Origin of the sequence: Enterovibrio coralii, from assembly GCF_001559595.1 — a bacterium.
Taxonomy (GTDB): Bacteria; Pseudomonadota; Gammaproteobacteria; order Enterobacterales; family Vibrionaceae; genus Enterovibrio; species Enterovibrio coralii.
Map to the genome: position 1 here is coordinate 53250 of NZ_LNTY01000034.1, position 57671 is coordinate 110920.

The window sequence follows — 57671 nt, forward strand, 5'->3', positions numbered from 1 at the left end:
TTCACTCTACGCGCCACGATTTGAACTTCTTCTTGCTGCGTAAGTTTGTTGCTGACATTGCTGCGGACGTGACGATTGTTGATGAAACCTACGGCTACCGCTACTTGGATTCACGTGACATGACAGGCTTCATTGACGGCACTGAGAACCCAGAAGGTGATGATGCACGTCGTGATGTTGCGATCATTGCTGACGGCGAATGTGCGGGTGGCAGCATGGTGATGCTTCAGCGCTATGTACACAGCCTGAATGCATGGGAACCCCTGTCTGTTAAGCAACAAGAGAAAGTGATTGGCCGCACTAAGCCTGACTCCATCGAGCTGGACGACGTGCCTGCTACGTCTCACGTTGGTCGTGTCGATATCAAAGAAAACGGCAAGGGCCTGAAAATGGTTCGCCACAGCCTGCCTTACGGCTCGGTATCGGGCGATCACGGCTTGCTGTTCATCGCATACTGCCATACCCAACACGTTCACCGCACCATGCTTGAAAGCATGTTTGGCGAGCGCGACGGCAAGACCGACATGATGTTGCGCTTTACCAAACCAGTGACGGGTGCTTACTTCTATGCACCGTCCATGGAAGCGCTATCTGTAATGGCGTAAGCCTCAACGAAACGCAAAAAAGCACTCTTCGGAGTGCTTTTTTTTCGCTTGTTTTTCACACAGCATAAGAAAGTTGCGATGAAACATGATCGGTATTCGCTTTTGTGACAGGAAGTAAAAATGTCCAGTAAATCTCGCTCGACGCTTTTGTCAGCTATGCGATCATTTCTCCATCAATAACCCTTTGAGTCGGTTACTCATTGGGAGAAATAAGAAAGACGTGCTGGAGTTAAACATGAACATAGTTGCGATTACCGCTTGCCCTTCTGGCGTTGCCCATACTTACATGGCGGCGGAGTCACTCGAACAAGCTGCAATTGCTCGAGGCTGGACCATCAAAGTGGAAACCCAAGGTGCATTGGGCGCAGAGAACGAGATCTCTGCGGATGACGTGACCCAAGCGGATGCCGTTATCCTGACCACAGACATCGAGCTAAACGGCACAGAGCGTTTTGAAGGCAAGAAAATCATTCAAACCACCGTCAAGCGTTTGGTGGTGAATCCTTCAGAAGCACTGGATGCAGTGGAGGCATAATCATGAATGCATTCAATCTTGATGGCATTTGGCAACTTTCATCGCTGACCAATCCAGAGATTACCGCGCCAATCACGCTGCCTGGTGATGTTCACTCTGCGCTGCTCGCGGCAGAGATCATTCCTGACCCATACCTTGGTTGTAATGAAACCCAAGTGCAATGGGTGGGCGAACATGACTGGCAAATGACCCGCACGTTTGAAGTGGATGCAAACACACTAGATGCACAGCAAGTCGACCTGATCCTGAGCATGGTGGATACCATGGCGCAGATTGAGGTGAATGGCGTGACTGCGCTTCATTGCAGCAACATGTTCCGTCATTACCGTCGCGACATTCGTCCATTGCTAAGTGAAGGCGAGAACCAGATTCGTGTGACCTTGAACCGCGCTGATGTCGAAGCAAAGCACGCGCAGAACGCCTGCCGTTCCCGGTGCCTTGGGCGGTGGGTAACAACCAAGTACCGCACATGAACACCTTGCGTAAAACGCAGTGTCATGCGGGCTGGGACTGGGGCATTTGTCTGCTGGTAAGCGGCATCTACGACAGCATTCGCATCCAACCTATATCTCAAGCGCGTTTGAATGACGTAAGAACGCGTCAAGAGTGGGAGCAAGACGGTCAATGTACTGTCATTGCATCAATCAGTGCGGAACTGTTGGAAGGCGCGCAAACGCAAATCGCCGAGTGTGAATTGGTATCGCCAGCGGGCGAGTGCCAATCAGTGACGGCAGAAATCACGGGTGGTCACGCAGAAGTGCGCTTCAACGTGGAAAACCCTCAACGCTGGTGGCCTGCTGGCTACGGCGAGCAACCGCTTTACCAACTGCGTGTCGCGCTCGATGGTCAAGCTGTTGAAAAGCAACTGGGTCTTCGTGAGCTGATGGTGGATACGTCAGAAGACGAGGCCGGTGCAGCCATGACCTTTGTGGTAAACGGCAAAGCTGTCATGGCGAAAGGCGCAAACTGGATCCCATTGGATGCGATGCCGGGTAAACAAACACCTGAGCAATACCGCCGTCTTTTGGAAGATGCGAAAGCGGCCAACATGAACATGATTCGTGTGTGGGGCGGCGGCATGTATGAACGTGATGTGTTCTACAGCCTGTGTGATGAACTGGGTCTGCTGGTGTGGCAGGACTTGATGTTCTCCTGTGCACTTTACCCATCCACGCCGGAGTTTTTGGATGATGTTCGTATCGAAATCACCGAGCAAGTGCGTCGTCTGAGCGATCATCCATCGCTGGCATTGTGGTGTGGTGACAACGAAGTGATCGGTGCGATCAGCTGGTACCCAGAGTCGAAAAACAACCGCGAGAAATACGTGGTGAACTACGACCGTCTGAACCGCGTGTTGCAAGAAGTGGTTGAAACCGAAGACCCAAGCCGTCGCTTCTGGGCGAGTTCACCTTGTAACGGTGAGCTGGATTTTGGTGATGCATGGCACGATGACAACAAAGGTGACATGCACTTTTGGGATGTATGGCACTCAGGCAAGTCGTTTGATGCTTACCACAGTGTGAAACCACGCTTCTGTAGTGAGTTTGGTTACCAGTCGTGGCCTTCACTGCCAACGGTGAAAACCTTTGCAGCGGAAGAAGATTGGAACGTGACTTCGCCAACCTTTGAGCAACATCAGAAGAACGGTCGCGGCAACAGCATCATGACCGAAATGTTCACGCGCTACTTCCGATTCCCGGTCGACTTTGCCAGATGTTGTATCTGAGCCAAGTACAGCAGGCGTTAGCATCAAGACCGCGAGTGAGTTCTGGCGTGCGAATAAACCGCTTTGTCGTGGCATTTTGTACTGGCAGTTGAATGACTGCTGGCCGGTAAGTTCTTGGTCGAGCATCGAGTACACAGGTCGTTGGAAACAACTTCACTACCACGCAAAACGCTTCTTTGCTCCTCAACTGGCAGTGTTTGTTGATGATGGCGAAACCTTGAAACTGAATGTGATCAATGATGAGCACCGTCAGGTGAATGCCAAAGGGCAGGTCACTTGGTACGACTGGCAAGGTGAAGTGATTGATACTTGGCCAGTGGAAGCCATGCTTGAAGAAGACGGTAACCACGTGCTGTGGCAATGCGATCGCAATGTGATTGTTGAGCGCCAGCACGAAGGCTTCTTCCATGTAGACATGGAATGTGACGGCCAAACGCTGACAAACACTTGGTTTGATGATGTGTACAAGCGTCTGCCGCTGCCAAAAGCAACGGTTAATGCTTTGGTTGAAGACACCGACGGCACAATCACTGTCACCTTGTCGACCGACAAACCAGCATTCTTTGTCCACGCCGAATTTGCAGACGAAGGACGCTTTAACGATTCAAGCTTCACCCTGATGCCATGCCGTCCGGTCACGCTAACCTACACAGGTTCAGCAACGGCGGATGAAATCAGGTCGCAACTTTCGATCTACCACTTAGCGCAAAGCTATACCCCAACTCACTAAAAACGTTGGATAGGAAAAACCATTGGCGACTCACGTCGCCAATGGTGTGGTTTCGTGCACCCAAAATTTGGCAAAACACTTTGAGTGTGAGTGACTGCTACGCCTACGTTTTCGTGTGGCAAGGATATGGCAACAACGTAATTTGAAGTAAGGACACCCAATGCTTAGCAAAACGAAACTTGCAGCAATTGTGCTTGCCGCTTTGACCGCGCCAACTGCTATTGCCGCAGATAGACACGAGCTGACCATCGTCTCGGATTTTTATCCAACCATGATCAGAAACTTCAACCCCTTCCTGTCGACGACCCTGCGCACGACCACGGACTTTATTTATGAGCCTCTGGTGGTCTTTAACCAGATGCATGGAAACAAGCCTGTGATGCGTCTGGCGAAGGATTACTATCTTTCGGAAGATTTGATGCAGGTGACCTTTGAGATCCGTGAGGGTGTGAAATGGTCAGACGGTAAGCCATTTACCGCAGAAGACGTTGTCTATTCGTTTGAGCTAATCAAGGAAAAACCAGAGCTTGACCCTAAAGGCATGGATACGTGGATTAAGTCAGTCAGACAAGAGGGTAACAAGGTTATCTTCGATCTGACGGAAGTGAACACCAATGTGCCTTACGAGATCTCGAGCATTCCAATCGTGCCAAAACACATTTGGCAGGACATTGAAAAGCCGGAGCTTTTCACCAATGAAAACCCAGTGGGTTCAGGTCCATTTACCGAAATTGACACCTTTACCCCTCAGCTTTACATTCAGTGTCGTAACCCGAACTACTGGGACAACGACAACCTCGATGTCGATTGCTTGCGTGTGCCACAAATTGCCAACAACGATCAGCTACTGAGTAAAATCATCAATCTGAGCTCGACTGGTCCGGTGCATTTATTCCCGACATCGACATGGTGTACTCGGCGAGAAGTCCGCACCACCAATACTGGTACCCAGCAGCGGGTCCGCAATCTTTCATGTTGAACTTCAAAACGCCGCACCCTGCAACAATGAAGCCATCAACAATATCGATTTCCGTCGCGCGTTCTCTATGTCGATTGACCGCATGAAAATCATCAACATCGCTTTTTACGGCAATGGTGTGGTGAACGATTACGCGTCTGGCCTTGGTAAAGTGTTCGACTTTTGGGCCAACAAAGACACCTACAACCAATACAAGGTCTACAACACCTTCAACATGGATAACGCAAAAGCATTGCTGAAAGAGGCAGGCTTTGTGGACATCGATGGCGATGGCTTTGTGGAAACCCCAACGGGCAAGCCAATCGAGCTTGAGCTGCAATCACCAACCGGTTGGACTGACTTTAACAACGCCGTTCAGTTGGGCGTTGAGCAGCTTCAGAAAGTGGGCATTAAAGCCAAAGCACGCACCGCAGACTTTGCGGTTTATAACCAAGCCATGCTGTCGGGTACCTACGATGTGGCGTACACCAACTACGTGATTGGTGCAGACCTCACCGCTACTGGAACCGCGCGTTCCACTCTCGTTATCAAGAAGGGGCTAACTCACCACGCTATGCGATGCACTTCTTCCAAAACGACGAGCTAGATGCGCTGCTGGACAGCTTCTACAAAACCGACAAACAAGACGAACAGGTACAAATCGCCCATAAGATCCAAAAAATCATCGCTGAAAATCAAATTACGGTGCCAGTGATGTCGGGTGTGGATGTGTATCAGTTCAATGAAAGCCGCTTTACTGGCTGGTGGAACGAAGAGAATCCAAAAGGTCGTCCAATGTCATGGGCAGGCGTGCCAGAGCGCTTGCTGCATGTACTGGATCTGAAACCAAAAAGCTAACGCTATGACGGGGATGCACATCTCTCGTGTATCCCCGATTTCTCGTGAATAAACACCGCTAAGCGTAATAGAAATGGGCACGCCCATTTCTATATGCGCCGGGTTAACTGTATCTGAGGAGAAGGTATGGGCTTTTTTCTTCGACGGCTTTCATTCTATTTAATGGCCTTGTTGTTTGCCGCCACACTGAACTTTATTTTGCCCCGCGCCATGCCGGGCGATCCGGTCACCATGATGTTTGCCAATGCCACGGCAGAGGTGACGCCAGAGCGTATTGAGTCCATGAAAAAGCTGCTGGGCTTTGTGGACGCGCCGTTACCGCAGCAGTACTTGTCGTACCTCGGCAATATCTTCACCGGTAACTGGGGACTGTCGATCAAGTACTACCCCATCACAGTAAATGAACTGTTGGGCAGCGCGGTCGGTTGGTCTCTGTTCCTAACGGGCTCGGCCATCATCCTGGCGTTCTGTATAGCTCGGTGCTGGGTATTTTCGCCGCTTGGCGTCGCGGTAGCCATTACGATTCTTTCATCTCGCCAAGCATGTTGGTGGTGCAATCCATCCCATCGGTGGTTGTCGCCATGCTAGTGCTTTACACCTTTGCGGTCGGCCTTGAATGGTTCCCGTCGGGTAACGCCTACACGGTGGGGACAGAGCCTGATTGGTCAAGCTGGGCATTCTACAAAGACGTTGCTATCACGCTGTCTTACCGCTTTTCTGTGCCACCATCGGGCAGATTGGCGGCTTCCTGATCAGCATGCGTAACAACATGATTAACCTGCTCAACGAAGACTTCATCACCATGGCGAAAGCCAAGGGCTTGAGCGAGAACCGTGTTGTTTTCAACTACGCCGCGCGTAACTCCATGCTACCGAGTGTCACGGCACTTTCTATGGCATTGGGCTCTGCAATCAGTGGTCAGCTGATTGTTGAGATGATCTTCAACTACCCAGGTCTTGGCACTGTGCTGCTAAACGCCATCCACGCCCGCGACTATCAGGTACTGCAAGGTCAGCTGCTGCTGATGACCATGTTTATGTTGTTCTTCAATTTCCTCGCAGATCTGATGATCGTCTACCTCGACCCTCGCCTGCGCAAGGGAGGTAAATGATCATGAAAGGCTTTATGAAACTTCTCATCGGGAACAAGAAATCCCTCGCGGGGTTAATCATCCTTGCCATGTTTGCGTTGGCGGCCATTTTTGCTCCGCTCATCACCAAGCATGCCCCCGATGTAGGCACAGGCAACCCGCACGAGTATCCGGCGTTTGTGGTGAAAGCAGCGCAAGACAACCCTGATGGTTGGATTGCAAAGAACCTCGCGACTAACCCTCGCCGTTTGATGATGTCCGAAGGGGCTGACCACGTGCTGGGTACGTCTCGTATGGGACGCGATATCTGGTCTCAGCTGGTTTACGGCGCAAGAACCTCGCTGGCAGTTGGTATTGGTGCCGGTGTCATGGTGTGTTTCCTTGCGACTGCGATTGGTGTTACTGCGGGCTATTTCGGCGGTAAGGTTGATGACTACCTCTCTGCAGCATGAACATCATGCTGGTGGTGCCTCAGTTACCGCTGCTGTTCATTATCGCCGCCTTCATTGGTCAGGCCGGGCCTGCGACGATTGCGGTGGTCATTGCTATCACTTCCTGGGCATGGGGGGCAAGGGTGGTGCGAGCGCAAACCCTGTCTGTCCGTGAAAAAGAGTTCGTGCACGCCGCAGAAGTGTTAGGTGAGAAGACGTGGCGCATCATCGCGATTGAGATTCTGCCGAACCTGATGTCGATTCTAGGCGCGAGTTTTATCGGCTGTGTGCTGTTGGCAATCATGACCGAAGCGAGCTTGTCGTTCCTTGGCCTTGGCGATCCAAATGCAATCAGTTGGGGCGTGATGCTCTACAACGTTCAAACTTCATCGTCGATGCTAATTGGTGCGTGGTGGGAAATTTTGGCACCGTGTTTTGCACTGACGCTGATTGCTGTTGGTCTGTCCCTTTTGAACTTCGCCGTGGATGAAATCGCTAACCCACAGCTTCGCTCTCACAAAGGGTTACGCCTGTGGAAGATGCGTAACAAGTGGGCGCAGTCAAACGAGAAAACCAACCGTCCTGTGTTTGAAAAAGGGCAGCAGTCATGACAGAACCGCAAATTTCTATCCGCGATTTGTGCGTGGATTACATCACTGACGCGGGCGATGTCCGCGCGGTGAACAACGTCAGTTTTGATATCGGCAAAGGCGAAGTGTTTGGTCTGGCGGGAGAGTCAGGGTGCGGAAAGTCTACCGTGGCCTTTTCCCTCATGCGCCTGCACAAGCCGCCAGCTTACATCTCACATGGCGAGATCTTCTTCGATGGTCACGGCGACTTGCTGAAAAAATCGGATGACGCCATGTCGCGCTTTCGCTGGAAAGAAGTCTCCATGGTATTCCAGAGTGCGATGAATGCACTCAATCCTGTGTTGACGATGGAAGAGCAGTTTTGCGATGTCATCATGCGTCATACCAGCTTTACCCGCGATCAGGCCAAGCGTCGTGCGGAAGGCTTGCTTGAAATCGTGGATATCCACCCGAGTCGCTTGAGTGATTATCCACACCAATTTTCAGGTGGGATGCGCCAGCGTCTGGTGATCGCGATTGCCCTCGCACTGAACCCGAAAATGATCATCATGGATGAGCCAACCACCGCACTAGATGTGGTGGTTCAGCGTGAAATTCTGCAAAAAATCTATGCGCTGAAAGAGGAGTTTGGCTTCTCCATTTTGTTCATTACGCATGACTTGTCTTTGATGGTCGAGTTCTCGGATCGCATCGGCATCATGTATGCGGGTGAACTCATCGAAGTGGCGCCGTCAAAACAAATTCTGACGACACCGTTCCACCCTTACACCGAAGGGTTGGGAAGCTCATTCCCGCCGCTAACGGGCCCAAAAACCAAGCTGACCGGTATTCCGGGAAGTCCGCTCAACCTGTTTGATATTCCAAAAGGCTGCCGTTTCCAAGCGCGCTGCGGCAAAACACAGCCGAGCTGTTTTACCCAGCAAACCGAACTCAAGCTGATTGAGCCGGGGCGTTTATCAAACTGCCATTTGTTTACTGCGCAGAGCATCAAGGGGTAAGAGAATGAGCAAGCCAACAGGAACTCTCATCATTGAGGGGAAAAACCTCATCAAGGATTTCTCAGTGAACAGCAACTCGCTGCAAAAATCCAAAATGCGCGCCATCAATGACGTGTCGTTCAAAATGTATAAAGGCCGAGGTTTGGCGGTGGTGGGCGAGTCGGGCTCTGGCAAGTCCACCACGGCAAAGATGATTGCCAAAATGTATCCACCAACGGGCGGCACCATCGAGTACTTTGGCCGTGATATTCAGGGCATCACCAAACGTGATGAACTGATGCTTTACCGCCAAGGCGTGCAAATGGTGTGGCAAGACCCCTTCGGTTCGCTAAACCCAACCCACACCATTTTTCACCATATTGCCCGTCCGCTACTGATCCACAACAAAGTGGATGGTAGCGATAAAAAAGCATTGGAAGACATGGTGTATGACTTGCTGTTGCAAGTAGGACTGACGCCACCGAAAGAGACGGCAGCGAAATATCCGCATCAGCTTTCAGGCGGTCAGCGCCAGCGTGTGAATCTGGCAAGAAACATCGCCGTTGGCGCGGAAGTGGTGCTCGCCGATGAGCCGACATCCATGCTGGATGTCTCGATTCGTGCCGGCGTGTTGAACTTGATGGAAGAGATGAAGTTTGAGCGTCAAATGGCCCTGCTTTACATCACCCATGACATTGCCACCGCACGCTATATCGCTGAAGACCTCGCAGTGATGTATGTCGGCCACATGGTGGAGTGGGGCGATGTGGAAGAGATCATCCATGACCCTCAGCACCCGTACACCCAGCTTCTGGTGTCAGCGGTGCCAGATCCAAACAAATCCATTCATGAAAAGTTAAAGGGCAATCGCGGCGAAATTCCATTGTGGACGCCAGACAGCGTCGGCTGTCCGTTCGCGGGTCGTTGCACCCAAGCTACCAAACGGTGTCAGGAAGCACTGCCACCCGTGACCCAACTATCAGAAAACCATTTTGTGCGTTGTTATCTGTTTGAACAATAACGCGTGAGGAAATCAGGATGTTTCAATTAGCGTTTATTCGCACCAAAGACACCGAGAGCAAGGCTACTCGCACCGTTCATTTGACGTTGGGTGATAGCAAGTCCCTTGAGTTAAATCAGGATGTTGACGGTTTCAATGGCGAGATCAGCAAAACGGCTTTCACTGTGGCTGACGTTCAGGACATTGGCTTTATCTTGGCATCGACGTTTAAAAAAGCGCAGCGTCTAGAGCTTCACCTGGACGAAACCGTGCTGTCGCTGCACGCGCCTGATGTGTGGGTGAAATGGTTGTCACTGGGCTTGGCGTTGTCGTCATACGATTACAAACACAGAGACAGCTTCCACCTTGAACCAAATATCAATGCGTTCGAAATGGTCACAGAAGACAAGGCACTGACGGATGCCTTCTTTGAAGGCCAAGTGCTGGCGCAAAGCCAGTTGATTGCACGCGAGCTGGTGAACAAGCCGGGTAATGTGATCTACCCAGAATCCTTCGTCAGCGCGGTGCAAGAGCTGCCAATGGATAACACCACGTTGTCTTTTCTTACCGAATCTGAAATGCGTGAGCAGGGCTTTGGCGGCTTAGTGGGCATTTCTCAAGGCAGTGATCGCGATGGCCGCATGCTGTGTTTGGATTACCACCCAGAAGGCGCGAAAACCACGATTGCGCTGGTGGGTAAGGGCGTCACCTTTGACACCGGCGGTATCAGCATCAAAGGCCAGCTTCGCATGAGCACGATGAAAGTGGACATGGGCGGCGCGGCTGCGGTGGTTGGTGCACTCAACGCGATTGCGCAATTGCAGTTACCTGTGCGTGTAATTGGCTTGTGTGGTTTGGTGGAAAACATGCCATCAGGTCGCGCGATCAAGCCGGGCGATGTCGTCACTATGCTTTCTGGTAAAAGCGTTGAAATCATCTCAACGGATGCAGAAGGCCGCATGGTATTGGCCGATGTTATGCACTATGCGCAGCAAACCTACCAACCGGATTACCTGATTGATATCGCCACATTGACGGGGGCAACAGGCGTGTCGCTCGGTAAAGCGTTTGCCTCTTTGATGGGTAATAGTGATGAGCTGAAAGCCTTGGCGAAAGTGGCGGGTAACAGCTGTTCTGAGCCTCTGTGGGAAATGCCAATTGGTGCTGACTTGTATGAAGCATCCCTTAAGAGTGATTTTGCCGACGTTCGTCATGGTGCAGAAGACGGAGACGGCAGTGCGAGCGTGGCTGCAACCTTCCTCAATCACTTTGTGGCACCTGATCAGAAGTGGATTCATATCGACTCTGCCGCCATGTCGCTGGGCATGACCCATCGCAAAATCTATCCAAAAGCGGCGTCAGGCTACGGCACGTTCCTGCTGACGGCACTTTGCCAACACATTGCTTCTAAATAAAAGAACGAGAAATAAGGAAATACCATGATTTTATTAGCCAACTCTGAAGCCTACCCAGGCATTGAAGAATCTGCTCGTCGTTTGCAAGCGGGAGAGGAAGGTCTTCGCTCTTTGGTGGAAGGCATCAAATTGGTTGAACTTGACCCACGTGTTCGCACCGTGGGTTTTGGCGGCTGGCCAAACGTGCTGGGTGAAATGGAATTGGATGCGTCAGTGATGGACGGTGACAGCCTAAGAACGGGTGCAGTCGGCGCACTGAAAGGCTACATGCACCCGGTAGAAGTGGCGTACAAAGTCATGACTGACCTAAACCATGAGATTTTAGTGGGTGAAGGCGCAGCCATTTTTGCCAATGAAATTGGTGCGGTTGCCGGTGAGAACCTGATTGAAGATTCAAAACGCGTTTGGTGGGAAAAGCTAGAAGAATCGATGACGTCTGAACAGCAACAAGCCTTTCCAAATGTGCCGTTGGCTCCGCTGTCTAACAACGCGACAGACCCAGAGCGCGTGCGTGATACGACTGTGTTTTTGTGTGCAGACAGCAATGACAAAATCAGTGCGGCGACCTCTACCTCTGGCTGGGCATGGAAATATCCAGGCCGTTTAGGCGACAGCCCAATCATTGGTGCTGGCTCGTACGCAGACAGCCGTTATGGCGCGTGTGCGTGTACCCATACGGGAGAGATGAGCATCCGCTGCTCGACGGCACATGCTGTGGTGCTTTACATGAAGATGGGCATGAGTCTGGATGAGGCGGTGTATGAAGCCATTAAAGATTTGGATTACCTCAAAGACGGTTACACCGAAGGCGTGACCATCCATGCGATTGACCGCCATGGTAATCACAAAGTGGTGAGCCTGAACTGTCCGGGCAATATCACCTACTGGTTCTGGCAAACCGGCATGGACAAACCGGAAGAGCGTCAAGCAGAGGTGATTTTCACTCGCTAATGCAAAACCTCTGATAAACCAATACATCAGATAAAACAAAAGCCGCTTTGATTAGCGGCTTTTTCGTGTCTGTGAATTAGCGAAATGTCGCGTACATATAGACTTATTTGCCAAAGTGCGCTTCGGTCGATACCCAGTTTTTGATGGTATCGCGATTGGTGGACACATAGTGATAGTAGAGGTGGTCAATCGCCATCAGCATTGGCAATTGTGCTGTGATCATCCCAGTACGCTCTTCGCCGTGAAGCGAGGCTGTAAGCAGCGTAGCCGTGGCATGGCGCGCCAATTTCGATTTAGGGTTAGAGGTGATCAAAAACGTCGAGATACCACGCGCGGTAAGGTTTTTTACCACCTTCGCCATGTCTTCATTCAAGCCATTTAAGCTCAAGACGATGACGAGGTTCTCTGTGGTCAGAATGTCTTGGTACATCACCATAGAGTTGGTGTCTTGCACCACTTCAACAAACTTGCCTAGACGACCGAAACGGAACTTAAAATCGCCGCCCGCCAGCGCACTAAAGCCAGTGCCGAAAATATGGATAATCTTGTGCTGGGAAATCGCTGCCGTGATCAGTTCAATCACTTGGGTGTCCATGCAGTTATCAAGCTGCTGTAAGACGTCGAAGTAGTCTTGGTGAAGGCCAATATGTTCACGGGTTGCGGGTGGCTTGGTGCTTTCCAGTTGCTCTTGGTAGAGAAACAGGAATTCTTTGAAGTTATTCAGCCCCAGCTTTTGGCAAAAGCGGGTGATAGATGCGGTAGACACACCAATTTCTGCCGCGAGTTCTTCAATGGTTTTGACTGGCTTTCGAGCGAGAAAGTACTCAGCAATCTTGCTGTCGGTAGACGTGAATTTGCTCCGTGCATATTCAAAAAGCAGTCCAATATCTTTGTTCATCAGTACCATAGGCCATTGTCAGTTTGCCTCACTATACCCCTGATTCTTGAAGTTGCAGCCCCAAACTCAGCATTTTTTACCTTAATCACACAGTCAAGGCAGGCTTGTTGGCTTGGGTCGCAACATCAAGATTGTGAGCAAGAAAGCGGGCGAACTCTCCTCTTAATCCAGCGAGATTTTGAAAGTACGGATTTGCTTCGCTCGGAAGGCACCGAAATGAATCGCGTTATTGCTGATGTTCACAATGTGCAGCGGCTGATTCATCAAATTGGTTTCAAACGCTTCAGCGACCTTGGTATGCATCTGCAAGGTGCCGCCATCTTCAACCGCATATTCAGACGGGTTGTAAACGCGGACATAGAGCGCATCGTCGTCATACTGCACGCTGGTGCAAACCAATAAAGGCGCATTCAGCGTAAGCAGCGAGGTTTCATCACCAATTGCATCGGCAAGGGGATGCATCACAAAATACTTCAAGGTGTTGGTGAACTGGTTGAGCGACTGCGCTTGATAGTAAGGCTGCTCAATGCTCCAACACTGTGAGGCATGGTTGATGGCTGCAGCATCGAATTTCTCATCCAACAACAAAGCCAGCTTGGCAACTTGATGGCCTTTCATTTGGCTATCGGGTGTTGGAATGTATTTGTACTGTTGACCGGATGCGATACCCGGACGACGGATAAGATCAGGCTTGCCAAGCCAGCCCACGCTTCTAAATACAGTCAGTGCTACTTTGCCGCTCGGTTGAGATGGTGACTCAAGCAGCACTTCGTATTCTTTTATGCCTTGTGTTAGCACGGACAAGCTTGTGGTGGTATCACTCAGATTCACGAAATTGATCATCGGATAGATGCCACAAGGCTCTTCTTTCCATCCGCGCTCACGCCAATCCGCCATTTGGAGTTGATAGTGCGGTCGACGGACGAAGCCAAACGGCGTGTCTGCAATGCTTTCTTTGGTCTCAATTGGGCTATTGACCACCAACTGCAAGCGATGGTCTTCAACGTAATTGTTGATGTCGAACTCCATCGACAGAGGTTGGCCGTCTTGCAGCGTCAGCGTCAGGACATAATCACATTGGGTATCGGCAAAACGTTGCGCGCGTGCTTCCAGATTCTCTGGCAGCATCCATTGGCCTTTTAGCGTCAGGCTGTGTTGCAGCGTCCCGCATTGTGTTGTGCACTCTGCGTGGTTAAACGACAAGTCGATCACCCAGTCTTGCGCTGGCGGTGAGTAATCATAGGTATCGCCGTCATCACCACCATCACGTGCGGTCAGAAAGTAATCCCAACGTCGCTCGTTGTGTTTATCAATCAAGTGCAATCCACCGCCAGTGTACTCGATGCGGTAGCGGTTGTTCTCGATATGGAATGTCGCTTTCTCCTCAAGCGGAGTCTGCGCATCATGGGTCTCTTCAATCACTAAAGACGTAAAGCCCAGTGCAGGCACGCTATGGCAAAGCACGATATCGGTTTGGTAGTAGTAACCGTTTGGATCATTGTCTTTTGGATCGCGCTGAATGCTACCGTTGTAATGTTGGCTTTGGGCAATTACATCAAAGTGCACGGGCTCGCCAGTAAGTGTTGAAATGGTAAAGCCCGCAGATTTGGTCGACAGGGTTAGCTTCTTGGAGTGTTCTCGTGCAAATGGCAGCGTGTTGAACAGTGTCAGCCTTGCACCGCTTTCTAGTGCTTGCTGTGATTCTGCAACTTTGCGTACCAAGTAATCGCGCGCCGCTGACGACATTTGGTCGACGTGTTCAAAGCGCTCAACAATGATCTTGTTGGTTTTATCCGTGTTGCAGCCACCCGCGCTGTCATGGGCATGATTTCGCGTCACGATGCGCCAAAGGTTGTTGAGCAGCTCTTTTTGGTAGCCGATGCCAAAGCGGGTTGCTAAGGCCATTAGAGGCTCGAGCTCCAGCGTGATGCGACGTTCAAGCATGTCGTTTAAACGCTTATGATCGGCGCGTGACGAATAAATGGAGCGATGGATCTTTGACACTTGTCCGTCGATCATCTCACCGCTCAACACATCCATTGGCAGATCTTGCGCTTTCAGGCGCGCAAATAGCGCATCGTAGCTGCTTTCAACCAATTGACTGTCGACGTTGGCTTCAGCCAGCTTCTGATTAAATTGTTCAATGCGAGATTTTACGTTGCGGTCAACGTAACGCTGGTCGCCGCCAAGGGGCAGGGCGATATCGTCGCTCAAGCAGCCTTTTTCAACTTGGTTAGCGAGAGAGACAGCGTCATCACTGTAAATCAATTGTCCGCCGACGTAGTAGCCGTCGCGGATGTTGTAGAAGAAAACATCACTGCCATCTTCGCTTTGCCAGCGACCTTCACGGTGTGGGTACACATCGGTCGACAAGCCTCGCCAGAACACGGTTTTATCAATGCCAACACCACGATAGATCTTTGGCATGTCCATGCTCTGACCGAAAGAATCCGGTACATAACCCAGCATCTCGACACCGCCTAGGCTTTGCCAAGATTGATGCCAAGTTGCAGGTTGCGGATGATAGATTCACCCGCAATGATGAGCTGGTCGGTCTGGGTATACCAAGGACCGATTTTTAGCTTGCCGCTTTCTACCAAGGCAGTAAAACGGCTTTTTTGGTGCGGGCAGGCATTGAGATAATCTTCAACGATGCTCAATTGCCCATCCAGGTAGTAATTGTCGACTTCACCTTTCTCAAGGGCATCCATCACTTCTTCCATATGGTAGATGAGCTGGATGAGCGACTCATGGGTAGAAAAGTACCATTCAAAGTCCCAATGAGTGTGGGAGATCACATGAAGTTGTTTCGTCATAGCACTGCCCGCTTTGTATTACGCAATCACTTGATGGATGGTATCCAGCACCGCTTGCGTGTCGTCGCTTTGCAGTGTGTTTCGAATATCCGGCTTCATCATGGAACGAGATAGTTTGGTCAACATCACCAGACTTTCATCCGCGCCTGATGCTGGGATCGCCAGAGACACAACGGTCGTCACTGGGGTATCATCCATGGTTTCCCACTCGATTGGGTTCGTAAAACGAACCACGAAGATACCCGGTATTTTTACGTGCTCTGACTTACAATGCGGAACCGCAATGCCACCCATAAAACCGGTGCTGTCATGGTCTTCACGTGCTTTCAGGCCAGCTTGAAACCCATCAATGCTGTCGACAAAACCCAAGCGGTAAGCGTTTTCTGCGATGAAGCGAAACGCCTCCTGCTGGGTGGTTGACTGGGCATCCGTTAAAATATGTTCAAGTGAAAATACTGCGTTCATGTTGCTTATCCGTTGGTTGTTGCTGTTTCAGTCGTTACCGTTTCTTGCGGTGCCGGTTCTGAGGTTTTCGCTGGCTGAGGACGGCGCCAGAAGCCGATGATCATGCGGTCGTTGCAATACCTGCGAACGTACAAGCAATCCAAGTCACGAATGGGATTGGTTGCTCGATGTATCCGACGAAGGTACCCAGTGGAGAGCCGATACCGCCGTAGAATTTCACGTCTAAGTAGCCAACCAGACCGCCTGCCAGCGCAGAGCCTGCGACACTGGCCGTGATGATTTGCACAGGGTTAGCCGCTGCAAATGGAATTGCACCTTCGGTAACACCGACGATACCCATACCAAACGCAGAGTTAGCAGAGATTTTCTCAGTCGCGGTAAAGCGTTTTGCGAACAGCTTAGAGGCCAGGAATATACCCAGAGGCGCAACAGAGATAGCGGCTTGTGCTGCGGTACCTGGTACGAAGTTAGCACCTTCGATGCCGTATTTCGCCACGGTATCGGTCCATACAGCGGTACCGAAGATCAGTGCGGTTTTGTTGACTGGACCACCGAAGTCGAAACCAATCATGGCACCGATGATTGCACCGATGATAAAGGTTGAAGATGCGTAGTTAGTGGTAACCCAGTTCAGACCGTCATACAGTGCGCTCATTGCACCGGCAATAGGCTGACCGATGAAGTACAGCACCACGACAGTAATGAAGAAAGTCGCAATCAGCGGGATAACCATGATGGGTACGATAGGCTGAATGATTTTTGGCCATTTCACCTTCTTCAGGTATTTCACGAAGTAACCCACAAGGAAAGCAACCAGAATCGCTGACAGGAAGCCGCCACCTGCGTCGGTACCCAGGAAGCTTGGGTCATTCGCCATGTATGCACCCAGCATGGCTGGTGCAATCGCTGGACGGTCAGCAATAGAGTTCGCTACAAAGCCAGCGAACAGTGGGATCATCAGGGTGAAACCGATTTGACCCACTTTGAACAGGTGGTACATGAAGTAACCGAGAGGATCTTCTTGATCAAACCCCCACGCAACCATGCGGCCAAGATCGTCTTTCTGGAACGCGAAGATGTTAGCGATCGCCAGCAAGAGACCTGCTGCGATAACCATCGGCACCATGTAGGAAATACCACTCATAATGTGTTGAACAAAACCGTTCTCAGTGGTTTTACCTAAGGTCACGTTACCGACTTTGGTGCCTTTCGCGCCAAAGACAGTTGCGTTCTCGTCAGCTTCTTTAATCAGCGCCATCGCATCACGGATTGCCGCTTTAGGACGTGTTTTGTAAACACGTTTACCCGCAAAGCGCGCCAGATCGATTTCAATGTCTGAAGCGATGATCACCAGATCTGCTTTTTCAATGTCTTGTTCTGTCAGGATATTTTCAGCACCAATGGAGCCTTGCGTTTCTACTTTGACTGAAAAGTTATGTTCTTTACCTGCTTGCTCTAAGGCTTCAGCAGCCATGTAGGTGTGTGCGATACCAGCGGCACAGGCGGTTATCGCAACGACGTTATTGGTCATGAGGTTCTCCTTCTACGACCGAATAGAGGATTTAGGTGTTATAGGGCAGGCGAATAATGAAAATTTTTCCAATATTTAACTGTGACAGTGCGCAAAGTAGCCGATAAATTGTAAATTTTTACAGCAAAGGGTGCGCCACTTCATAGAAAAAAACCTCAGATCCTGTAAATTTTTTCACCGTAAAGTGCTCGAATAATGATTTTTTTGAATTTATTTTCGTCCCATTGATGAGTGAATAACCCGATGCCAAACGTCTCATTCCAAGCTGAACCCTTGTCCTTTCTGGTCATTGCAGATTTAGTGAAGCGTATACAGCATGTTTCTAATCGTCGTTACTTAGGAGCAGTTTCTTGTGATGATGCCCCTATGCTTGCGTGGCGTGTACCAACGCAGCGACTGGAAATTGTGGTTGATGGTAAAGTTGAGATGCTGTTTAGCCGAGAAGCGGGCTTACGAGACTCAGAGCAGATGGTGTCGGGAGATGTGCTTAACGTGGCGGCAAATGGTTGGAACCTGCCTTACGCAAAAGAGGCCAACACGCTCAGCATTTGCTTTAAAGGTGACAAGCTAGGACTTAGTTACAACCATTGGCAGGATGGTCGTTGCATCAGTTTGGCGAAATGGGTCGTGGAATGCCCACTGGAGGATTGCTCCACAGTACCTGATAACGTGGACAGTCTGCTGGCATACATTGCCGAGACGTTGAATGTTCAAGTGATGGAGATTTCAAAGCAAAAGCAGCTTTTCCATCAGATCCTCACTTACATTCGTTGTCACTTTCACGAGCAAATTTGCCGCGACACAGTCGCGCGCGAGTTTTGTATCTCACCGAGCTACTTATCGCATTTGTTTAAGCAATATGGCGAAGTGGGGTTTAATGAATACATCAACCGCGAGCGCTTTGCACATGCGCGTCACTTGTTGCTAGAGAAGGGATTGCGTGTAAAGCAGGTGGCATTGGAAAGCGGCTTTGTGGATGCAGATTATTTTTGCCGCATGTTCAAACGCTTGGCGGGGATGACGCCGAGTCAGTATCGCTCACGCCATGAGGCATTGGTGCTTTGAGGCACCAAACGACAGATACAAAAAAGCGCAGCCGAAGCTGCGCTTTTTTTTCGCATCTAAGAATTACTTCTTGATGCGCAGTACTGGAGTTTCACCAACAGTCACAGAACCAGACAGCTTGTTCAGCTCTTTGATTTCGTCCATGTTAGAGATAACAACAGGAGTCAGAGTAGACTTCGCTTTCTCTTCCAGCATAGCCAGATCGAATTCGATGATTGGGTCACCAACTTTAACAGTTTGACCTTCTTCAGCGATACGCTTGAAGCCTTCACCTTTCAGCTCAACGGTGTCAATACCGAAGTGTACGAACAGCTCGATGCCGTCGTCAGATTCGATAGAGAACGCGTGGTTAGTTTCGAAAATCTTACCAATGGTACCGTTTACTGGTGCAACCATTTTGTCGCCAGCTGGCTTGATAGCGATACCGTCACCAACGATTTTCTCTGCGAAAACTACGTCTGGCACGTCTTCGATGTTTACGATTTCACCAGACAGTGGTGCGATGATTTCGATTGCGCCAGCGTCGCTGCTGTCGTCAGAAACCAGCTTCTTCAGTTTGTCAAACAGACCCATAGTGTTTGCTCCTAAGCGTTAACAGTACTTTGCTGCCGTATTCTAGCAGACAGTTTTCTCAGCAATGAATTTTTCTACGTGTGCAGCGATTTCTGCTGCTGTAGGCATTGCCAGTGCTTCTTCCGCCATTGCTTGAACATCAGCAAAGTTAGCATTACGGATGATTTTCTTGATGCGTGGGATAGAGATAGCACTCATGCTGAACTCATCCAAGCCCATACCCATTAGAAGCAGGGTCGCACGCTCGTCACCAGCCAACTCACCACACATGCCAGTCCATTTGCCTTCTTTGTGAGAAGCGTCAATAACTTGCTTGATAACGGTCAGTACTGCTGGAGACAGTGGGTTGTACAGGTGTGAGATCAACTCATTACCACGGTCAACCGCAAGAGTATACTGGGTTAAGTCGTTTGTACCAATGCTAAAGAATTCAACTTCTTTCGCCAGGTGGTGCGCAATCGCCGCTGCTGCAGGGGTTTCAACCATCACACCGATTTCGATGTTCTCGTCAAATGCCAGACCTTCAGCGCGCAGTTCCGCTTTGTATTCTTCGATCGCTTTCTTCAGCTCACGGATTTCTTCTACAGAGATGATCATTGGGAACATCACGCGTAGTTTGCCGTGTGCTGATGCACGCAGGATTGCACGCAGCTGGTCGCGAAGGATTTCACGACGGTCCAAGCTGATGCGAACTGCACGCCAACCCAGGAATGGGTTCATTTCTTTTGGCAGATCCATGTATGGCAGATCTTTGTCACCACCGATATCCATAGTACGGATGATCACTGGGTGGCCATGCATAGCTTCTGCTACTTCTTTGTACGCTTTGTACTGAATTTCTTCAGTTGGCAGCGCGTCGCGGTCCATGAACAGGAACTCGGTACGGTAGAGGCCAACACCTTCACCGCCGTTACGGTTAACGCCGTCACAGTCTTTCACTGTACCGATGTTGCCGCATACTTCCACTTGGTGGCCATCCAGAGTCACAGCAGGCAAGTCTTTCAGTTTTGCCAGCTCTTCTTTCTCTGCGATGAACTCGTCACGGATCGCTTTGAATTTGTTTAGTTCTTCTTCGCTTGGGTTGATAACAATCGTGTTGTTGATTGCATCAAGAACCAGCATGTCGCCGTTGTTCACACGCTTAGTGATGTCGTTGGTACCAACGATCGCTGGCAGTTCCAAAGAACGCGCATGATAGAAGTGTGAGACGTACGACCACCGATGTCGGTGATGAAGCCTAGAACGTAGTCTAGGTTGATTTGCGCAGTTTCAGAAGGTGTCAGGTCGTTAGCAACCAAGATAACTTCTTCGTTGATTGCGCTCAGAGATACGATGTTGATACCCAGAGTGTTCTTGATGAAACGTGAGCCGATGTCACGAATATCAGTTGCACGCTCTTTTAGGTACTCGTCGTCCAATGATTCAAGAGTAGTCGCTTGCTCTTCGATTACGCTGTGGATTGCGTATTCTGCAGAAGCGTTATTGTCCTTAATGAAAGCTATGATTTCTTCTTCTAGCTCTTCATCTTCAAGCAACATGATGTGGCCTTCAAAGATCGCTTCTTTCTCTTCACCGAAAGTGATGCGAGCTTTGTCTTTAATCGCTTCAAGTTGCTGTTTAGATTTTTCGCGACCGTCATAAAGACGTGCGATTTCCGCGTCTAGTTGGTCCGCTGGAACTGGATTTTTGTTGATGACGATTTCGTCTTCTTGGAGCAGCAGCGCTTTGCCAAAAGCAATACCAGGAGATGCCAGGATACCTGAAATCATAGCTTTACCCTACGTTGATCAAATTAAAAACTAATGGATAGAAAAAGAGCTGGATTATTCCAGCTCGTCCATCAGCTTAACTAGGAAATCAACTGCTTCTTGAGCTTGTGCACCTTCAGCTTTGATAGTCACTACAGTACCCTTGGTCAGACCCAGAGTTTGCAGTTTGAACAGGCTAGTCGCGCTTGCTTCTTTACCACCAGATACAACAGTGATTTTTGCATCGAAGCCTTTTGCTTCTTTAACAAACTGAGCAGCAGGACGAGTGTGCAGACCGTTTTCAGCAGTGATTTCTACTTGCTTTTGATACATGTTTTACCCCGATACATTATTTATTTAGGTTTATGTATTAAATCTGTGGATAGCTTAAACCGAATGGCCTTCTTTGGCTATCGGTGGACTGTAAACTAACCAAGATTTGAATGCCCTAGCTTAATCCAAGTCAAATTTTTGTGACATTTTCACTCAAAACTACAACTTGCTCACATTCGAGTCACGGATTAATTTCGAGCTTAAAAATAAAAGGCGGGGAATTTTTACTAGAGCGGGCTCGAAAAATCAAACAAAAAAAGCCCCTAATGGGGCTTTTTATTCTCCGTCATGAGAAGGTCAAATGACTGAGATAGTTGATTATTGCTGGTTTTCCAGCTCGGTGAAGATACCTGCAAACAGTGCAGAGCTCAGATAACGCTCACCAGAACTTGGCAGGATGGTGACAATGGTTTTGCCCGCAAATTCAGGCAATTCCGCCACTTTATTGGCAGCTACAACCGCTGCACCTGATGAAATACCCGCCAGAATACCTTCTTCTTCCATCAGACGACGTGCCATTGCAATCGCTTCGTCAGAGGTCACCAGTACGGTCTTGTCTACCAGAGACAGGTCGAGGTTACCTGGGACGAAACCTGCACCAATACCTTGGATTTTGTGGGGTGCTGGCTGAACGTCATCACCGTTTACGGTCTGAGTGATAACCGGTGATTCTGCTGGCTCAACCGCAACAGTCGTAATGGCTTTGCCTTTGGTGTTTTTAATGTAACGGCTAACACCTGTCAGCGTGCCACCTGTACCTACACCCGATACAAACACGTCGATCTCGCCATCAGTGTCTTCCCAGATTTCTGGACCCGTTGTCTTCTCGTGGATCTCTGGGTTTGCTGGGTTGTCAAACTGCTGCAGCAGCAGGTATTTTGCTGGGTCAGATGCGACGATTTCTTCTGCTTTTGCAATCGCACCTTTCATGCCTTTCGCTGCTTCGGTCAGAACTAGGTTTGCACCCAGTGCTTTCAGAAGTTTACGACGCTCAAGGCTCATTGACTCAGGCATGGTCAGTGTCAATTTGTAGCCGCGTGCTGCAGCAACATATGCCAGAGCGATACCTGTGTTACCACTTGTTGGCTCTACCAGTTCAACACCTGGCTTCAGCTTGCCACTTTTCTCGGCATCCCAAATCATGTTTGCACCGATACGGCATTTAACGCTAAAGCTAGGGTTGCGAGCTTCAATTTTAACCAGCACTTTTCCGTTAGATACACGGTTCAAACGTACCAGTGGAGTGTTGCCCATAGTGGTTGAATTGTCTTCGTAAATCTTACCCATCTTCTTCGTTCCTTCGGTTGCATTGGGATACGGATACAAGCATATCGCGTATTTTCTAATTTCAAAGGAATCTCTGGTTATATCTTATTGTAATTAGGTTCGTTTCAGGCTGCGGTCGCAGTTATAAAGGTAAATGAAGAAGAAAACACCTTTGCCTAAGTGATCGCTAGCTCAGAACAAAGGTGTTGTATTTGAGGAGATTAGTATCGTGCGAGGTCGTTGCGGTATTTATCTACCCACATTGCGGTCGCGCCACACACGGCGGCAGGCATTACAAACAGGTTGAGTATTGGCGTCATGGTGAAAAACATCACCAAGCACCAAAGCTCATGGTCGAGCCTTTGTTTTGGCGCAGTGTCGCTTTCATATTCGGGAACGAGACACGGTGGTTATCGAACGGGTAGTCACAGTACTGGATACCCATCATCCATGCACTAAACAGGAACCAAAGCACAGGTCCCAACGTTTGGCCGATGGCCGGGATCCACATCAAGATTAACAGCCCCAATGCTTTAGGCAGGTAGTACCAAAGTTTTTGCCATTCGCGTTTAAACACGCGGGGCAAGTCTTTCATCACGCCAGCCAGACCATCATCAGGTGGACGCTTGCCAGTGAGGTGCGCTTCCAAGTGTTCTGCCAACAGACCATTAAATGGCGCAGCAATCCAGTTTGCTACAGTGCTGAAGAAGTAGGAGCAAATCACCAATATGGCGATAGCGAGCAAAGGCCACAGGATGTAAGACAACCAATCTAGCCATTGCGGGATGTAAGATAACCAGCCGTCAATCCAGCCGCTGAGCTGTGACAGTACTATCCCGATGAGTGATCCCATCAAGAGAAGGTTAACCACAAGCGGAATAATGACGAATCTTCGAATGCCAGGCGTAAAAGCCAACGAGAATCCGCGGAGAAAGTAGCTAGCCCCGGATACGGGTTGCTTTGCCAATTGAGAAGGTGTCATATCGTCTCCTTGCTGTAAGTCCTCCAATGTTAACGGTTTCAGGGTGAGAATGGCAATTTGGCTGTGTTGGTGAATTATTGTTCAGCTGAGTTGTCAAAACCCCGACAGAACAGTGACTTTTTCAGTGTTCTCGCGGTATGGACGTTAACTTTTATACACTTTTTGGTACAGTAGTCAGCAATTTGTAAGTGCGACATTGCCAAAGGCTGTTCCTAGGTGTTTAGATAGGTAAGCCGAACGTCGTTAATTGGATATTTGCTGAGATTAAATGATGCAGGAATTGCGCCTTGTTTTAATCATTTTGGGAGCGGTAGCGATTGCTGCGCTGCTTCTACATGGCCTTTGGACCAGCCGTAAGGAAAAGCCTGCGAAATTTGCAGAAAGGCCCATTGGCAAGCTGAGAGAAAAGGATGACACAGGATTTGATCAAGACGGCATTGGTTCCGTACGTGTGATTAAATCTGGTGACAGCGAAGCTCCTAAAGCCCCTCGTAAAGAGCCGGGTCTGAGTTTTGGCGATAAACCCGATGTCGACCCACTTTTTGCCAACGAAGAGCCAGAGCAGAAGCCTGTTGTTAAAGACGACGAGATTGACTTGCCTGCATTTTCTGCCGCGGACAATGACGACGATGATGTGCGCAAGGTTGCTGAGCCTGTTGCGAGTATGGTGTCACCGGAGCCTGTTTCTTCAAAGCCTATGTTTGATGTCGAGCGCGACGAATCTTTCGTTGAAGATGCTGCGCCAATGGCGGATGTTGCGGCTGAAACCTTAGAAGATGTGGTTGAAGAAATCACAGAAGAAGAGGTCGTGGAAGAAGCACCGAAAGAACCTGAAACCCAAGTGCTGATCATCAATGTTCAAGCAAGCGGTAACACAGAGTTCCAGGGCGAAGATCTGATCAATTGCTTAGAGCAACACGGCATGCTGTTTGGTGAAATGGAAATTTTCCATCGCCACGCCGATTTGGCGGGTACAGGTAAGGTGCTGTTTAGTGCCGCTAACATGTTTAACCCAGGCAGTTTCCCACTGACGACCATTCATCAGTTCACTACGCCAGGTGTCACCTTCTTTATGACGCTGCCATGTTTTGGCGAAGCTGAGCAAAACTTCAAGCTGATGCTAAGAACGGCACAGGAAGTGGCGGATCAAATGGGTGGTCTGGTCACCGATGACAACCGCAACATGATGACGCCGCAGCGCTTAGACGGTTACCGCGAAAAGATTAAGCAGTTTCACGCGCATGCGTGAGATGTGATGTAAATAAAAAAACGCCCCATCAACGGGGCGTTTTTTTATTCCCTAACGGTTAGATAACCTCTTGCCATGGACCGCCGTTTGTTGGTTCATCGCCTTTCGTCCACCATTGGGCTTTATAGGTTTTGCTTGATAAGTCACGGTATCGCCCGTGGTATAAGTGCTATCTGCACGCCATGCAGTATCTCCGGGAGCTTTGTCTGCTACCCAGGCACCTGATGAGCCAGGTTCTTCACCTTTGGTCCACCACTGTGCGGTATAGGTTGTACCTAAGTGGGTGACTTTATCGCCAGCCAAATACACGGCGTCTGCTGACCAATCCGTTTCACCGCCAGTCCCGGTTCCTTTGACGGTAACACTGATGGTTGCATCAGTAGTAGCAGTGCCGTCCGTGACCGAAACCAGGATTTGCTCAGTGATATCTACCGTTGTTGATGGGGCGGAATAGAGCAAGGAAGCGTCATTACCGGAGACGGTCAGTACACCAACACTTGCTGTGAAAGAAAGTGTGTCGTTGTCGGCATCAGATGCAGAGAGAGAAATGGTGATGTCCTTTCCGCTGTCTACAGAGACGGCAGCAGGGGCATTAAGGCTAGGTGCACTGTTGATGGGGGCGGATTTCACTTCGAGCTGGAAGGTGCTGTTCTTGTCTTTTGCAAACACAGCATTGGCGTATATGTCTGTGCCATCCCAAGCGATGGTGCCATCTAGGGTTTCTTTACCTACTTGTGCAAGCGTCGATGTATTCACGATGTCAGCAAGCTGTGTCGTCCAAACGGTTTCGGCTTCATTCGCGGCATCAATAGGCAATTTCTCGAAGATGGTTTCTGTGCCGTTGGCGTCAAAAAGGCGGAACCAAACTTTGTCGCCCGCTTTGGCGTCGGTTGTGGATTTCACAAAGTTGCCGATATTGTTCCAGGTTGGTGGAATGACATCGCCGCCAAAGCTGATATCACTACAGTTATAAAAGCCCTCGCCAGCAGGATCGCTGCGTTGCCAACGAGAGAACAAGATAGCATCGCCGGCGCGGTCTGTCGGCAGTGTCACTTCCATTTGGTAATACTTGGTGCCGTTAATCACGACAACGGGCACGTTCCCAAACTCTGCAATGAGTTCTAGATCGGTCCACTTCAACGGGTCGATTGCCGGATTGTAGCTGGCATCGGAAAGGTAGATTTTCCAAAAGCTCGGATTGTGTGGTGTAGCAGCGTTGTAGAGCAGTGTCATTTTGCCATTGAGTGAAGGGTCGATCGGGGTTTTCTGCCATTCCGTCGAAGGGATGTTCATACCCGCCTTTTTCGGGTCGGCAGCGGAACAAAGCTCGCCATCAGGCACGGCAAGTTCAACGGCAGCTTGGTTGTCATAGTCAGACACTAGCTTGGCAAATTCCGACTTTTGTACGAAAGGATACCAGCCGGATTCCACGTAGGCGTCGCGGCAAGCGGCATTAGGAATGGTGGAGCCGTCACTGGAATCCCAATATCCGCCGTCGCGATAACAAATCTCTTGTCTGGCGGGTGGGTAATCCATGTAGCCGTGTGCGTAAGTATTGGTGGTGATTGCTACGGACGAAACTGCGGAAGCAACAGCGACATAGGGTAAAAGTCGAGTGCGTGACATGTTTTTTCCTCTTTGTATTGGTTGTTAATGTAATGTTGTGTTTCTACTGTGCACTCCAAGGGTTGGTCGATTTGCAATCAGCCTTCAATTTGCTGTGTGTTCAAATTGGCGGTCACTCGAAAAAGAAAATGTAAGATTTCATAGACATGAAAAATGCGTGATCTGCTCTGGGGCTGATGTCACTAATTCAAACGCGGTAGGAAAAAGGGGAAGGCGGGAAAGAAGAAGGAGAGGTTGAACCTCTCCTTCTATGAGACAAGTAAAATTACGATTGGAGAGCTTGGTCGATGAGCTTTTTCAGCTCTTCCATCGGTACATAACCTGGGACAATATGATCGCCAATGATCATGGCGGGCGTGCCGCGCAAACCTAGCTCCGTAAATAGCTGGTAGTTCTTCTCGATCATTTTTTGCGTTTCTTCCGATGTTTGAAGGCTGGCTTCTATGCCGAATTTCTTGGCGACATTGGTAACCGAACGGTTGTCGTGAGCACTCGGTTTTTTGATCAGCGTTTCATTCACATCATAGAATTTGTCTCTGTCTTGGTTCCAGACATTGATGGCGAAAGCTGCCGAGTTCTTGTCAGACAACGGATTTCGCATTTCAATCAGCGGTACCAGCACGTTCACCACCTTCACATCTGGATAAGCCAGCGCAGCTTGGTGAAGCACGGGATCCAGCTTTTTACAGAATGGGCAGCTGTAGTCGGTAAAGTTAACAATGGTTAGTTTCGGATTGGCTGAACCAAACTGCGGGTGCTTTGGGTTGTTGTAAAGATAATCGTGGTTTTGCGCCAACACCTGATCGACCTGTTGCTGCTGATCGATATACGCCTTGATACCCTGATGCAAGTTAGGGATCAGCTCTGGGTTGCCTTCCAGCATGGTAACGATCTCGTTGAGCTGAGATTGCTCGATCGTGTTGAGCGTAACGTTTTCAGCAAATGCGTTGGTTGCTGCCCAAAGAGACAGTGATGCCATGATGGCAACGGTAATCTTTTTCATTCTTTCCCTCAAAATTTCATTATGAAAGCCACAGGCGAGCTAATAGCCCCGGCGGGGTGGATATGCCTGTGGTGATGGATGTAATTTCGCCTTTATTAATGATGACGATGGTTGGCGTCGCTTGAATGCCCCAAGCACTAGCGAGTAAACCGCGTTCATCGTTGATGGCGTCAAATTGCAGATCATGACCTTCGAGATAGCGTTTCACTCGCTCATCACTGCCGGATGTGATTGCGACGGTAACGACTTGATGATCGCCAGAGAGCCAATTGACCGTAGGGGTGACAAATTTGCATGCGCCACACCAGGTTGCCCAAAAGTAGACAAGAACAGGCTTGTCTTGGCTCAATGCTGCCAAGTCGATGTCTTGATTTTTGATGGTGACCAGCTGCTGGCTGGGAACCTTGCCACTGGGCATGTCCTGACTTCGCCAAAGATCAACCGCGAAAGAAATAACCATAAACATCATGATGTAGGGCAGGATTTCTCGAAGCCAAAATCGCGCTGTCGCCATGATGCTTTTTTCTTGTCACTATCCATTGCTGGTTCCTTTGGCCCAGTTAATCGCGTTTATCACGTCTTTATCCGAAAGCACCACAGGCAATGGAATTCCCTCTGGTGCATTCGGGCCATAGACAATATTGAATGGCACACCATAACGACCGTGTTTTTGCAGATAACTTGTCACTGATTCACTCGGCACCGTCCAATCGCCTTGCAGTGTAACGACATCCGGCGCTTGAAGGCGGCTGTATACCGGCTCTTGTAACAACACGCCGATTTTGTTGGCTTTACACGTAATGCACCAATCAGCCGTTACATCGACATATACGACATTGCCTGCACTAACCTCGTCAGCGATACGCTGTTCAGACAGCTTTTGCCATGGCAAATCTTGAGGAAGGGGCGTTACCCAATGTGATGTCGTCAGGCTCGCCACCAATAAAGATGCAGTGCAAAGCACAAGACCAAACGCACTCACAAAGATGGCGCGTTTTTTACCGAACACCTTGGCTACACGCCAAATCGCCAGCACCAACACCGCTAATGTGAGGATCACGACCCAACCAAAGGGAAGGTGGTTGGTCAGCAAGCTGATTAGCCAAAGCGCGGTTGCTAGCATCATAAAGCCAAACAATGACTTGAGTTTGTTCATCCAGGGGCCAGGTTTTGGGAGGTGTTTGGCTAAGGAAGGGAAGCTTGCCACCAAGAGCCAAGGCAATGCCATACCTACACCGAGTGCAGTAAAAATTGCCAGCAAGGTTGGTGTAGATGCGGCGAGAGCAAAGGCAACCGCGGTGCCCAGAAAAGGCGCGGAGCATGGCGTTGCCAATAAGGTTGCAAACATGCCTTGCACAAAGTGCCCTGAATAGCTGCTGTCACCGCGCGTTGCTAACCAAGTATTGGCATTGGACGACAAGCGTATATCAAACAAGCCCAACATATTGGCGGCAAACAAGGTCGTGATGACCACCATCAAGCCAATAAAGAAAGGGCTTTGGAATTGAATACCCCAGCCAACGGCGTTGCCGGTTAGCTTTAACACGATAAGCAGACCCGCAATTAGCCAGAATGAAAACACGATCCCTGACGCCGACGCGATAAACTGGCGACGGATTTGCTTTTTATCCAAGCCTTGGGCAGAGATAACGCTGCTCAGTTTCATGCCAAGTACAGGTAATACGCAGGGCATAATATTGAGGATAAGCCCGCCAAGCAGCGCAAATACCACCGCAGTCCCAAATGAGAACGCCGCAGATGTTTTGCTAATGACACCCGTTGAAACAGTAACGGCTTGCTCGGCAAGAAAATCCTTATCAATGAAGGTCAGATTGATGTGTTCGCCTGAAAGCTCGGGTGTACCCATCCAGCTACTGGCTTTGAACGTGGCCGTTACCGTATTGCCGTCTACCGAAACGGTTGGAACGGAATAGGCCACATCCAGCAAAGCCTCAGCGTTGCTATCGACGACTATGTCTGGCGATTGCCAAGGCAAAGTTTTCGTGGCAGAGACTTGCAGTGTCTGCGACGCGTTATCCCAAACAGCGTTGGTCTCACTGATGAGTGGTGATGATTTAGGTACCTGACTGACCGCTTTAGCGTAAAGGTGCAACGCATCTACATTTGTCGTCAATTGTTGAGGTACAAAGGACAACGAGAACGGATAGTCCGTCAATACACAAACCGTTGTACATGAAGACAGCGTCAGTGTGCCTGCAAAGGTCGCGGGCGTTGAGATGTCCTCAACGTGCAAGGCAATTGGAAACACCACATCGTGTTTATAGCCGAGGGTGTCTATGCCCAGCAGGTCGTAACGATGCGGGGCAGGCCAAAACCAGTCTACACGGTCGATATTTTTGGACGCTTGCCAATTAAGGCTCGGTGCCACACCGCCTTCGCCGGGAGAGCGCCAATAGGTTTTCCAGTCTCCTTCGAGTGTTACCTCGATAAAACCGTTCACCGTTTGAGTTTGTGTGTCGACATCGCCGGTCAGCACGACACGCGCTTGAACCGGAGGGTGATTTTGGTTGGTCAGCCAGCCAGTCGATGTTGCTTCAGCCTGAACGAGCGAAGGTGCGAATGCCAGAATGAGCAGTGCACGGACAACACGCCGAATCAGTTGAAAAATATCAGCTTTGGAAGTCATTACATTTCCTTGAGTAAAACAAAACTAAAAAAGAAAAATTTCAGCGTTGTTTATTCTCGGAACACACAAAACGTCAGGTGCCGTCGATAAGGCGGAAGAATGGGCTCGCTAGGAATAAATCCTAGGAAATGTTTTTGCGCTGATTGCCAGCCGATAAAGAGGAAGACAAACACGAATAACGAGAGAGTAATGTTCTCCCAATGGTCTTTAGAGGCAGACAGGAGTTTTTCAGACAGCGCGCAATTTTCGTGATTTTCGTTTGATGCTTGATCAGTTTGTTGTGTCACTTGAGACGCGACGGGGGATGACTTCAACGAACACGTTTGAAACAGACCTGCATTTTGCGACAGGCAGACAAAGACAACCCACCATACCAAGGTGAGTGCCCACTGCGCGTGTGCTTTTGTTGTCGTTTCGGGTTTCATGCTTGTGTCTATATCTCTGTTGTTTTTGCATTGTGTAAGCCGACGCGACTGAATGCAAGGTCACGGGGTCTTCGATGGAACAAATCGTGAAGAGTTCCGATGATTGATGTAAAAAGACCTAAAAACTAAATCGGCTGAAAGAAAAAAGCCCGCATTGGCGGGCTTTTCTGGTTACGGATGATCAGAGATAGGCGTTGGTGCGTAGTGCTGCGGCCCCAGTTTTGCTATCTCAGGAATGATGGTGGCTATGGTCATGGTTGACCATGTACCCGCTACAATACCGATGAACATGGTAACGGAGAAACCAAACAGCGGTTCGCCACCCAAGAGCCATAGCGAGCCGACCGAAATCAAGGTTGTTCCCGAAGTGATGAGGGTACGAGATAAGGTCGACGCAATCGCGCGGTTGTTTAGTTCCGTAATTGGCAGATTGACGTTGGCTTTAAGCAGTTCACGGATTCGATCAGAAATAATGATCGAGTCATTAAGTGAATAACCGAGCACAGCAAGTAATGCCGCCAACACCGTGAGGTTAAACTCCATGCCTGTGATGGAGAAGAAGCCGAGCAACAAGACCACATCGTGTAGTAAGGCGAGCAAAGCACCTGATGCCAATCGCCACTCAAAACGGAAACTCAAGTAACCCAAAATCACCAGCAAGGTGATGAGTACGGCCAATCCTCCTTGTTCTGCGAGTTCTTGACCGACTTGCGGGCCCATCAAGCTGACGTTCACCATTTCCACATTTTGTGAAAATGACTCAAGCAGCGGTTTTAGTTCTGGCTGCTCACTGAGAGTCTCAGGTGCGGCGTAACGCAGTACCCAATCACCGTTTTCACCGCCTGATACCACGGTAACTGGCTGGTGGAGTGCCGCTTCCAATTTATGTTGAATGTCGTTGGCCGTTAGCGATGGGTCCAATCGCACTTCACTGATCATGCCGCCCGTAAAGTCTAAACCGAAGTTTAGACCTTTGGTGCTTAAGGAAATAATCGACAGCACAATCAACACAAAGGAGATAAAACTGCCGAAATGGCGCCACTTGGTGGCGTTGTTCATGTTAATCAGGCTCATATTTTTACTCCTCGACGTGCGTCTCTGCCCCAAACCAAATTGATAATCGCTCGTGAAGCGAAAATACCCGTGAACATACTGGTCAACAGGCCAAGTCCCAATGTCAGTGCGAAGCCTTGAATTGGACCGTTACCGATGGCGTATAGCGTACCGGCAGAGATGAGCGTCGTGATGTTGGAGTCCAGAATGGTGCTAAATGCACTGCTGAAACCTAAATCGATGGATTGCGCTAGGCTTCTGCCTTCTCGCAGTTTTTCTTTGATTCGCTCGAAGATAAGTACGTTGGTATCAACCGCCATACCGACAGTCAGCACCAAACCTGCAATACCTGGGAGCGTGAGTACAGCGCCTGGCAGCAACGCAATCAAGCCAAGCAGCATCACCATGTTTACCACTAGCGCAGCATTAGCAACCCAACCCAACTTGCGATACCACACCGCCATAAAGAGCAGAGTCAGTCCCATGCCCAGAGCCAGCGCAGCAAAGCCGTTTTGGATGTTTTCAGCACCCAAAGACGGGCCGATCGTGCGTTCTTCGACAATGGTAACCGGTGCAGTCAGAGAGCCTGCACGCAGCAGCAATGCCAAGTCTTGCGCGTCATTCAATGAACCCACACCTGTAATGCGGAAGCGATTACCCAGTTGCGCTTGGATCGTCGCGATACTGATGATGGACGTTGATTGTTCCGTTTGGCCTTCAGCATTGCGCGTGTATTCACTGAACGCCGTAGCCATGGGTTTACCGATGTGTTTGCCAGAGAAGTCCGACATCATATGGCCACCTGAGGAGTCCAAAGTGATGTTTACCTCTGGCATGCCCATGTCGCCCATACTGCCGCGCGCATCAACGATGTGATCGCCGGTTAGCACCGGACGGCGGTTAACGTTTACTGGGCTTCCATTTTGGTCAGGGATCACGATGGAGCCAGGTTTGTGGTCACTTACTACTTCGTAAAAAGCAAGGCTAGCCGTCGCGCCGATGACATTTTTCGCGGCTGCAGGGTCTTGTACACCCGGCAATTCAATGCGAATACGATGCTCGCCTTGGCGTTGAACTGCGGCTTCAGTAATGCCTAGCTCTTCGATGCGGCTGCGCATGGTTTGCAGGTTTTGCTGCACAGTCAGGTTGGTCAGCGTTTGTTTTTCTGACTCGGTCAACTGCATGGTGAGTGTGTTGTCGCCCGTCCCTTTAACTTCCCACTGAGGGTATTGCTGATTGATAAACTGGCGAAGTGCTGCTTCATCATGAGCCGTTGGCGCAACAATGGTAACGGCATTGTCTTTGGTGAGCTGCACGTGAACACCGCGAATACGCTCCGCACGTACATGGTCGCGAATGGTTTCCGCTGCTTGATTTGCATGAGATTTGAAGACTTGATGCATGTCCACATCAAGCAGGAATTGAACGCCGCCGCGCAAATCCAAACCGAGTTTAATCGGTTTGAAACCCATATCCAGCAGCCATTGCGGTGCGGCAGGCACCATCGCCAGCGTCACGGCATCGTCTTTGTCAGCTTGCTTTGCCAACGATTGTTTTGCGGCATTTTGTTGTGTGCCGTCAGTTAACACCACGGTGGTTTTGTCACCCGACTGGTCGATGCGTTTAACATCGATACCACTTTTTTCTAGGGATGACTTCAGCGTTATCGCGGAAGGCTGAGCGTTGTCTGTCGACAAAATGACAGCTGCATTTTCACCAAACCAAGAAGGTAAAGCTGAAAACAATAAAATGATGATGGTGGTGATAAGCACCACGTATTTCCAAGCTGGATAGTGATTCAGCAAGGCCGTTCGTTGAGGTCTTTTTTTCATGTTGGATCTCGTTTACCCATCATGGATGGGCAATAGCATCGAAATCACATCTTTACAGTCAAACTACTGTTTAGATGCGAGAATTTAGAAAGTGCCGAAAGCGGCAAAGTCCGACGCTACGCTTGAGATTGGCTGATAAACCGATAGAGAAGATTGGAATCCTTCCAGCCCGATAAACGGTGCGAGGTAGAAGGGGGCCTTAATGTCCAGTCCTGCCAGTGACTGAAAAGGATTTGAACATGAAGGTAAGGGTTTCGCGAACTGTGGGTTTTTAGCTCGGTAACAAGTTCAAATTCGGGCTCGGCACCGTTGGCATGCTCAGGCATGTACGAGCCAGCTCGAACAATGGAAGACAGGCTTGGTGCCAGTGATTTGACTGGCGCGCTTTGGGCATCGGAAACCGAGTTTTCCGATGTATCTGCGTCATTGGCTTGGGTAAGGTGAGTAACGCTTGTGGAGTGGAGCGGCTGACTGTAGCCAGAAACTGGCGCAAACGCGGACAAAAAGACGAGCAGGATGCTGAGCATTACGCCCATCACACCTGTTCTACTCATTTCTTTTGTCTGCATCAGAACGCTACACCTCAAAATTGGCTCGACATCTTACTGCTCGCGATCCTTTTCAACAAGTACTGTTTGGTCAAGGTAGGGTAAATCCTCACTGAATGAGAATGGCGATGTGAGTGTATTCGTGCCCCTCGAATCCAAGCATCTTGCAATTGTTTGGGTATATAATACGGGACCATTCTTACCATCAACCATTTGTACCTTTGCAATGGTGAAGACGAATTAGGCAGCATTGATGACCACGGACATTCAACAAACACTGCAGTCGCTAAAAGCGCAGCTGAACTACCACGGGCACCTTTACTATGTAGAGGACAAGCCAGAACTACCTGATGCTGAATACGACAGGATGATGCAAGAGTTGCTGGCGATTGAGGCTGCGCATCCTGAGCTGATTACTGCGGACTCACCAAGCCAACGCGTCGGTGGTCAACCGTTGGGCGCGTTTGAGCAAGTCCGTCATGAAATTCCAATGCTGTCGCTTGACAATGCCTTTGATGACACTGAATTGGCCGCGTTTGAAAAGCGAATGCAAGACAGATTAGGAGCTGCGGTTGATTTTACCTACAGCTGCGAGCCAAAGCTGGACGGTCTGGCGGTAAGCTTGATGTATGAAAACGGCATTCTTGTTCAAGCAGCAACCCGTGGTGATGGTGCGACGGGGGAAAACATTACCCATAATGCGCGCACCATTCGTAATGTGCCACTTCAGCTTCAAGGCTCAGGTTGGCCAGCGCGTTTGGAAGTGCGTGGCGAAGTGTTCATGCCGAAAGATGGCTTCGATAAGCTGAACGAGAAAAACCTAAAAAAAGGTGAAAAGACGTTCGCTAACCCGCGTAACGCGGCGGCAGGCAGCCTTCGCCAACTCGATCCTAAAATTACCGCCACCCGCCCTTTGCGCTTTTATGCTTACTCAGTGGGTGTGATGTCTGAGGTGTTTGGTGATTCACACATTGGCCGTTTGGAACAGTTAAAGGCGTGGGGTATTCCACTTAGCCCAGAAGTGAAAAAGGTCGAAGGGTTGAACAATGTCATGGCCTATTACCAAGACATCATGACCCGCAGAAATGAACTGCCTTACGAAATTGACGGCGTTGTGATTAAGGTGGATGCGATTGCAACCCAAGAACGCCTTGGCTTTGTCGCACGCGCACCGCGCTGGGCTATCGCGTATAAATTCCCTGCGCAAGAAGAGATCACGGTTCTTCACGATGTGGAGTTTCAAGTAGGGCGCACAGGTGCGATTACCCCTGTTGCCAAGTTAGAGCCAGTCTTCGTAGGCGGCGTGACAGTGTCGAACGCGACCTTGCACAACGCGGATGAAATTGCGCGCCTTGGCGTGAAAATTGGCGACACTGTCATTATTCGTCGTGCCGGTGATGTGATCCCACAAATTGTGAGTGTGGTTGAAAGCCGTCGTCCTGATGATGCTAAGGATGTTGTGTTCCCTGCCGAGTGCCCGGTTTGTCAGTCGCATGTGGAGCGAATTGAAGGTGAAGCTGTTGCACGTTGTTCCGGCGGCCTTATCTGTCGCGCGCAGCGTAAAGAAGCGATTAAGCATTTCTCATCACGCAAAGCATTGGATATCGACGGTTTGGGCGATAAAATTGTCGAACAATTGATTGATAAAGAGTTGATTCAAACACCGGTAGATTTGTTCAAGCTTACCGCTGGCCAAGTCACCATGCTTGATCGCATGGGACCTAAATCTGCACAGAACTTAGTAGATGCATTGGCAAAAGCTAAAGAAACGACCTTGCCACGCTTTATTTACTCACTAGGTATCCGCGAAGTGGGTGAAGCGACGGCGGCAAACCTTGCAAACCACTTCTTTACCTTTGAAGCCATTCGCGAAGCGACAGAAGAGCAGCTGATTGAAGTGCAAGATGTTGGTGTTATCGTTGCCAAGCACGTTGCATCGTTCTTTAGTGAAGCGCACAACATTGAAGTGATTGACGCTCTGTTAGCTGGCGGGGTTCATTGGGCAGCGATTGAACAGCGTGATGAAAACGAGCCTCAACCGCTGGCTGGCAAAACCGTTGTGCTGACAGGTACACTCTCTCAAATGGCAAGAAACGATGCGAAAGCAGCACTGCAAGCATTAGGCGCGAAAGTGACGGGTAGTGTATCGGCTAAAACGGATTTATTGATCGCGGGTGAAGCGGCTGGTTCAAAACTGGCGAAAGCACAACAATTGGGTATCGAAATATTGGATGAAGACGGAATGCTTGCTCTTCTAAATCGATAGTGATTTCATCGAGCTGTAAACAATAAAGCGCTGGCGGTTAGCCAGCGTTTTTTATTGCCTGAAATACATGCTTGCGAGGCAGATCTAATATTTTTCGAGTAAAAATTAGCCATCAAAAATAGGCTGTTTCGATAGATTGCTGGAGAAGTAAGTGGTTGTGAGCATGATCTCAATAGTGATTTAAGTGACGATTTCTTAAAAGTGAAATGAATTTAAGTGCATGAATTTCATCTATTTATATTTTTATTTTATATAAAAATATAAATACGAGATCATGATCACGAACAGGGATGGAACTTTGCGTCGAGTCATATTTTTTTAACAACAAATAAATTTCTCGTTGATGTTTTTTTGTGTGGAAGTAGGCTGGGACATATCGATTGAGGGAGAGTTCAATCGGTTATCAAAAAATCTAAAGCAATGAAGTCTAAATTGTTTTGGAGTTTCGAATCATCGGACATTGCTTTCGGCGGCCAACCTTTAAAGCGGTGTACGAACATTCTGAAAAATCCCTTTTAGGAGTTATTTTCCATGGAAAAAATGTTTAAACGTTCAGTATTGGGTGCTGCTGTAGCTTTTGCAGCTGTTTCAGGTAGCGCAAATGCAGCAATCGAACTAGTCGGTCAAAATGTAGTTCTTTACGGACAAGCTGCTGGTTTTGCTCACATCACAAACCCTGAAGTAGGTGAAGGTGTGGCAGAAGTTGTAATGGAATCACGTATTGGTTTCCGCGGTCGTGTAGAGTTTGATAACTTCTCACCAGATCTAATCTGGCAAATGGAAGGCGGTAATGCTGGTAGCGACGGTGGTAGCTTAGGTCAGCGTGATACCTTTATCGGTCTTGATTTTGACGGTGTAGGTAGCTTTAAGTACGGTCGCCAGCTTGTTGCTTCATACAACTATGTTGACTGGCCTCACTCAAACCCAGGTCTTGGTAACGTTTTTGATGGCCATAACACTTTAGGCGGTTGGTCTGTAAACTCTGATGGTGATCAAGAAGTTGCTCGAGTTGCTTTTGAAGATCGTGCAAACAACGTTTTCCGCTTCGATTCAGCAACATTTGGTGGTATCAACTTCCAAGCTACCTTGAGCGGTATGGGTAGCACTCGCGATGCGCTGGTTTCAAGTGTGGCTACATCATACACAAATGGTGCACTGAATCTTCATGCTGGTTACTACAACCAAGCTCGTTACACAGCTGATAATGCACCAGCAGGCGACAACTCTTACATTATTGTAGGTGGTAGTCTGGCTCTGGGTGACATCACACTGACAGCAGGTTGGAAGAGCATGGAAAATGGTCTTACCAACAATGATCAAGATGCATTCTCTGCAACAGCTCAATACGTTATTGATGGTACTTGGATGCTGAAAGCTGGTTATGCTGCGACCACTGACTCAAAACTGGGTGATAACGACGGTTCAACAGCAATCACTGGCCGTGTTGGTTACTTGCTGCCAAGCGCGATTATCTACACTGACGTTCGCTCTTACGACTACTACGGTAGTGCTGAGCAAGTAGGTACCACCGTTGATGGAACAAATATCCTTATCGGTATGGAATACTACTTCTAATAAAGCGAAATATTTTCGCTACGGGCGGACCTAGATGGTCCGCTTTTTCGTGTTTTAAGTATACAAAACAGACAGGAAAATAGTCTCCCAGTTAGTCATGTTCGTTGTTCCAAACACAAATGGCATCATTTAAACGTGAAAATTAATCTTACGATGTGATGAAGGTCTTCTTTGACTAAGTATGTGACTTATATGTTTTGCAGCAGTTGTAGTAACATCGGGGCAGGTGTCTCTGGGCACTTTTTCTTTTTCATGGAGGGCTGTATGCGACGTTTTTTCTACTCACTGATTATTTTAATGGGATTCTTACCCGTAGTTTCACAAGCAGAGGTTGTTGTTAAATTACACAAAGATGTTGAAGCTTTAGTTGTAAATGGTGAGGAGTTACCACTGTCAGTGACGACTAAAACGAAATTTACACTGCCTGATGGCGTTAACCAGTTGGTAGTCCGTGTATCTAAGTTGGTCCAATCAACAAGCACAGATTGGGACAAGTTTAAGTCAGACCCTCTGGTCCTAACATTTAATGTTAGTGATACGGAGTTGGAAGTACTCCCTACCAAAAGAATTTTCTCGGAAAGAGATATTGGAAATTTTAAAAAATCGCCTTCCTTCAAGCTTGTAGATAGCAAGGGTAACGAAACGCAAGCCAATCAGACGCTTTTGCCGAAAGGTCCAGGTTTGATGCGTGACCATCAAAAAGAGATAAATTTGTTCAACAAAAAATACGGATTGAAGTTCCAGAAAGCAGAAGAACTTCAAAGTGGTCCTGCAGAATTAGACATCCCGACCAATAATTCTTCTGTTCCAGTGCCTGCTGCAGTAGCTGCTACGGTGCTGGCTCCAGAAGAAGCGACTACACCAAAAGTTAATACAACAAAGGCTGCTGCAGCACAGAAAAGTGTTCAGTCAAACCCAGGTCATTCAATGATATTGATGCAAGCTGATTTCTTAAGACTTGATGTGGAAGAACAACAGCAGTTTCTTAGATGGGCGGTTGAAAACGTAGGGTCATGATAGTTGACCGAGCGTAAAGATTAGAGGAAAGGGCTTCATATGAAGCCCTTTTTCTGTTACCACTGTTGGCCAACGTTTGGGTCAAAGCTGCCGCCGTTGTTGGTGCAAATCAAAGTTGGAAGGTAATCGGTCGAGCCATCTGGTAAATCACACATTACGAGTGGTCCTGTTTGAGTTGCCCAGCCCGAATCATTTGCTTGGGTGGTGAAGCTCATCGAAAATGCGAAACCAAGTGCTGCTACTAAAGTAAAAATCTTCTTCATCGTAACTCTCCTAACTAATTGCCTAACTATTTGTTATGTGTTTCACAGTTATGTTAGGACTGTTTTACATTTTTCGATGAAAAATAAGATCGAGATCTTATTTGTGAGACTTTTCATGTTTGTTTACAACGATATGTCCCTTTTCGCCATGGCGTTTTCTAATTATATCCAGTGATTGTTCAACGCCTCATCAACGCTTACAATAGCGGCTTTCTCGGAATTCAATCCGTGTCCTTAGAACTTTGCTGAACGTTATAGGATTAACATGACAGTTAAAACACGTTTTGCACCAAGCCCAACAGGCTTCTTGCATGTAGGTGGTGCGCGTACTGCACTATATTCTTGGCTTTACGCTAAACACACTGGCGGTGAGTTTGTACTTCGTATTGAAGACACTGACTTAGAACGTTCTACCCAAGAAGCTATTGACGCAATTATCGAGGGTATGGAATGGCTAGGTTTGGATTGGGATGAAGGTCCTTACTATCAGACCAAGCGTTTTGATCGTTATAACGAAGTTGTCGATCAATTGATGGCTGAAGACAAAGCTTATAAATGCTATGCGCCGAAAGAGTTGCTTGACGAAATTCGTGAAGAGCAAATGGCTGCAGGTCTTAAACCTCGTTATGACGCAAACCACCCTCGCATTATTGAGGCAAACAGCAATGTTGCTGATGATGCGCCTTTCTGTATCCGTTTTCGTAACCCGAAAGAAGGTTCAGTTGTTTTTGAAGACTATGTGCGCGGTCGTATCGAGTTCTCAAACAGCGAATTGGATGATCTGATTATCCGTCGTACAGACGGCAGTCCTACCTATAACTTCTGTGTAGTTATTGACGATATCGATATGGGCATTACACAGGTTGTGCGTGGTGAAGACCATATCAACAATACGCCTCGTCAAATCAATATCTACAAAGCGTTGAATGCAAAAATCCCTGAGTTTGCACACTGCTCAATGATTCTGGGTGATGACGGTGCAAAACTGTCGAAACGCCATGGCGCAGTTAGCGTTATGCAATACCGCGACGAAGGCTATCTGCCACAAGCATTGCTGAATTACTTGGTGCGTTTGGGTTGGTCTCATGGTGACCAAGAAATCTTCTCAATGGAAGAAATGATTGAGCTCTTCCGTTTGGAATCAATTTCGAAGTCTGCATCAGCGTTCAACACCGATAAGTTGCTTTGGTTGAACAACCACTACATTAAGTCATCTGAGCCAGAGTATGTTGCTAAATACTTGCAATGGCATATGGATGCGAAAGAGATCTCTGTGGAAAATGGTCCAGCGTTGACTGATGTTATTCAATTAGTTGGTGAGCGTTGCAATACACTGGTTGAACTTGCTGAGCAAAGCCGATACTTCTACCAAGATTTTGAAGAGTTTGAAGCGGGTGCCGCGAAGAAACATCTTCGCCCTGTAGCTAAAGAGGCACTGGAGCTGGCTAAAGCGAAAGTTGAAGCTCTAGATACTTGGACGACTGAAAACCTTCACACTGTGATTGCTGATGTATGTTCTGAGTTGGAGCTGGGCATGGGTAAGGTCGGTATGCCGCTGCGTGTTGCTGTTACAGGTCAAGGTCAGTCACCATCAGTTGATGCCGTGATGCAATTGGTTGGTAAAGATCGTGTAATCAAGCGAATCGACTTAGCTCTTGAATACATTAACCAGCGTGCTGCTCAATAACCACCGTTAATCTGTGATCAAGCCCCGACATTGTTCGGGGCTTTTTTCTACCTAATTTTTACTAATTGAAAACTAAATCAATAACATAATGCGACTGGGTTCACTTTCCTGGTCCCGAAATCATAAGTGCTTAGTCTTTGTGTTTTTCATTAAGTGCTAATTAAGTGATTTTGTTCACGTTGAATTTGGTTTTTCTGAATTTTGCATGTTTTTTAGATATTTAAAAGATTTTAAGTGTATGATTTTTATGGGTTAATAATCTTTTATATTTTAATTTTGAACCAATTCAAACTTCATTCAGATATGGATTTTTTTTTTATCGAGACGAATTAAGCTGCTCGTCGTTGATAAATCAAATCAATAAAACACCGGTGTCGTTTGCTTTCGGCGGCCAACTTGAAGCAAACGAAACTCTTCGCCGGGAATTACATATTTAAGGAGTTTTCCATGGACAAAACTTTCAAACGTACGCTTTTAGGCATGGCTGTAGCAATGGCTGCAGTATCTGGTTCAGCAAATGCAGCTATTTCTTTGGCTGGCGACGCAGTAAATCTTTACGGTCAAGCAGCTGGTTTTGCACACATCACTAACCCAGAAGAAGGTGAAGGTGCAGCTCAAGCAGTTATCGAATCACGTGTAGGTTTCCGTGGCACAGTAGAATTCGACAACTTTGCTCCTAACTTCATTTGGCAAATCGAAAGTGGTGATGCGAACGCTACCGATTACGGTTCATTCGGTATGCGTGATACTTTCGTAGGTCTGGACTTTGAAGGCGTTGGTAGCTTCAAGTTTGGTCGTCAGCTGGTAGCTTCATACAACTACGTTGACTGGCCACACTCAAACCCAGGTCTGGGTAACGTTTTTGATGGTCACAACACACTTGGTGGTGTTGGCGTAGACGCTGATGGCAAATATGAAGCAACGCGCGTTGCATTTGAAGACCGTGCAAACAACAACTTCCGTTTTGACTCTGCAACTTTTGGCGGTTTTAACTTCCAAGCTACTCTGAGTGGCATGGGCGACACTCGTGACGCACTTGTAATGAGTGTTGCGGGTTCTTACACCTACAATGGTTTGAGCCTGCACGCTGGTTACTACGACCAAGGTGGTTACACTAACTCTGACAATGTGAAAGCTGGCGACAACTCTTACATCATCGTTGGTGGTAGCCTGACTATGGGTGACATCACGCTGACTGCTGGTTGGAAGAGCATGGAAAATGGTCTGAACAACAATGACCAAGACGCATTCTCTGCAACAGCTCAGTACATCATCGACGGTACTTGGATGCTGAAAGCTGGTTACGCTGCAACTACAGACTCTAAACTGGCAAATGATGACGGTTCTACAGCAATCACTGCTCGCGTAGGTTACTTGCTGCCAAGCGCAATCATCTACACCGACGTACGTTCTTACGACTACTACGGTGCTGACAAATCAACAGATGCAACAAACGTTCTGATCGGTCTGGAATACTACTGGTAATCGACCAAACGTTGTCCTAAACATCAAACGGGCCCTTGTGGCCCGTTTTTCTTTTTGCAGTTTTGAAAATTAAAGCACCGAGGGATGGTCAATCAGAAAATGAATTAAAGAGAGTTATTCAGCTAATAAAGTAGTTTAGAAAGAAGATGGCGCTCCCACAGGGACTCGAACCCCGATCGGTCGCTTAGGAGGCGACTGCTCTATCCTGTTGAGCTATAGGAGCACATGGTGCCGAGGATGACACCGATGTGCTTAGTATACCGAATGATTAGAATAGGTTAAGTGTAAAGTCCGCTTATTGTGTTCCTTTGGTGGTTAAATCACCAATCTGAATACTTGAGCTCAGTTCAACCGGTGCAACAGTAAACTCTGCAGATTTTTCGTAAACACGGCTAACGGTCAAGATCATTTCACTTTTTTTCAGTTGAGTGCGTTGTACACCAAACTGATCGGTAAATGATGCGTTGTGCCAAAGAGACAGTTCATCACCGTATTTCACACCGTGGATACGCCCCGCGTTGATTTGTCCTTTCTGGTCATTAATGGCAACAATCTCTGGCGTTGTGGCGCGGCAAGACAAATTACTTTCTAAATCCAAAAGGATGTTTCGGCTGACACGCTGCGCCATTTCCCCGTAAGGAGACGTCCAAAATCGTGCGGTTTTAGTATCAACTTGGCTGTGACGTTCAAAAGGCCACGCCGCAATGTCGCGATAGTTGTTTTGGTAAATCACTTCCCCGGACTTTCCGTCAATTACATCTATTGATAACGCTAATTGCCTGTTCGTTTCATCATTTCTGAATCGTTTTTGATCGATTGTTGCACTCATATCAGTAATTGAGCCCACCAAAATAAACTGAGAGCCAGTGTCTTCTGCGATCATGCTAGCCACTTCCGGTGAGGAAGGGGAGACATGATGTGGAGTGATCCCCTGAGCGACAAAGCTTTGCGCTTGGGTTTCAAATTGGCGCTGAAGCAAAACCGTAAAGTCATCGCCAAACTGGAATATTCCGCCAAGGGCAGCGTGTTGTGGCGAAACAATGTCGAAGCGGCTCATGAGTAGCCCTTTCTTGTATTGGTTCTTGTGGCAAGCATTTGCCGATGGGTAAATGTCGATGCGGGCAGTCAATTTAATGACGCCCCCTCTCTCTTTAGTGTCGATAACTTGGATATGTCTGATTTCATTGCCGCTGAACTGGTAGTCGCTTCGGGACTCTTTGAAATAAGGACGAATGTTTGCCAGCCCGGCAATATCGGCACCTGAGTATTTCAGGGCCTGATAAACTGCGTCCTCGAGTGCTCTTTCTCGCGCCTGCCCAGAATTTGTCAAAACGGTGCTTGTTCCTGTCACCTCGTACCATGCGGCCTGCGCTGATGCGGCAGCCAGCAGTAATCCTGTCGCGATAGGGGTAAGAAATCTTGTACTCATAAGACCCGTTTCCAATAATAGGTATAAAAATTGCTAGACCAAAATACATCGCATACAAAGTGGCAACGTGGTTAGCAAATACGGCAAGTTAATGACCACGATGATGCAAATAATGTTCCTAAATTTAGGAAAGATAAAGGTCAAATCAGGTGAGTGAAAGTTATTCAGTTTACCTAATGACTATGGACGAGCTCGGAGCCAGACAATAATGAAAAACTGGATAGTTATCTTAATGAGTCTAGTAACCGTTTCCTGTGCTTATCATCCGATTTATAACGGTAAAGAGCCGTATTCGGGAAGCCAGTTTCTGTTACAGCAAACACCTCGGCACACGTTGGATTACTTTCTTGATGGTCTCGCTGAAGAATTACTCGAAACCAATAACTACTTGACGGCAAGAACACCGATGGCTGTGGTGTCATTTGTTGATGTAGAAGAAATGGATGAAACCAACTGGCTGGGTAACTCTGTCACTGAAGGTATGATCTATCAGATGCAGCGCCGAGGTTTCACCGTCATTGACTTTAAGAATACAGGTTCGATTCGTGTAACGCCAGAAGGGGATTTTACCCTGAGCCGCAATTGGAAAGAGCTACACCCAGAGCAGCAAATTGATTATGTGTTGACGGGCACCATGCTTCGTCAAGGCGGCGGTGTGTTGGTGAATGCGCGCATCGTAGGCATGCGCTCGCGTGTTGTGGTGGCTTCGTCGCAAGGTTTCTTACCTGCGGACAGAATTGGCCGCGACATTGATACACTACGAAAAGTTCGCATTGAAGACGGCGTTATTATTCGAGGCGACAAGCGCAAGCACTCGGTGGATACCGTTATTCTCAAACCCTGATAAATGAACGGAGCAAACATGAAAACGTGGCTGACAACGGCTTTATTGCTGATGCTGACAGCGTGCCAACCCTTAACCACCATCCGTTCTGATGAATTGCTTACAGCGGTCGGTACTGCGTCTATCAGCGCGCAACGCGGTGAGACAATGGAAGAGAAGCAGTTCCGTGCGATGAGAGCATCCAAGCTAGAAGCCTATAAAGAGCTTTCCGAGCAAGTGTATGGCATTCGCATCAGCGGTTTGACGGAAGTGGACGATCAAAGCTTGGGCAACGACAGAACACACGGTGCCGTCGACGGTATTATTCGTGCAGCAGAAGTCATTTCCAGCTATAAAGTGGGTGACAGCTATGTCACAGAGATGGAGCTGAACCTTCGCAAGATGAACAAGATGAAAGAATATGGCGAATCACATCATGTTCCATCAAACACCACAGTGATCTTCTAGTTTCTCGATACTCAAAAGCTTTAAAAAAAGAAAAGCAGCCATTTGGCTGCTTTTCTTTTCTGTTCGTTATTTCTTAGGCTTTGATGTTTGTGCCCAGTGTGCGACTGCCGGATGCTTGCCCATCACTGTCATAGGTGAGCTCATTTTTGCCTGCGGCTTCTTGGAAAAGGTTACGAAGCTTATGCATGCTAAGTTGCGCGCGTTGAAGTGCAGCACCGTTGCTTTCATTCAAAGAGTGGCATTGCTCGAGCGTTTGTTTGATTTTGGTTATCTGCTCTTTCACTTCATCTGATGGGGACGCCAATTCGCTGCATCTTGCCAGTTGAGCGTCTGTAAGTTGGATGCGTTGAATGGTTGCCAGCTTTCTTTTGGCGCAAGCTTCAATGTCAGTGGCCTTTCTTGCGGCAATCACTGTGGTTTCAGTTTCCATTACTTCTAACAGCTCAAGGACATTGTCGGACTGAGCTTGAAGCAATTCTTCAAACGTTGGCGTCGACATTAATGATTACTTGAGCCCACGAAGTTCATCTTCGTGTTTGAGCATGTTAGACGCCAGGCGATCAGCATCGACTCGGTATGAGCCATTTGCAATCGCTTCTTTGATCGCAGCGACTTTTGCGCTGTCGAAATGGGTTTCGCTTGCCATTTGTTGATTCATTGCGCCAATTGCTCGGCTTTGCTCACTTAAAGAAAACGCATCACCTTTGTGATTGCGCACTTCGCCTGAACCGCTTGATTCAACGGCAGTGCCTTGTGACTTGCTTTGGTTGCTTCTGTTCGTATTTAACGGCTGACCAGAACGCAGATGATCGATACTTGCCATAACTAAGCCTTAATATCTGTCCGAACCTTCTGTTGCTCACAGTATCGGCAGCACTTATGTGAACTTTAGCACTAAATTTCACTAAATTAGAATTTCACATCTACGTGCCCAACTGCTGTGATTGTAGCATCAACGATACGGTTAGATTTGCTGTTGCGAACCTTAATTTGCTCCCCGAGAGCACCGTCACTTAATGCACTACCTTTTGCAATAATATTCAATCCAGTACCGGAAGCTGTAATGATGACTTCATCATTGCGGCAGACCATACAAATATCGTTGCCTTGCACCGGCTCTCCCATACCCACGTTTCTCTTTATCCGAGAGCCGACGATGATATCCGCGTCTGTGTATGTCTGACCACGCTGAAATCGGGCATCGACCAATTGAATAATCAGATCGGCATGGGTCAGCGTAATACCTCGGTCGAGCGGTCTTTTAGCAACGATGACAGGTGTAAGGAGTTTTATTTGCACCGGCACATACACTTGCCAGTTATCGTCTTTGCAACGCACCATCACAGTGACGCTTTTATTCAATGATTGGCGACCGGGAACCGTCGTTTCGAGTGGAGACGGGCAATTGGAGAGCACGAGTCTTGAATCAAGATGCCCGGCTTCAACATCGAGCTGGCCGTGTTCTGGCGGGGTTATCAGCGTTTCTACATAACTTTCAGCAGCATCTTTTACTGCTTGGAGTTGATTTGCTGGAGCAGCGGCTATAATTGAGCTAAAGCCACTGACAAGTGTGCCGATAATGATGCAAACTAATCGTTGATAACACATAAGTCACAGAATGGTTAGTGAAAGTTAATATAGCTGCAGTGTTCCTTCAATTCGCATGCCAGAATAACGGCTTGCGCAAATGTTTGCTGCAATACGATAACAAAAACAGGGCAATATGGAGTTTATCTTATGTCTGGGATTCTTGATACGGTCAATCAGCGTACGCAACTTGTCGGCCAGAACCGTCTGGAGCTATTGACCTTTCGTTTGATGCGTAGACAACGCTACGGCATCAACGTGTTTAAGGTAAAGGAAGTGCTCCAGTGTCCAAAGCTGACCTCAATGCCAAATCTTCACCCTCTTGTGAAAGGGGTAGCACACATCCGAGGCCAGACCGTTTCTGTTATTGATATGAGTTTGGCGACAGGCGGTTTACCGATCAACGATCCGGAAAATCGCTTCATTATCATTTCTGAATTTAACCGTTCTACCCAAGGTTTCTTGGTGGGCTCGGTTGAACGTATCGTTAACATGCACTGGGAAGCGATCCTGCCACCACCTGAAGGCACAGGTAGCTCTAACTACTTGACCGCGGTGACTGAGATTGATGGTGAACTTGTTGAGATCCTCGACGTAGAGAAAATCCTCAACGAAATCTCGCCAGTTAATGAAGAAATCAGTGAAGAAGTTCTGTCGCAAAAACCAGTAGTAGAAGAAGGCGGTTCGGCTCCAAATGTGGTGCTGGTCGCGGATGATTCTAGCGTTGCGCGCCGTCAGGTGAAACGTGCGGTTGAAACCATCGGGTATGATGTGATTCTGGCGCATGATGGACGCGATGCGTTGAACAAGCTTCAAGAGATGGCAGCAGAAGGCGACATCTACGATCGACTGGCTCTGGTGATTTCTGATATTGAAATGCCAGAGATGGATGGCTACACCTTAACGACTGAAATCAAAAAGGATGCGAACCTTAAAGATCTTCATGTAGTATTGCACTCGTCACTCAGTGGTGTGTTCAATGAAGCGATGGTTCAGCGCGTTGGCGCAGACGCATTCATTCCGAAATTTGATCCGGACGAGTTGAGCGCAGCAGTCATCCAAGCGGTTAAGGGCGTAGAAAGCTAATCAATGACAAATATAGCCATAACAGATCAAGAATATCGCGACTTTTGTAAGTATCTGGAAGCGAAGTGTGGAATCGTTCTTGGCGACAGCAAGCAATATCTCGTAAGAAGCCGTTTGAGCCCGCTGTTAAGCAGATATAGCCTGTCATCAATGACAGAGCTATTTCAGCTTGTATTATCTAACCGCAACAGGGACTTGGCTGTTGCGGCCATTGACGCGATGACGACAAACGAAACCTTGTGGTTCCGCGACGGTTATCCGTTTGAGGTGCTGGCAAATCGCCTTCTTCCTGAGTTGGCGCAATCAAAACGCCCGATCAAAATTTGGTCTGCGGCCAGCTCTTCAGGTCAAGAACCGTATTCCATGGCAATGACCATTCAGGAAGTTCAGGCGAAAAAACCAGGCATGCTGGGCAATGTCTCCATTACGGGGACAGACATTTCCTCGACCATGCTGGAGAACTGCCGAGCAGGTGTGTACGACAACTTGGCCTTAAGCCGTGGGTTGTCACCGGAACGCAAGCGCCAGTTCTTTGAGGACGCGGGTGACGGCCGAATGAAAGTGAAAGATACGCTGAAACGTATGGTCACCTTTAAGCCGCAAAACCTGATGGACAGTTATGGCATGCTGGGTAAGTTCGACATTATTTTCTGTCGTAACGTACTGATTTACTTCTCACCTGAGATGAAGTCGCAAGTGCTAAACCAGATGGCAAACAGCCTAAACCCAGGTGGATACTTGCTGCTGGGTGCGTCCGAGTCGCTAACTGGCCTGACTGACCGCTTCGAGATGATCCGCTGTAACCCTGGCATCATCTACAAACTCAAGTAGTTATCCTTTCCCGAAAAAGCGGCACAGAAGTTGCCGCTTTTTTTATGTCTTCTTTTTGCCTACAAGCCGTTCCTCAGCGATTGCGTTGGGACTAAAGACCATTATTTCAAAACGTTAGACTGGTTTTTCTTCTGTGAAAGTAAAGTTGGCATCTATATTGCAGATTTGTGGGTAGTGAATTTTAGGAGGTTGCCAAATGGCGATATCGTTCGACAAAGCTCTGGGCGTACATCAGCACACCGTCGGTGTCCGTGCTCAGCGCGCTGAGACCTTGGCGAGTAACTTAGCCAACGCCAACACGCCGGGATATAAAGCCCAGGATGTTGACTTCGAGCGAGCACTGCAGGCGGCAACTTCAGGGGCAAAGATTGGCCTTAGCAGAACTGACGGGCGGCACATTGATGCCTCCTCACAAGTGAATGGCCAAAAAATGTATCGCATCCCCAACCAGCCAGATACCGGTGACGGCAATACCGTTGATGCCCAGGTAGAACGAAACCTGTTTATGCAGAACGCACTGGAGTATCAGGCATCGTTAGATTTCCTTGGCTCTAAGTTCAAGAACTTAAGCAAAGCTTTGAAAGGGGGTAACTGATGAGTCTGTTTAACGTCTTTAATGTTACAGGTTCCGCCATGAGCGCAGAATCAGTAAGACTCAATACCACATCCAGTAACTTGGCGAATGCGAACTCTGTCAGCAGCTCTGCGGCAGAAACGTACAAAGCACGCCACCCTGTTTTCGCAGCAGAACTGAATAAAGCAACGTCACAAAGTGGCTCAAGTGTACCCGTTCGTGTCGCTGGCATTGTCGAAAGCCAAAAGCCTCTTCGCGCGGAATACAACCCAGAGCATCCAATGGCGAATGCAGAAGGTTATATCTTCAAACCGAATGTTAACGTGATGGAAGAGATGGCTAACATGATTTCGGCCTCCCGTTCCTATCAAACCAACGTAGAAGTTGCGGAAGCCAGCAAGCAAATGCTGATGCGCACGCTACAGATGGGCGAGTAAAGGTAGGAGAGCGGCGTTATGAATCCGATAGATGGAGCAGGCGGAGCAAGTAGCGGAAGCTACATGGACCAGCTCAAAGCGTTACAAGAAAAGCAACGCGCGGAACGTGGTGACACGGGCGAGAAAGTCACGGGTCAGCAAGATCTGAATCAAGAAGACTTTCTGTCTCTGCTTACTAAGCAGCTGGCGAACCAAGATCCGTTCAAGCCTGTCGACAACGAACAGATGATCGCGCAAATGGCATCGTTTGCCACGGTTGATGGCATCGGCAAAATGAACGAGCAGTTTGGTTCGTTGAACGCAGCCATGACCTCAAGCCAAGCACTCCAAGCCTCATCGCTGGTCGGTCAAGATGTACTGGTGCCAGGCAACGAAGGCTTTAAAGCAGCCATGGGCGGTATCGCTGGCGTGGTGAAGCTGCCGCAAGCGTTAAACGACGTAGTTGTACGAATTCAAAATGAAAGAGGCGAGCTACTGCGCACTTTCAATCTCGGTGCCAAGTCGCCGGGTGACCATCGCATTGAGTGGGATGGCAAAGACGACAGTGGCAACGTTCTGCCGGAAGGCAATTACTCAATGAACGTGAGCGGTAATGTAAACGGTAAATCCCAAGACTTTGAACTGTCGACGTATGCAAACGTAAACAGTGTCCTTCTGGGGAACGGTGACGGCAATGTGATGTTGAATATCGCGGGATATGCGTCGCCAATCAAGCTATCTGAAGTGCTTGAAGTCGGCAAAGCCAACATCGGCGATGTAAGCCAGAGCTGAAAAGATTAAGGAGTTCCAGCAATGTCATCATTAAATATCGCATTGAGCGGCTTGGCGGCAGCTCAAAAAGACATGAACACCACCAGTAACAACATTGCGAACGCCAACACTTTTGGTTTTAAAGAATCGCGTGCTGAGTTTGGTGATGTGTATTCAGCGTCGATTTTCTCGAACGCGAAAACCACCACAGGTAGCGGTGTTCAAACGTCTATCGTTGCTCAACAGTTCCACGAAGGTTCAAGTATTTACACCAATAACCCGCTGGATCTGCGTATCAGTGGTAACGGTTACTTTGCGGTTGCGAATGACAACCTGGCGACGCAAGACAATGTGCTAACACGTAACGGTGCATTCCATCTTGATAAGAACAACAACATTGTGAACTCTGAAGGTCAATTCCTGTTGGGTTACAACGTTGACACTGAAACGCTTCAAGTTGGTTCTTTTGAGCCAAAAGCGTTGAATGTGCCGGATCAGTTTGGTCAGCCTCGCGCCTCTCAAAACGTTGAAATCGGCTTGAACCTGCCAGCTGGCGGTGCGGAAAAAGACCCAGCACTGTTCAACCCTGAAGATCCAGACACGTACAACAAAGCTACATCTGCCACTATCTTTGACTCACTGGGTCAGCCATACAAGCTGACAACCTACTACGTGAAAGACAACGTGACGCCAAACAAATGGGCGGTTTACTACTCAGCGACCGATCCAACAGGCGAAAAACCATTGAGCTTGACGCAAGGTGAATTCACCAGTGCAACAGGCCAAGTCGGTCACTCCATTGAATTTAACAGCGATGGTTCAGTCAACGCCGTGAATGGTGGCGCACCGATTACAACGGTTGAGTTGGGTCCAAACGGTGCTGGCCTTGAAATGAATGGTGCAGACGGCACGCAAGCCCTGACCATTGATTTTGACGAACCAACCCAGTACGCATCACCGTTTGAAATGCGTAAATTTACCGAAGATGGCGCAACGACAGGTTACCTGGCAAAAGTGGACATCGATCCTAAAGGTACCATCATGGCGACCTACAGTAACGGTGAAAACGTGGCGTTGGGCCGTGTTGCTATGGTTCGCGTATCAAACCAACAAGGCCTTTCTCAAGCGGGTAACACCCAGTGGAAAGTAACCCAGCAATCCGGTGAGGCGGTGTGGGGTGAAGCGATGCAAGGTGCATTTGGTAAAGTGAAAAGCGGTACCATTGAGCAATCAAACATCGACATGACCCAAGAGCTGGTGGATTTGATCACTGCGCAACGTAACTTCCAAGCGAACTCACGTTCTTTGGAAGTAGGCAATCAGATGCAGCAGACTATCCTGCAGATCCGATAAACACTTTTCCGCTTTGACATTGCCGCTCAATCATTGGGCGGCAATTCCTTTCCCAAATTGACATGCATTTCCCTCACCCACTTGTACGAAATTCGCACTAACCTTCTGTAAAATCATAATTTAACCAATTGGCATTCTTCTTGCTTATTGCTATGTATAAGCGACAGGAGAACGTCTTAATGGATCGCGCATTATTTCTCGCCATGAGTGGCGCAAAGCAAGACATGCAAGCCCTTCAGCTACGCGCTAACAACCTAGCAAACGTAAGCACCACGGGCTTTCGTGCGGATTTAGAGCAAGCCAGAGCGATGCAAGCTTACGGTGAAGGTCTGCCTACGCGCGTATTCAATATGACAGAGCGTCCGGGGCATAGCTTTGCACAAGGTTCAACCATCACGACGGGTCGTGAACTAGACGTTGCCGTGAAAGGTGACGGTTGGCTGGCGGTTTTAGATGGAACTGGTCAAGAAGGCTACACCCGCGTCGGTAATTTGAAGGTTGACCAAACAGGTTTGCTGCAAAACGGTCACGGTCATCTGATCTTGGGTGAGGGCGGTGCGCCTATCTTCCTACCGCTTCCTGTCTCCAAAATTGAAATCGGCACAGACGGCACGGTTTCCGTGTTGCCGCAAGGTGCGCCACCAGAAGCGATGGAAGAAGTGGGTCGCATCAAACTGGTTCGCCCGAACAACCAAGATTTATTCAAAGATAAGAACGGCGTGTTTAAACCAATTAACCCTGGCACTGTCTATGACGCAGATGCTGGCGTTACGCTGCTAACTGGCGCACTTGAAGGCAGTAACGTTAACGCAATTGGTGAAATGACGGGCCTTATCGACTTGCAGCGTCACTTTGAAATGCAGGTCAAATTAATGAAAACCGCGGAAGAGATGGATCAAGCATCCAGTTCTCTGCTGCGCATGGGCTAAGTAAGAGGGATAAAACATGCATCCAGCTCTATGGGTAAGTAAAACCGGCCTTGATGCCCAACAAACCAATATCTCGACCATTTCGAACAACCTTGCGAACGCCTCAACCGTGGGCTTTAAGAAATCGCGTGCCGTGTTCGAAGACTTGTTTTACCAAAACATCAATCAGCCGGGCGGTCAGTCTTCTCAGAATACCGAATTGCCGAGCGGTTTGATGCTGGGTGCAGGTTCAAAAGTGGTGGCAACGCAGCGTGTTCACACCAACGGTAACGCGCAAACCACCAATAACGCGCTTGATCTGATGATCGAAGGCGATGGCTTCTTCCAAGTTCTGCTGCCAGACGGCAACATTGGTTACCAACGTAACGGTCAGTTCACCTTGAACGATGAAGGCGTGCTCGTGACATCAGGTGCCGGCTATCCACTAGAGCCAGAAATCGTGGTTCCGCCAGATGCCATTCAAGTCACCATCGGTACCGACGGTGAAGTGTCTGCGCGCTTACGTGGCCAAACGGCAAATGCTGTTTTGGGCCAAATCACTACCGTAGATTTTATCAACCCGGGCGGTCTTGAGCCGATCGGTCAAAACCTCTACCTACCAACAGGTGCCAGTGGTGACCCGCAAGAGGGTGTGCCGGGTCTTGATGGTTTGGGAAGTATTCGTCAGTCAATGCTGGAAACCTCCAACGTGAACGTAACGGAAGAGCTGGTAAACATGATTGAAGCGCAGCGAGTTTATGAAATGAACTCCAAAGTGATTTCATCTGTCGACCAGATGCTGAGCTACGTGAATCAGAACCTATAAGGGAGTAGAGCGCGGATGAAAAAATTACTGCTAACCGGTCTAATGCTGGCAACCGTTTCGGGCTGCTCCATGCTAAATCCTGAAGGTTTGTTGCCACAAGATGAGATTGTGCAAGGCACGACGGAAACCGACGCTGTTGAAGGTACCACAGAACCGGGCAGTGAAGGCTTGATTGGCCTGCTTCGCCAGCGCGAAGATGCCATTGCAGGTGACCCAAACTGGACGCCGCTTCATCCGACTTCACAACCTGAACACTATGCGACAGCAACCGGCTCACTGTTCAGCGTGGCAAAAGCGCAAGATCTTTACGATGACACCAAACCTCGTGGTATCGGTGACATTGTGACTGTGCTGTTGGAAGAAAAAACCCAAGCCAAGAAGAGTGCTAGCTCAGACGCGAATAAGTCTAGCGACCTGAGCATGGATCCGCTGGAAATGGGCGGCCAAGAAGTTACGATTGGTGAATCCAACCTGTCTTATGCGGCAAGCACGATAACAAAACAAGTGGCTCAACCAGTGCTGACCAAAGCAACAGCATCAGCGGTTCAATTTCCGTCGAAGTTGTTGATGTACTGGCTAACGGCAATCTCATGATCCGTGGTGAAAAGTGGCTGACATTGAACACAGGTGATGAATACATTCGCCTAAGCGGCACTATTCGTCCGGATGACATCAGCCAGGAAAACACCGTGGCCTCTACCCGTATTTCTAACGCGCGAATTCAGTATTCAGGCACGGGTGATCGTCAAGATACGCAAGATCAGGGATGGTTGGCACGATTCTTTAATGTCGTTCTTTAACGCGTATTAACGTTGCCGGAGATTTGACGTGAAGCATTGGCTAAAGCTGTTTTTAATTGCCCTTTTGGCAAGCCCTGTCGCACAGGCCGCCCGAATTAAAGATGTATCGGAAGTGGCAGGCGTGCGCAGTAACCAATTGGTAGGTTACGGACTTGTCGTGGGCTTGGCGGGAACGGGGGAAAGCACACCGTTTACCGATCAAAGCTTTAACGCCATGCTGAAAAACTTCGGTATTCAATTGCCGCCGGGTACTAAACCGAAAACCAAAAACGTTGCAGCTGTTGCCGTCAGTGCAGAGCTGCCACCGTTTTCAAAGCAGGGTCAAAAAATTGACGTCACTGTGTCGTCAATTGGTTCGGCAAAAAGCCTTCGCGGCGGTACCTTGGTGCAAACCTTCATGAAAGGTTTGGATGGAAAAACCTACGCCGTGGCACAAGGCAACCTGATTGTGGGTGGTTTCAGTGCAACAGGTGCAGACGGTTCTTCTATTGTGGGTAACACACCGACCGTGGGTCGCATTACTAACGGTGCAACGGTTGAACAAGAAGTACCTAGCCCATTTGGTCGTGGCGACCACATTACGTTTAACTTGTTTGAGTCTGATTTCACCACTGCCCAGCGCATGGCAGACTCGATCAACAGCTTCTTAGGTCCAAATACTGCCGCTGCACTAGATGCAACGTCAGTACGTGTGCGTGCACCGCGCGATCTTTCTCAGCGCGTCGCTTTCCTGTCTACCGTTGAAAACCTAGAGTTTGTTCCTGCCGACGCGGCAGCAAAAATCATTGTAAACAGCCGTACCGGCACCATTGTGGTTGGGCAAAACGTCCGCTTGCGTCCTGCTGCAATCACGCACGGTGGTATGACGGTAACCATCAATGAGAACTTACAAGTGAGTCAACCGGGTGCTTTCTCGGGCGGTGAAACGGTCGTTGTGCCAGATTCAGGCGTCGAAGTGAAGGAAGACGACGGACGCATGTTCCACTTCAAACCTGGCGTCACATTGGATGACTTGGTCCGCGCGGTAAACGGTGTTGGGGCTGCACCGTCAGATCTCATGGCTATCTTGCAGGCATTGAAGCAAGCTGGCGCAATCGATGGCCAACTGATAGTGATCTAGCCATGAAAGCACCTCTTGATACCGGATTTATTCATGACCTGAGCCGCTTGGATGTATTACGTCAGAAAGCGGCAAACGGCGAACAGTCAGACGATGCAATGCGCGCGGCTGCGGAGCAGTTTGAAGCCTTGTTTACCCAAATGCTGTTCAAGTCGATGCGACAAGCGAACGAAGCGTTTGAGTCCGACCTTATCGACAACCGCACCTCTAAGTTTTATGAGCAGATGGCGGACGAGCAGCTATCCAGTGCCTTGTCGAGTGAAGGCTCTTTGGGCTTGGCGGATTTGATTGTTGAGCAGTTTAAAGGACTGCAAAACAGCGAGCCGATGGATGTTGCTAACAATCCTGCCAGTGAGCGCATCAATCTTGACCGTGTGATTCCTTTGACACCGACCACATCGCCGGATGCGCAAGTATTGCCAGAGATGGAATACGCAAAACTCGCGGGCCAGTTGCCGTTAGATTCCTCGCCAATGCCACCACTTCAGGCCAAAGCTAAACCGTTTGAAACACCGGATGAGTTTGTGTCGCGCCTAACGCCGTATGCGCAAAAAGCGGCGCGCGCACTGGGAACGGATCCGGCACTTTTAATTGCACAGGCTGCACTGGAAACGGGGTGGGGCAAAAAGGTCATTGCCAATGCCAAAGGCAGTAGCCATAACCTTTTCAACATCAAAGCTGACCCTCGATGGAACGGCGGCAAGGTGGCGACACAAACCTTGGAGTTTTACGATGACATTCCTGTACAGGAAATGGCGTCGTTTCGTGCCTATGCTTCCTATGAGGACAGCTTTAATGATTATGTCCGCTTTTTGAATGAGAATCCTCGTTACGAGGCTGCACTGACACAAACCGCTCAACCTGAGCAGTTTATCTCAGGCTTGCAGCAAGCGGGCTATGCGACCGACCCACAATACTCGAACAAAGTGATGAGTATCTTCGGTCGAGTGAAAGGGTTGATGGAGCCGTAAGTTTATAGCGTGTTGTTTGACTGAGGGCTTTGTCTAATGCGCAGGTGAGAACATGGCAGAGCAACAAAAACAAGTGACCACGCAAGAAACGACCATCAAACCGACAGAAACTATCAAAGGGTCTATCCACAACGACCCTTTTATCCGCTCCTTTCTTGAAAAGATCCCCAACGACATTGCAAGCACCTTTACTGAATCTCAACTGCTGCAATTGAAGCTGATGTTTGGGACGAGAGCCAAAGCACAGCATATCGTGGATATTCGTACCGTGATGGGAAGTTTCAGTTGGAGCTACTATTTTGTGTTCCTATTTGGTCGGAATCGTCGCGACCTGACGCGCGCAGAGCAGCGTATGGCGTATGCGGGGAAACTGTTCTTTCTAATGATGGGCAGCTTAGTGCTTTTCTCTGTGGCAACCATCACCCTCTACCTGATCAAATCCTTCTTGGGGATCGATCTCTTGCCGCATTTTTCATTCGGACTCTGGACCTGGCTAACAGAGTAACGGCAATCGCTTGCCCTCTTCGCAGATGTTGAGCGGAGAATTGATGCTAATTTGCGCAAAAGGCATTGATTTATAAATAAAACCTCCCGTGGCACGATTCTTGTATTAATTGATGCAGTAATCATATTTAAACAGTGATGCATCAATGCACACGGGGGCAGAATGGGGTTTGATCTGCTGACGCTCGGTTCTCAGGGCGTTCTGACAGCACAGCGACAGCTGAATACAACGGGTCACAACATTTCCAATGTGAACACTGAGGGCTACAGCCGTCAGACCGTTGAACAGCGAGCAAATGACTCCGCCTATTGGTCAGCCAACCAATGGGGCCACGGCGTGCATGCGGCATCGGTTCGCCGCAACTACGACAAGTTCGCTGTGAACGAATTCAATATCACCACGTCTGCTCTCGCCCACGCGCAAACCCGTAACGGTCAGCTCACCATGTTGGATGACATGATGTCGCACTCCGCCAAGAAAATTCCCGAGAACATGAACGAATTCTATGGCGCAGTGAAAGGGCTTACAGACAGCCCAAGCGACATGGGCGCGCGAAAAGTGGTGCTTGAAAAATCTCGCATGGTGGCGGCAGGTCTTAACGACATCAACACCATGCTACAAGCGCAGGAAGCAGATACCACGGTAGAAATCGATGCGACTCTGACCCGCATGAATGACATTGGTCGTGAAATTGTCGACATCCACAAAGCCTTGCTGAAAAGTCAGGCGGTTGACAATGATCTGTTGGACAGACACCAACGCCTGATCAACGAGCTCTCTGAGTTTACGCAAGTTAGCGTGAATCAGCGTGATGACGGCCTATACAACGTCATCATCGGCAGTGGTCACAATCTGGTCTCTGGCCTTAGCTCGAGTGAGCTGAAAACGGTACCGGGTGTGCCTGACTATCAAAAACGTCGTTTGGCGCTTGTTGAAGGCAAGACTCTCAAACCTATTGATAACGCAGACATTCGCGGCAAGCTG

Annotated in this window: 48 protein-coding genes, 1 tRNA gene and 7 pseudogenes (2 of these 56 cut by a window edge); 32 read left to right on the forward strand and 24 right to left on the reverse strand. The window is 48.8% G+C overall.

The genetic code is table 11. The annotated features are described in order from the left end of the window. The 10 genes and pseudogenes from ATN88_RS11575 to ATN88_RS11620 form a co-directional block, all read left to right on the forward strand. A protein-coding gene (locus ATN88_RS11575; RefSeq protein WP_232313137.1) for a Dyp-type peroxidase crosses the window boundary here: on the forward strand, window positions 1–605 show its 3' portion. It extends 271 nt beyond the left edge of the window; the window shows 605 of its 876 coding nt (coding positions 272–876); its start codon lies beyond the left edge, outside the window; it ends in the stop codon at window positions 603–605. Window positions 606–840: 235 nt separating this feature from the next. Then, entirely contained in the window at window positions 841–1140 is a 300-nt protein-coding gene (locus tag ATN88_RS11580; RefSeq protein WP_067415763.1) for a PTS fructose transporter subunit IIB, read from the forward strand. 2 nt (window positions 1141–1142) lie between these two features. Further along, a pseudogene (locus ATN88_RS11585) lies at window positions 1143–3596 on the forward strand (beta-mannosidase). 160 nt (window positions 3597–3756) lie between these two features. Further along, window positions 3757–5412 (forward strand): annotated as a pseudogene (locus ATN88_RS11590) (ABC transporter substrate-binding protein). A 126-nt stretch (window positions 5413–5538) separates the two neighbouring features. Beyond that, window positions 5539–6523, forward strand: a pseudogene (locus tag ATN88_RS28280) (ABC transporter permease). A 2-nt stretch (window positions 6524–6525) separates the two neighbouring features. Continuing rightward, window positions 6526–7544, forward strand: a pseudogene (locus ATN88_RS11600) (ABC transporter permease). Continuing rightward, on the forward strand, window positions 7541–8521 hold the full coding sequence (locus tag ATN88_RS11605; RefSeq protein WP_067415766.1) for an ABC transporter ATP-binding protein: 981 nt from the start codon (window positions 7541–7543) through the stop codon (window positions 8519–8521). Before ATN88_RS11600 ends, ATN88_RS11605 begins: the two are co-directional and overlap by 4 nt. A 4-nt stretch (window positions 8522–8525) precedes the next feature. After that, entirely contained in the window at window positions 8526–9521 is a 996-nt protein-coding gene (locus ATN88_RS11610) for an ABC transporter ATP-binding protein (protein WP_067415768.1), read from the forward strand. A gap of 17 nt (window positions 9522–9538) precedes the next feature. Continuing rightward, window positions 9539–10915, forward strand: coding sequence for a M17 family metallopeptidase (locus ATN88_RS11615; RefSeq protein ID WP_067415771.1), 1377 nt, complete (start codon window positions 9539–9541; stop codon window positions 10913–10915). Window positions 10916–10939: 24 nt separating this feature from the next. Further along, window positions 10940–11866: a N(4)-(beta-N-acetylglucosaminyl)-L-asparaginase gene (locus ATN88_RS11620; RefSeq protein ID WP_067415775.1), complete on the forward strand. Its 927-nt coding sequence runs from the start codon at window positions 10940–10942 to the stop codon at window positions 11864–11866. Between the two features lie 103 nt (window positions 11867–11969). Here ATN88_RS11620 and ATN88_RS11625 read toward each other — a convergent pair whose 3' ends face one another. From ATN88_RS11625 to ATN88_RS11640, 5 genes are all read right to left on the reverse strand, one after another. Further along, window positions 11970–12764 carry a MurR/RpiR family transcriptional regulator gene (locus ATN88_RS11625; protein WP_232313143.1) on the reverse strand — a complete coding sequence of 265 codons (795 nt, stop codon included), beginning with the start codon at window positions 12762–12764 and terminating at the stop codon, window positions 11970–11972. 162 nt (window positions 12765–12926) lie between these two features. Then, complete coding sequence (locus ATN88_RS11630; RefSeq protein ID WP_269748138.1) at window positions 12927–15233, reverse strand: glycoside hydrolase family 38 N-terminal domain-containing protein; 2307 nt, start codon at window positions 15231–15233, stop codon at window positions 12927–12929. An 11-nt stretch (window positions 15234–15244) separates the two neighbouring features. Further along, entirely contained in the window at window positions 15245–15580 is a 336-nt protein-coding gene (locus tag ATN88_RS28285; RefSeq protein WP_269748139.1) for a glycoside hydrolase family 38 N-terminal domain-containing protein, read from the reverse strand. Window positions 15581–15598: 18 nt separating this feature from the next. Then, window positions 15599–16045 (reverse strand): PTS sugar transporter subunit IIA, encoded by a 447-nt coding sequence (locus ATN88_RS11635; RefSeq protein WP_067415781.1) that lies wholly within the window; start codon window positions 16043–16045, stop codon window positions 15599–15601. 100 nt (window positions 16046–16145) lie between these two features. Then, window positions 16146–17576 carry a PTS fructose transporter subunit IIC gene (locus ATN88_RS11640; protein ID WP_083539473.1) on the reverse strand — a complete coding sequence of 477 codons (1431 nt, stop codon included), beginning with the start codon at window positions 17574–17576 and terminating at the stop codon, window positions 16146–16148. Between the two features lie 243 nt (window positions 17577–17819). On the opposite strand from ATN88_RS11640, the gene ATN88_RS11645 reads away from it, so the two are divergent. Next, a complete protein-coding gene (locus tag ATN88_RS11645) occupies window positions 17820–18641 on the forward strand; it encodes a helix-turn-helix transcriptional regulator (protein WP_067415784.1) in 822 nt (273 codons plus the stop codon). Window positions 18642–18704: 63 nt separating this feature from the next. Here ATN88_RS11645 and crr read toward each other — a convergent pair whose 3' ends face one another. From crr to cysZ, 5 genes and pseudogenes are all read right to left on the reverse strand, one after another. After that, entirely contained in the window at window positions 18705–19214 is a 510-nt protein-coding gene (crr, locus tag ATN88_RS11650) for a PTS glucose transporter subunit IIA (RefSeq protein ID WP_067415786.1), read from the reverse strand. A 42-nt stretch (window positions 19215–19256) separates the two neighbouring features. Further along, window positions 19257–20983 (reverse strand): annotated as a pseudogene (gene ptsI / locus ATN88_RS11655) (phosphoenolpyruvate-protein phosphotransferase PtsI). Window positions 20984–21037: 54 nt separating this feature from the next. Further along, window positions 21038–21295 carry an HPr family phosphocarrier protein gene (locus tag ATN88_RS11660; RefSeq protein ID WP_067415788.1) on the reverse strand — a complete coding sequence of 86 codons (258 nt, stop codon included), beginning with the start codon at window positions 21293–21295 and terminating at the stop codon, window positions 21038–21040. Between the two features lie 318 nt (window positions 21296–21613). Next, window positions 21614–22582 (reverse strand): cysteine synthase A, encoded by a 969-nt coding sequence (gene cysK / locus ATN88_RS11665; protein ID WP_067415793.1) that lies wholly within the window; start codon window positions 22580–22582, stop codon window positions 21614–21616. Window positions 22583–22782: 200 nt separating this feature from the next. Beyond that, a pseudogene (gene cysZ, locus ATN88_RS11670) lies at window positions 22783–23543 on the reverse strand (sulfate transporter CysZ). A 268-nt stretch (window positions 23544–23811) separates the two neighbouring features. On the opposite strand from cysZ, the gene zipA reads away from it, so the two are divergent. Beyond that, a complete protein-coding gene (gene zipA / locus ATN88_RS11675) occupies window positions 23812–24792 on the forward strand; it encodes a cell division protein ZipA (protein ID WP_067415796.1) in 981 nt (326 codons plus the stop codon). Between the two features lie 51 nt (window positions 24793–24843). Here the strand turns inward: zipA and ATN88_RS28605 are convergent, their stop codons facing one another. The 8 genes from ATN88_RS28605 to ATN88_RS11715 all read right to left on the reverse strand — a co-directional run bounded on the left by ATN88_RS28605 (window position 24844) and on the right by ATN88_RS11715 (window position 33932). Then, window positions 24844–26418, reverse strand: coding sequence for a lytic polysaccharide monooxygenase (locus tag ATN88_RS28605; protein ID WP_408607703.1), 1575 nt, complete (start codon window positions 26416–26418; stop codon window positions 24844–24846). A gap of 265 nt (window positions 26419–26683) precedes the next feature. Continuing rightward, on the reverse strand, window positions 26684–27421 hold the full coding sequence (locus tag ATN88_RS11685) for a DsbA family protein (RefSeq protein ID WP_157490714.1): 738 nt from the start codon (window positions 27419–27421) through the stop codon (window positions 26684–26686). Window positions 27422–27440: 19 nt separating this feature from the next. After that, complete coding sequence (locus ATN88_RS11690; protein ID WP_067415803.1) at window positions 27441–27935, reverse strand: protein disulfide oxidoreductase; 495 nt, start codon at window positions 27933–27935, stop codon at window positions 27441–27443. A gap of 18 nt (window positions 27936–27953) precedes the next feature. Continuing rightward, a complete protein-coding gene (locus tag ATN88_RS11695; protein ID WP_067415805.1) occupies window positions 27954–30068 on the reverse strand; it encodes a protein-disulfide reductase DsbD family protein in 2115 nt (704 codons plus the stop codon). Window positions 30069–30118: 50 nt separating this feature from the next. Then, window positions 30119–30493 (reverse strand): hypothetical protein, encoded by a 375-nt coding sequence (locus ATN88_RS11700; protein ID WP_067415808.1) that lies wholly within the window; start codon window positions 30491–30493, stop codon window positions 30119–30121. A 171-nt stretch (window positions 30494–30664) separates the two neighbouring features. Continuing rightward, complete coding sequence (secF, locus tag ATN88_RS11705) at window positions 30665–31567, reverse strand: protein translocase subunit SecF (protein ID WP_408607704.1); 903 nt, start codon at window positions 31565–31567, stop codon at window positions 30665–30667. After that, window positions 31564–33378 (reverse strand): protein translocase subunit SecD, encoded by a 1815-nt coding sequence (gene secD / locus ATN88_RS11710; protein WP_067415811.1) that lies wholly within the window; start codon window positions 33376–33378, stop codon window positions 31564–31566. Before secD ends, secF begins: the two co-directional genes overlap by 4 nt. A gap of 116 nt (window positions 33379–33494) precedes the next feature. Beyond that, on the reverse strand, window positions 33495–33932 hold the full coding sequence (locus ATN88_RS11715; RefSeq protein WP_232313145.1) for a hypothetical protein: 438 nt from the start codon (window positions 33930–33932) through the stop codon (window positions 33495–33497). A gap of 247 nt (window positions 33933–34179) precedes the next feature. Here ATN88_RS11715 and ligA point away from each other — a divergent pair, with 247 nt between their 5' ends. From ligA to ATN88_RS11730, 3 genes are all read left to right on the forward strand, one after another. Then, on the forward strand, window positions 34180–36192 hold the full coding sequence (gene ligA, locus ATN88_RS11720) for an NAD-dependent DNA ligase LigA (RefSeq protein WP_067415816.1): 2013 nt from the start codon (window positions 34180–34182) through the stop codon (window positions 36190–36192). 531 nt (window positions 36193–36723) lie between these two features. Beyond that, entirely contained in the window at window positions 36724–37767 is a 1044-nt protein-coding gene (locus ATN88_RS11725; RefSeq protein WP_067415819.1) for a porin, read from the forward strand. A 264-nt stretch (window positions 37768–38031) separates the two neighbouring features. Continuing rightward, window positions 38032–38784, forward strand: coding sequence for a YccT family protein (locus tag ATN88_RS11730; protein WP_067415823.1), 753 nt, complete (start codon window positions 38032–38034; stop codon window positions 38782–38784). Between the two features lie 56 nt (window positions 38785–38840). On the opposite strand, the gene ATN88_RS11735 is transcribed toward ATN88_RS11730, so the two are convergent. Next, the gene (locus ATN88_RS11735; protein WP_067415828.1) at window positions 38841–39047 is read right to left on the reverse strand and encodes a hypothetical protein; all 207 of its coding nucleotides are present in this window, start codon (window positions 39045–39047) and stop codon (window positions 38841–38843) included. Window positions 39048–39312: 265 nt separating this feature from the next. On the opposite strand from ATN88_RS11735, the gene gltX reads away from it, so the two are divergent. Continuing rightward, the gene (gltX, locus tag ATN88_RS11740; RefSeq protein ID WP_067415834.1) at window positions 39313–40734 is read left to right on the forward strand and encodes a glutamate--tRNA ligase; all 1422 of its coding nucleotides are present in this window, start codon (window positions 39313–39315) and stop codon (window positions 40732–40734) included. Between the two features lie 447 nt (window positions 40735–41181). Continuing rightward, window positions 41182–42219 (forward strand): porin, encoded by a 1038-nt coding sequence (locus ATN88_RS11745; RefSeq protein ID WP_067415837.1) that lies wholly within the window; start codon window positions 41182–41184, stop codon window positions 42217–42219. Window positions 42220–42366: 147 nt separating this feature from the next. Here the strand turns inward: ATN88_RS11745 and ATN88_RS11750 are convergent. Beyond that, window positions 42367–42442 (reverse strand) — tRNA-Arg (locus ATN88_RS11750). A 72-nt stretch (window positions 42443–42514) separates the two neighbouring features. Further along, window positions 42515–43648, reverse strand: coding sequence for a flagella assembly protein FlgT (locus ATN88_RS11755; protein ID WP_067415841.1), 1134 nt, complete (start codon window positions 43646–43648; stop codon window positions 42515–42517). A 208-nt stretch (window positions 43649–43856) separates the two neighbouring features. Between ATN88_RS11755 and ATN88_RS11760 the strand changes: the two genes are divergently transcribed. Continuing rightward, window positions 43857–44492 carry a FlgO family outer membrane protein gene (locus tag ATN88_RS11760; protein WP_067415844.1) on the forward strand — a complete coding sequence of 212 codons (636 nt, stop codon included), beginning with the start codon at window positions 43857–43859 and terminating at the stop codon, window positions 44490–44492. An 18-nt stretch (window positions 44493–44510) separates the two neighbouring features. Further along, entirely contained in the window at window positions 44511–44939 is a 429-nt protein-coding gene (locus tag ATN88_RS11765) for an LPP20 family lipoprotein (protein ID WP_067415848.1), read from the forward strand. Between the two features lie 73 nt (window positions 44940–45012). Here ATN88_RS11765 and ATN88_RS11770 read toward each other — a convergent pair whose 3' ends face one another. From ATN88_RS11770 to flgA, 3 genes are all read right to left on the reverse strand, one after another. Beyond that, complete coding sequence (locus tag ATN88_RS11770) at window positions 45013–45438, reverse strand: flagella synthesis protein FlgN (protein WP_067415853.1); 426 nt, start codon at window positions 45436–45438, stop codon at window positions 45013–45015. Between the two features lie 6 nt (window positions 45439–45444). Continuing rightward, complete coding sequence (gene flgM, locus ATN88_RS11775) at window positions 45445–45762, reverse strand: flagellar biosynthesis anti-sigma factor FlgM (protein ID WP_067415856.1); 318 nt, start codon at window positions 45760–45762, stop codon at window positions 45445–45447. An 86-nt stretch (window positions 45763–45848) separates the two neighbouring features. Next, window positions 45849–46547, reverse strand: coding sequence for a flagellar basal body P-ring formation chaperone FlgA (flgA, locus tag ATN88_RS11780; RefSeq protein ID WP_067415859.1), 699 nt, complete (start codon window positions 46545–46547; stop codon window positions 45849–45851). Window positions 46548–46676: 129 nt separating this feature from the next. Between flgA and ATN88_RS11785 the strand changes: the two genes are divergently transcribed. The 13 genes and pseudogenes from ATN88_RS11785 to flgK form a co-directional block, all read left to right on the forward strand. Further along, the gene (locus tag ATN88_RS11785; RefSeq protein ID WP_067415862.1) at window positions 46677–47612 is read left to right on the forward strand and encodes a chemotaxis protein CheV; all 936 of its coding nucleotides are present in this window, start codon (window positions 46677–46679) and stop codon (window positions 47610–47612) included. Between the two features lie 3 nt (window positions 47613–47615). After that, window positions 47616–48443, forward strand: a complete 828-nt coding sequence (locus ATN88_RS11790) for a CheR family methyltransferase (protein ID WP_067415865.1) — start codon at window positions 47616–47618, stop codon at window positions 48441–48443. 196 nt (window positions 48444–48639) lie between these two features. Next, window positions 48640–49038 carry a flagellar basal body rod protein FlgB gene (flgB, locus tag ATN88_RS11795; RefSeq protein WP_067415868.1) on the forward strand — a complete coding sequence of 133 codons (399 nt, stop codon included), beginning with the start codon at window positions 48640–48642 and terminating at the stop codon, window positions 49036–49038. Next, window positions 49038–49454: a flagellar basal body rod protein FlgC gene (gene flgC, locus ATN88_RS11800; RefSeq protein WP_067415871.1), complete on the forward strand. Its 417-nt coding sequence runs from the start codon at window positions 49038–49040 to the stop codon at window positions 49452–49454. Before flgB ends, flgC begins: the two co-directional genes overlap by 1 nt. Before the next feature lie 18 nt (window positions 49455–49472). After that, window positions 49473–50225, forward strand: coding sequence for a flagellar hook assembly protein FlgD (gene flgD / locus ATN88_RS11805; protein WP_067415874.1), 753 nt, complete (start codon window positions 49473–49475; stop codon window positions 50223–50225). Between the two features lie 21 nt (window positions 50226–50246). After that, window positions 50247–51557: a flagellar hook protein FlgE gene (flgE, locus tag ATN88_RS11810; protein ID WP_067415877.1), complete on the forward strand. Its 1311-nt coding sequence runs from the start codon at window positions 50247–50249 to the stop codon at window positions 51555–51557. A gap of 179 nt (window positions 51558–51736) precedes the next feature. Then, a complete protein-coding gene (locus ATN88_RS11815) occupies window positions 51737–52486 on the forward strand; it encodes a flagellar basal body rod protein FlgF (RefSeq protein WP_067415880.1) in 750 nt (249 codons plus the stop codon). A gap of 16 nt (window positions 52487–52502) precedes the next feature. Further along, entirely contained in the window at window positions 52503–53291 is a 789-nt protein-coding gene (flgG, locus tag ATN88_RS11820; protein WP_067415881.1) for a flagellar basal-body rod protein FlgG, read from the forward strand. A gap of 15 nt (window positions 53292–53306) precedes the next feature. Then, window positions 53307–54091, forward strand: a pseudogene (gene flgH, locus ATN88_RS11825) (flagellar basal body L-ring protein FlgH). A gap of 28 nt (window positions 54092–54119) precedes the next feature. After that, on the forward strand, window positions 54120–55211 hold the full coding sequence (locus ATN88_RS11830) for a flagellar basal body P-ring protein FlgI (RefSeq protein ID WP_067415884.1): 1092 nt from the start codon (window positions 54120–54122) through the stop codon (window positions 55209–55211). Window positions 55212–55213: 2 nt separating this feature from the next. Then, a complete protein-coding gene (flgJ, locus tag ATN88_RS11835) occupies window positions 55214–56182 on the forward strand; it encodes a flagellar assembly peptidoglycan hydrolase FlgJ (RefSeq protein ID WP_067415887.1) in 969 nt (322 codons plus the stop codon). A 52-nt stretch (window positions 56183–56234) separates the two neighbouring features. Next, window positions 56235–56687, forward strand: coding sequence for a hypothetical protein (locus ATN88_RS11840; protein ID WP_067415890.1), 453 nt, complete (start codon window positions 56235–56237; stop codon window positions 56685–56687). 162 nt (window positions 56688–56849) lie between these two features. Next, window positions 56850–57671, forward strand: partial view of a flagellar hook-associated protein FlgK gene (gene flgK, locus ATN88_RS11845; RefSeq protein ID WP_067415893.1) — the 5' end (the start) only. Its footprint extends 1056 nt past the window's final position; the window shows 822 of its 1878 coding nt (coding positions 1–822); it begins with the start codon at window positions 56850–56852; its stop codon lies beyond the right edge, outside the window.

What these genes read in the sequence shown, in the direction of transcription:
- ATN88_RS11580 (WP_067415763.1), top strand. Translation starts at nt 841, where the DNA reads ATGAACATAGTTGCGATTACCGCTTGCCCTTCTGGCGTTGCCCATACT.
- ATN88_RS11605 (WP_067415766.1), top strand. Translation starts at nt 7,541, where the DNA reads ATGACAGAACCGCAAATTTCTATCCGCGATTTGTGCGTGGATTACATC.
- ATN88_RS11610 (WP_067415768.1), top strand. Translation starts at nt 8,526, where the DNA reads ATGAGCAAGCCAACAGGAACTCTCATCATTGAGGGGAAAAACCTCATC.
- ATN88_RS11615 (WP_067415771.1), top strand. Translation starts at nt 9,539, where the DNA reads ATGTTTCAATTAGCGTTTATTCGCACCAAAGACACCGAGAGCAAGGCT.
- ATN88_RS11620 (WP_067415775.1), top strand. Translation starts at nt 10,940, where the DNA reads ATGATTTTATTAGCCAACTCTGAAGCCTACCCAGGCATTGAAGAATCT.
- ATN88_RS11625 (WP_232313143.1), bottom strand. Translation starts at nt 12,764, where the DNA reads ATGAACAAAGATATTGGACTGCTTTTTGAATATGCACGGAGCAAATTC.
- ATN88_RS11630 (WP_269748138.1), bottom strand. Translation starts at nt 15,233, where the DNA reads ATGCTGGGTTATGTACCGGATTCTTTCGGTCAGAGCATGGACATGCCA.
- ATN88_RS28285 (WP_269748139.1), bottom strand. Translation starts at nt 15,580, where the DNA reads ATGACGAAACAACTTCATGTGATCTCCCACACTCATTGGGACTTTGAA.
- ATN88_RS11635 (WP_067415781.1), bottom strand. Translation starts at nt 16,045, where the DNA reads ATGAACGCAGTATTTTCACTTGAACATATTTTAACGGATGCCCAGTCA.
- ATN88_RS11640 (WP_083539473.1), bottom strand. Translation starts at nt 17,576, where the DNA reads ATGACCAATAACGTCGTTGCGATAACCGCCTGTGCCGCTGGTATCGCA.
- ATN88_RS11645 (WP_067415784.1), top strand. Translation starts at nt 17,820, where the DNA reads ATGCCAAACGTCTCATTCCAAGCTGAACCCTTGTCCTTTCTGGTCATT.
- crr (WP_067415786.1), bottom strand. Translation starts at nt 19,214, where the DNA reads ATGGGTCTGTTTGACAAACTGAAGAAGCTGGTTTCTGACGACAGCAGC.
- ATN88_RS11660 (WP_067415788.1), bottom strand. Translation starts at nt 21,295, where the DNA reads ATGTATCAAAAGCAAGTAGAAATCACTGCTGAAAACGGTCTGCACACT.
- cysK (WP_067415793.1), bottom strand. Translation starts at nt 22,582, where the DNA reads ATGGGTAAGATTTACGAAGACAATTCAACCACTATGGGCAACACTCCA.
- zipA (WP_067415796.1), top strand. Translation starts at nt 23,812, where the DNA reads ATGATGCAGGAATTGCGCCTTGTTTTAATCATTTTGGGAGCGGTAGCG.
- ATN88_RS28605 (WP_408607703.1), bottom strand. Translation starts at nt 26,418, where the DNA reads ATGTCACGCACTCGACTTTTACCCTATGTCGCTGTTGCTTCCGCAGTT.
- ATN88_RS11685 (WP_157490714.1), bottom strand. Translation starts at nt 27,421, where the DNA reads ATGAAAAAGATTACCGTTGCCATCATGGCATCACTGTCTCTTTGGGCA.
- ATN88_RS11690 (WP_067415803.1), bottom strand. Translation starts at nt 27,935, where the DNA reads ATGGCGACAGCGCGATTTTGGCTTCGAGAAATCCTGCCCTACATCATG.
- ATN88_RS11695 (WP_067415805.1), bottom strand. Translation starts at nt 30,068, where the DNA reads ATGACTTCCAAAGCTGATATTTTTCAACTGATTCGGCGTGTTGTCCGT.
- ATN88_RS11700 (WP_067415808.1), bottom strand. Translation starts at nt 30,493, where the DNA reads ATGAAACCCGAAACGACAACAAAAGCACACGCGCAGTGGGCACTCACC.
- secF (WP_408607704.1), bottom strand. Translation starts at nt 31,567, where the DNA reads ATGAGCCTGATTAACATGAACAACGCCACCAAGTGGCGCCATTTCGGC.
- secD (WP_067415811.1), bottom strand. Translation starts at nt 33,378, where the DNA reads ATGAAAAAAAGACCTCAACGAACGGCCTTGCTGAATCACTATCCAGCT.
- ATN88_RS11715 (WP_232313145.1), bottom strand. Translation starts at nt 33,932, where the DNA reads ATGAGTAGAACAGGTGTGATGGGCGTAATGCTCAGCATCCTGCTCGTC.
- ligA (WP_067415816.1), top strand. Translation starts at nt 34,180, where the DNA reads ATGACCACGGACATTCAACAAACACTGCAGTCGCTAAAAGCGCAGCTG.
- ATN88_RS11725 (WP_067415819.1), top strand. Translation starts at nt 36,724, where the DNA reads ATGGAAAAAATGTTTAAACGTTCAGTATTGGGTGCTGCTGTAGCTTTT.
- ATN88_RS11730 (WP_067415823.1), top strand. Translation starts at nt 38,032, where the DNA reads ATGCGACGTTTTTTCTACTCACTGATTATTTTAATGGGATTCTTACCC.
- ATN88_RS11735 (WP_067415828.1), bottom strand. Translation starts at nt 39,047, where the DNA reads ATGAAGAAGATTTTTACTTTAGTAGCAGCACTTGGTTTCGCATTTTCG.
- gltX (WP_067415834.1), top strand. Translation starts at nt 39,313, where the DNA reads ATGACAGTTAAAACACGTTTTGCACCAAGCCCAACAGGCTTCTTGCAT.
- ATN88_RS11745 (WP_067415837.1), top strand. Translation starts at nt 41,182, where the DNA reads ATGGACAAAACTTTCAAACGTACGCTTTTAGGCATGGCTGTAGCAATG.
- ATN88_RS11755 (WP_067415841.1), bottom strand. Translation starts at nt 43,648, where the DNA reads ATGAGTACAAGATTTCTTACCCCTATCGCGACAGGATTACTGCTGGCT.
- ATN88_RS11760 (WP_067415844.1), top strand. Translation starts at nt 43,857, where the DNA reads ATGAAAAACTGGATAGTTATCTTAATGAGTCTAGTAACCGTTTCCTGT.
- ATN88_RS11765 (WP_067415848.1), top strand. Translation starts at nt 44,511, where the DNA reads ATGAAAACGTGGCTGACAACGGCTTTATTGCTGATGCTGACAGCGTGC.
- ATN88_RS11770 (WP_067415853.1), bottom strand. Translation starts at nt 45,438, where the DNA reads ATGTCGACGCCAACGTTTGAAGAATTGCTTCAAGCTCAGTCCGACAAT.
- flgM (WP_067415856.1), bottom strand. Translation starts at nt 45,762, where the DNA reads ATGGCAAGTATCGATCATCTGCGTTCTGGTCAGCCGTTAAATACGAAC.
- flgA (WP_067415859.1), bottom strand. Translation starts at nt 46,547, where the DNA reads ATGTGTTATCAACGATTAGTTTGCATCATTATCGGCACACTTGTCAGT.
- ATN88_RS11785 (WP_067415862.1), top strand. Translation starts at nt 46,677, where the DNA reads ATGTCTGGGATTCTTGATACGGTCAATCAGCGTACGCAACTTGTCGGC.
- ATN88_RS11790 (WP_067415865.1), top strand. Translation starts at nt 47,616, where the DNA reads ATGACAAATATAGCCATAACAGATCAAGAATATCGCGACTTTTGTAAG.
- flgB (WP_067415868.1), top strand. Translation starts at nt 48,640, where the DNA reads ATGGCGATATCGTTCGACAAAGCTCTGGGCGTACATCAGCACACCGTC.
- flgC (WP_067415871.1), top strand. Translation starts at nt 49,038, where the DNA reads ATGAGTCTGTTTAACGTCTTTAATGTTACAGGTTCCGCCATGAGCGCA.
- flgD (WP_067415874.1), top strand. Translation starts at nt 49,473, where the DNA reads ATGAATCCGATAGATGGAGCAGGCGGAGCAAGTAGCGGAAGCTACATG.
- flgE (WP_067415877.1), top strand. Translation starts at nt 50,247, where the DNA reads ATGTCATCATTAAATATCGCATTGAGCGGCTTGGCGGCAGCTCAAAAA.
- ATN88_RS11815 (WP_067415880.1), top strand. Translation starts at nt 51,737, where the DNA reads ATGGATCGCGCATTATTTCTCGCCATGAGTGGCGCAAAGCAAGACATG.
- flgG (WP_067415881.1), top strand. Translation starts at nt 52,503, where the DNA reads ATGCATCCAGCTCTATGGGTAAGTAAAACCGGCCTTGATGCCCAACAA.
- flgJ (WP_067415887.1), top strand. Translation starts at nt 55,214, where the DNA reads ATGAAAGCACCTCTTGATACCGGATTTATTCATGACCTGAGCCGCTTG.
- ATN88_RS11840 (WP_067415890.1), top strand. Translation starts at nt 56,235, where the DNA reads ATGGCAGAGCAACAAAAACAAGTGACCACGCAAGAAACGACCATCAAA.